General features: G+C 46.7%; 49 protein-coding genes (1 of these 49 only partly in view). 28 read left to right on the plus strand and 21 right to left on the minus strand.

The window, feature by feature from the left end:
• Positions 1-158: 158 nt before the first annotated feature.
• Positions 159-1,490 carry an APC family permease gene (locus tag KO537_RS11395; protein WP_219234507.1) on the plus strand — a complete coding sequence of 444 codons (1,332 nt, stop codon included), beginning with the start codon at positions 159-161 and terminating at the stop codon, positions 1,488-1,490.
• A gap of 155 nt (positions 1,491-1,645) precedes the next feature.
• Here the strand turns inward: KO537_RS11395 and KO537_RS11400 are convergent, their stop codons facing one another.
• Together KO537_RS11400 and yjgA are read right to left on the minus strand one after the other, a co-directional pair.
• Positions 1,646-4,156, minus strand: coding sequence for an Ig-like domain-containing protein (locus KO537_RS11400; protein ID WP_219234508.1), 2,511 nt, complete (start codon positions 4,154-4,156; stop codon positions 1,646-1,648).
• Between the two features lie 29 nt (positions 4,157-4,185).
• Entirely contained in the window at positions 4,186-4,722 is a 537-nt protein-coding gene (gene yjgA, locus KO537_RS11405; protein ID WP_105251298.1) for a ribosome biogenesis factor YjgA, read from the minus strand.
• 162 nt (positions 4,723-4,884) lie between these two features.
• Here yjgA and pmbA point away from each other — a divergent pair, with 162 nt between their 5' ends.
• On the plus strand, positions 4,885-6,228 hold the full coding sequence (gene pmbA, locus KO537_RS11410; RefSeq protein ID WP_105251299.1) for a metalloprotease PmbA: 1,344 nt from the start codon (positions 4,885-4,887) through the stop codon (positions 6,226-6,228).
• 251 nt (positions 6,229-6,479) lie between these two features.
• Here pmbA and KO537_RS11415 read toward each other — a convergent pair whose 3' ends face one another.
• Both KO537_RS11415 and KO537_RS11420 read right to left on the minus strand, forming a co-directional pair.
• A complete protein-coding gene (locus KO537_RS11415; protein ID WP_113940066.1) occupies positions 6,480-8,606 on the minus strand; it encodes a TonB-dependent receptor in 2,127 nt (708 codons plus the stop codon).
• A gap of 245 nt (positions 8,607-8,851) precedes the next feature.
• On the minus strand, positions 8,852-9,700 hold the full coding sequence (locus KO537_RS11420) for a transporter substrate-binding domain-containing protein (RefSeq protein WP_113940065.1): 849 nt from the start codon (positions 9,698-9,700) through the stop codon (positions 8,852-8,854).
• A 266-nt stretch (positions 9,701-9,966) separates the two neighbouring features.
• Between KO537_RS11420 and KO537_RS11425 the strand changes: the two genes are divergently transcribed.
• Both KO537_RS11425 and fumC read left to right on the plus strand, forming a co-directional pair.
• Positions 9,967-10,191 carry a ribosome alternative rescue factor ArfA gene (locus KO537_RS11425; protein ID WP_131523432.1) on the plus strand — a complete coding sequence of 75 codons (225 nt, stop codon included), beginning with the start codon at positions 9,967-9,969 and terminating at the stop codon, positions 10,189-10,191.
• A 208-nt stretch (positions 10,192-10,399) separates the two neighbouring features.
• Entirely contained in the window at positions 10,400-11,803 is a 1,404-nt protein-coding gene (gene fumC / locus KO537_RS11430; RefSeq protein WP_168825651.1) for a class II fumarate hydratase, read from the plus strand.
• 245 nt (positions 11,804-12,048) lie between these two features.
• On the opposite strand, the gene rimO is transcribed toward fumC, so the two are convergent.
• Entirely contained in the window at positions 12,049-13,467 is a 1,419-nt protein-coding gene (rimO, locus tag KO537_RS11435; RefSeq protein WP_173247135.1) for a 30S ribosomal protein S12 methylthiotransferase RimO, read from the minus strand.
• Positions 13,468-13,884: 417 nt separating this feature from the next.
• On the opposite strand from rimO, the gene KO537_RS11440 reads away from it, so the two are divergent.
• The 4 genes from KO537_RS11440 (at position 13,885) to KO537_RS11455 (ending at position 17,767) form a co-directional block, all read left to right on the plus strand.
• Entirely contained in the window at positions 13,885-14,598 is a 714-nt protein-coding gene (locus KO537_RS11440; RefSeq protein ID WP_173247132.1) for an oxidative stress defense protein, read from the plus strand.
• A 206-nt stretch (positions 14,599-14,804) separates the two neighbouring features.
• Positions 14,805-15,581, plus strand: a complete 777-nt coding sequence (locus KO537_RS11445) for an EAL domain-containing protein (protein WP_173247129.1) — start codon at positions 14,805-14,807, stop codon at positions 15,579-15,581.
• Between the two features lie 140 nt (positions 15,582-15,721).
• Positions 15,722-16,573, plus strand: a complete 852-nt coding sequence (locus tag KO537_RS11450) for a class I SAM-dependent methyltransferase (RefSeq protein ID WP_173247126.1) — start codon at positions 15,722-15,724, stop codon at positions 16,571-16,573.
• Positions 16,574-17,188: 615 nt separating this feature from the next.
• Positions 17,189-17,767: a porin family protein gene (locus KO537_RS11455; RefSeq protein ID WP_105251308.1), complete on the plus strand. Its 579-nt coding sequence runs from the start codon at positions 17,189-17,191 to the stop codon at positions 17,765-17,767.
• A 555-nt stretch (positions 17,768-18,322) separates the two neighbouring features.
• Here KO537_RS11455 and KO537_RS11460 read toward each other — a convergent pair.
• From KO537_RS11460 to KO537_RS11475, 4 genes are all read right to left on the minus strand, one after another.
• On the minus strand, positions 18,323-18,739 hold the full coding sequence (locus KO537_RS11460) for a hypothetical protein (RefSeq protein WP_219234509.1): 417 nt from the start codon (positions 18,737-18,739) through the stop codon (positions 18,323-18,325).
• Positions 18,729-19,613 carry a hypothetical protein gene (locus KO537_RS11465; protein ID WP_173247122.1) on the minus strand — a complete coding sequence of 295 codons (885 nt, stop codon included), beginning with the start codon at positions 19,611-19,613 and terminating at the stop codon, positions 18,729-18,731. The genes KO537_RS11460 and KO537_RS11465 overlap by 11 nt, the downstream gene beginning before the upstream one ends.
• 552 nt (positions 19,614-20,165) lie before the next feature.
• Positions 20,166-21,269: a phosphoribosylaminoimidazolesuccinocarboxamide synthase gene (locus KO537_RS11470; protein ID WP_219234510.1), complete on the minus strand. Its 1,104-nt coding sequence runs from the start codon at positions 21,267-21,269 to the stop codon at positions 20,166-20,168.
• A complete protein-coding gene (locus tag KO537_RS11475) occupies positions 21,256-21,684 on the minus strand; it encodes a hypothetical protein (RefSeq protein WP_219234511.1) in 429 nt (142 codons plus the stop codon). Before KO537_RS11475 ends, KO537_RS11470 begins: the two co-directional genes overlap by 14 nt.
• Before the next feature lie 247 nt (positions 21,685-21,931).
• On the opposite strand from KO537_RS11475, the gene KO537_RS11480 reads away from it, so the two are divergent.
• From KO537_RS11480 to nrfD, 5 genes are all read left to right on the plus strand, one after another.
• Complete coding sequence (locus tag KO537_RS11480) at positions 21,932-22,414, plus strand: SRPBCC family protein (RefSeq protein ID WP_173247113.1); 483 nt, start codon at positions 21,932-21,934, stop codon at positions 22,412-22,414.
• Between the two features lie 104 nt (positions 22,415-22,518).
• On the plus strand, positions 22,519-23,181 hold the full coding sequence (locus KO537_RS11485; RefSeq protein ID WP_219234512.1) for a pentapeptide repeat-containing protein: 663 nt from the start codon (positions 22,519-22,521) through the stop codon (positions 23,179-23,181).
• A 429-nt stretch (positions 23,182-23,610) separates the two neighbouring features.
• Positions 23,611-25,893 (plus strand): thiosulfate reductase PhsA, encoded by a 2,283-nt coding sequence (phsA, locus tag KO537_RS11490; RefSeq protein WP_105251315.1) that lies wholly within the window; start codon positions 23,611-23,613, stop codon positions 25,891-25,893.
• A gap of 12 nt (positions 25,894-25,905) precedes the next feature.
• The gene (locus tag KO537_RS11495) at positions 25,906-26,472 is read left to right on the plus strand and encodes a 4Fe-4S dicluster domain-containing protein (RefSeq protein WP_219234513.1); all 567 of its coding nucleotides are present in this window, start codon (positions 25,906-25,908) and stop codon (positions 26,470-26,472) included.
• 2 nt (positions 26,473-26,474) lie between these two features.
• A complete protein-coding gene (gene nrfD, locus KO537_RS11500; protein WP_105251317.1) occupies positions 26,475-27,422 on the plus strand; it encodes an NrfD/PsrC family molybdoenzyme membrane anchor subunit in 948 nt (315 codons plus the stop codon).
• 106 nt (positions 27,423-27,528) lie between these two features.
• On the opposite strand, the gene KO537_RS11505 is transcribed toward nrfD, so the two are convergent.
• Both KO537_RS11505 and metJ read right to left on the minus strand, forming a co-directional pair.
• A complete protein-coding gene (locus KO537_RS11505; RefSeq protein WP_219234514.1) occupies positions 27,529-28,272 on the minus strand; it encodes a sulfite exporter TauE/SafE family protein in 744 nt (247 codons plus the stop codon).
• Positions 28,273-28,406: 134 nt separating this feature from the next.
• Complete coding sequence (gene metJ, locus KO537_RS11510; protein WP_105251319.1) at positions 28,407-28,721, minus strand: met regulon transcriptional regulator MetJ; 315 nt, start codon at positions 28,719-28,721, stop codon at positions 28,407-28,409.
• 210 nt (positions 28,722-28,931) lie between these two features.
• On the opposite strand from metJ, the gene metB reads away from it, so the two are divergent.
• From metB to metF, 3 genes are all read left to right on the plus strand, one after another.
• Positions 28,932-30,095 carry a cystathionine gamma-synthase gene (gene metB, locus KO537_RS11515; RefSeq protein WP_198573399.1) on the plus strand — a complete coding sequence of 388 codons (1,164 nt, stop codon included), beginning with the start codon at positions 28,932-28,934 and terminating at the stop codon, positions 30,093-30,095.
• A gap of 11 nt (positions 30,096-30,106) precedes the next feature.
• On the plus strand, positions 30,107-32,500 hold the full coding sequence (locus tag KO537_RS11520) for a bifunctional aspartate kinase/homoserine dehydrogenase II (RefSeq protein WP_105251321.1): 2,394 nt from the start codon (positions 30,107-30,109) through the stop codon (positions 32,498-32,500).
• A gap of 217 nt (positions 32,501-32,717) precedes the next feature.
• Entirely contained in the window at positions 32,718-33,605 is an 888-nt protein-coding gene (gene metF, locus KO537_RS11525; protein ID WP_012088154.1) for a methylenetetrahydrofolate reductase, read from the plus strand.
• Between the two features lie 56 nt (positions 33,606-33,661).
• Here the strand turns inward: metF and KO537_RS11530 are convergent, their stop codons facing one another.
• Positions 33,662-35,563 (minus strand): methyl-accepting chemotaxis protein, encoded by a 1,902-nt coding sequence (locus KO537_RS11530; protein WP_219234544.1) that lies wholly within the window; start codon positions 35,561-35,563, stop codon positions 33,662-33,664.
• A gap of 223 nt (positions 35,564-35,786) precedes the next feature.
• On the opposite strand from KO537_RS11530, the gene slyA reads away from it, so the two are divergent.
• The 8 genes from slyA (at position 35,787) to KO537_RS11570 (ending at position 42,066) form a co-directional block, all read left to right on the plus strand.
• Entirely contained in the window at positions 35,787-36,260 is a 474-nt protein-coding gene (gene slyA, locus KO537_RS11535; protein ID WP_105251323.1) for a transcriptional regulator SlyA, read from the plus strand.
• 8 nt (positions 36,261-36,268) lie between these two features.
• Positions 36,269-37,327: an HlyD family secretion protein gene (locus KO537_RS11540; protein WP_173496470.1), complete on the plus strand. Its 1,059-nt coding sequence runs from the start codon at positions 36,269-36,271 to the stop codon at positions 37,325-37,327.
• 214 nt (positions 37,328-37,541) lie between these two features.
• Positions 37,542-38,570: a DUF2955 domain-containing protein gene (locus KO537_RS11545; protein WP_219234515.1), complete on the plus strand. Its 1,029-nt coding sequence runs from the start codon at positions 37,542-37,544 to the stop codon at positions 38,568-38,570.
• Positions 38,571-38,795: 225 nt separating this feature from the next.
• Entirely contained in the window at positions 38,796-39,419 is a 624-nt protein-coding gene (locus KO537_RS11550; RefSeq protein ID WP_219234516.1) for a c-type cytochrome, read from the plus strand.
• Positions 39,420-39,429: 10 nt separating this feature from the next.
• A complete protein-coding gene (locus tag KO537_RS11555; protein WP_219234517.1) occupies positions 39,430-40,497 on the plus strand; it encodes a c-type cytochrome in 1,068 nt (355 codons plus the stop codon).
• A 441-nt stretch (positions 40,498-40,938) separates the two neighbouring features.
• Positions 40,939-41,103: a hypothetical protein gene (locus KO537_RS11560; protein WP_219234518.1), complete on the plus strand. Its 165-nt coding sequence runs from the start codon at positions 40,939-40,941 to the stop codon at positions 41,101-41,103.
• Positions 41,104-41,111: 8 nt separating this feature from the next.
• Entirely contained in the window at positions 41,112-41,633 is a 522-nt protein-coding gene (locus KO537_RS11565; protein ID WP_219234519.1) for a hypothetical protein, read from the plus strand.
• Positions 41,634-41,736: 103 nt separating this feature from the next.
• The gene (locus KO537_RS11570; RefSeq protein ID WP_219234520.1) at positions 41,737-42,066 is read left to right on the plus strand and encodes a cysteine-rich CWC family protein; all 330 of its coding nucleotides are present in this window, start codon (positions 41,737-41,739) and stop codon (positions 42,064-42,066) included.
• A gap of 7 nt (positions 42,067-42,073) precedes the next feature.
• On the opposite strand, the gene KO537_RS11575 is transcribed toward KO537_RS11570, so the two are convergent.
• Both KO537_RS11575 and KO537_RS11580 read right to left on the minus strand, forming a co-directional pair.
• A complete protein-coding gene (locus tag KO537_RS11575) occupies positions 42,074-43,183 on the minus strand; it encodes an energy transducer TonB (protein ID WP_219234521.1) in 1,110 nt (369 codons plus the stop codon).
• A 196-nt stretch (positions 43,184-43,379) separates the two neighbouring features.
• Positions 43,380-44,201 (minus strand): hydratase, encoded by an 822-nt coding sequence (locus KO537_RS11580; protein WP_219234522.1) that lies wholly within the window; start codon positions 44,199-44,201, stop codon positions 43,380-43,382.
• 318 nt (positions 44,202-44,519) lie between these two features.
• Here KO537_RS11580 and KO537_RS11585 point away from each other — a divergent pair, with 318 nt between their 5' ends.
• Positions 44,520-45,494, plus strand: a complete 975-nt coding sequence (locus KO537_RS11585) for a DMT family transporter (protein ID WP_113940039.1) — start codon at positions 44,520-44,522, stop codon at positions 45,492-45,494.
• A gap of 29 nt (positions 45,495-45,523) precedes the next feature.
• Positions 45,524-46,132 (plus strand): HAD family hydrolase, encoded by a 609-nt coding sequence (locus tag KO537_RS11590; RefSeq protein WP_219234523.1) that lies wholly within the window; start codon positions 45,524-45,526, stop codon positions 46,130-46,132.
• 56 nt (positions 46,133-46,188) lie between these two features.
• On the opposite strand, the gene KO537_RS11595 is transcribed toward KO537_RS11590, so the two are convergent.
• The 6 genes from KO537_RS11595 to uvrA form a co-directional block, all read right to left on the minus strand.
• The gene (locus tag KO537_RS11595; protein ID WP_219234524.1) at positions 46,189-46,701 is read right to left on the minus strand and encodes a hypothetical protein; all 513 of its coding nucleotides are present in this window, start codon (positions 46,699-46,701) and stop codon (positions 46,189-46,191) included.
• Positions 46,702-46,842: 141 nt separating this feature from the next.
• Positions 46,843-47,202: a hypothetical protein gene (locus KO537_RS11600; RefSeq protein ID WP_198573411.1), complete on the minus strand. Its 360-nt coding sequence runs from the start codon at positions 47,200-47,202 to the stop codon at positions 46,843-46,845.
• 67 nt (positions 47,203-47,269) lie between these two features.
• Positions 47,270-47,425, minus strand: a complete 156-nt coding sequence (locus tag KO537_RS11605; protein ID WP_219234525.1) for a hypothetical protein — start codon at positions 47,423-47,425, stop codon at positions 47,270-47,272.
• A 141-nt stretch (positions 47,426-47,566) separates the two neighbouring features.
• Entirely contained in the window at positions 47,567-49,489 is a 1,923-nt protein-coding gene (locus tag KO537_RS11610; protein WP_011847889.1) for a DEAD/DEAH box helicase, read from the minus strand.
• A gap of 194 nt (positions 49,490-49,683) precedes the next feature.
• Complete coding sequence (locus KO537_RS11615) at positions 49,684-50,853, minus strand: M28 family peptidase (RefSeq protein WP_219234526.1); 1,170 nt, start codon at positions 50,851-50,853, stop codon at positions 49,684-49,686.
• A 188-nt stretch (positions 50,854-51,041) separates the two neighbouring features.
• Positions 51,042-53,924: an excinuclease ABC subunit UvrA gene (gene uvrA, locus KO537_RS11620; protein ID WP_131524377.1), complete on the minus strand. Its 2,883-nt coding sequence runs from the start codon at positions 53,922-53,924 to the stop codon at positions 51,042-51,044.
• Between the two features lie 403 nt (positions 53,925-54,327).
• On the opposite strand from uvrA, the gene KO537_RS11625 reads away from it, so the two are divergent.
• On the plus strand, positions 54,328-55,695 hold the full coding sequence (locus tag KO537_RS11625; protein WP_168825599.1) for an MFS transporter: 1,368 nt from the start codon (positions 54,328-54,330) through the stop codon (positions 55,693-55,695).
• 108 nt (positions 55,696-55,803) lie between these two features.
• Positions 55,804-56,514, plus strand: coding sequence for a single-stranded DNA-binding protein (ssb, locus tag KO537_RS11630; RefSeq protein WP_011790777.1), 711 nt, complete (start codon positions 55,804-55,806; stop codon positions 56,512-56,514).
• A 175-nt stretch (positions 56,515-56,689) separates the two neighbouring features.
• Here the strand turns inward: ssb and KO537_RS11635 are convergent, their stop codons facing one another.
• Positions 56,690-57,671, minus strand: partial view of a porin gene (locus tag KO537_RS11635; RefSeq protein ID WP_168825595.1) — the 3' portion only. Its footprint extends 86 nt past the window's final position; the window shows 982 of its 1,068 coding nt (coding positions 87-1,068); its start codon lies beyond the right edge, outside the window; it ends in the stop codon at positions 56,690-56,692.

A 57,671-nucleotide genomic window follows, 5' to 3' on the forward strand; every position in this document is an offset into this window, starting at 1 on the left:
AGACCAATGGGGCTGTTGTGTACCGGATTGTCGGTAGTTGTTGTAAATCAAGTTGTTGCATTAGCCATTAAACCTAGAGTGCAGACGGTTAGCCGCAAGCAAAAACTAATTGCAGATGCGTGCTTAGGTGTTCAACCCTGTACAATGGGGGTGTGCTGATGAGCCAACAAAATCCGGGTTTGAAGCAGACCCTCAACTTATGGCAAGTGGTGGTGATGGGGCTTGCCTATCTCACGCCGATGGCCGTTTTTGACACCTTTGGTATTGTTTCCGAGATCACCTCTGGCCATGTGGCTACGTCTTATCTATTCGCATTGGCGGGGATTTTATTTACCGCGTTTAGTTACGGTCATTTGGTACGTAAATATCCCTATGCGGGTTCAGCCTACACTTATGCTCAAAAAACCTTTAGCCCGAATGTTGGTTTTATGGTGGGTTGGTCATCGCTGCTGGACTATATGTTTATGCCAATGATCAATATGTTGCTCGCAAAAATCTATTTAACCGCCATGTTTCCCAGCGTCGAACCTTGGATCTTTATTTTCGCTCTTGTGACCATAATGACCTTGCTTAATCTCAAGGGGATTGATCTCGTCGCGAACTTTAATGGGGTGATAGTGTTTGCACAGATCGCCATTATTGTGGTGTTCATTGGTCTAATGGCCTATAGCATTTCCCTCGGTGAAGGCGAAGGTGTCGTCGCGAGTGTGCGACCATTTTATGCCGATAATATGGCGATGGCGCCATTATTTACAGGGGCGACGATTCTGTGTTTCTCCTTCCTCGGCTTTGACGGGTTAAGTTCACTGACTGAAGAAACTAAAGATGCTCAACGTGTTATCCCTCGCGCGATTGTGTTGACGGCTTTGCTCGGTGGCGTGATTTTTGTTGGCGTGTCTTATTTTTTGCAGCTCTATTTCCCCGATATTTCCCGCTTTCAACAGCTTGATGCGGTATTGCCTGAAATTGCACTCTATGTGGGTGGTAATCTATTCCAGTCCATCGTATTAGTGGCGACCACTGTTGCCGTATTGGCATCCGGTATGGCTGCCCATGCTGGGGTTGCACGGATTTTATATGTGATGGGGCGGGATAATATGTTGCCACGCAAAGGGTTTGCTTATATCCATCCTAGATGGCGAACCCCTGCATTTAATGTCTTGTTGGTGGGGGCGCTTGCGCTATCTGCCGTCTCATTTGATTTAGAAATGGCGCTAGCTTTAGTGAATTTTGGTGCTTTAGTGGCGTTCACCTTCGTGAATTTATCCGTGATTGTGCAGTTTTACCTAAGGGATCGACGTAATAAATCTTTTAGAGACCACTTACAATACTTAGTATTACCCCTGTGTGGCGCCGGCACTATTGGCGTGCTTTGGGTGAACTTAGAGCCACAATCATTAGAGTTGGGGCTTATATGGGCGGCTGTGGGAGCATTGTATTTGGCTTTACGTAGTTTCCGGTTACGCCGCGCAGTAGAGCTACAAAATTAAGAGCTATAAAATTAGTGAGAGTCATGGCTCATAGATGCACAGCTATAACTAAAGATGTGTAGTAGATCTAAGGGCCGTGGGTTGTCATCCTCTAATAAAATCCTCCAATAAAAAGACCCGCATTCGCGGGTCTTTTTAGTTTGCTTAATCACGTTTTAAAGCGATGGCACTGTGAAACCTAAGTTATCAGTGACCACATTTTTAGGGGTCGTGACTTTCACCGATACGCTGGTGTTGGCCGATGCCGTAAATTTCAGTGGTGAACCTAGACTGCCTTTCGCATACACAGTATTGGGAACCTCGAAGGTTTTAGGCGTTCCAGCACAATCCACGCAAAGTTCGATACTTGTCTGAGCTGGCATGATTTGATTCGCACTGTCGTGGACAAATACTACAAACTCAGAACTAGCACCAACGGCCACAGGCTTGATGTCATTCACACTCGGCAATAACACACCGTCTTGCATCACACTGATATAAGCCTGTGAGCCTGACATGCTCATTACTAAGGCTTTGCGGATATAGGTTTTATTGGCTTGGCCTTTGCCGCAGAGTGCGCTTTCGCATTGTGGACCGTTAAATTTACCATCGGCAAAACTATATTCTTTTGCTTGAGTATTCCAAAATGGTTCGGCTGAATTCCTAATGCCATCTTCATTGTCATCCCTAAACGCATCACCTAGATCACTAAAACCACTAGGAAGATAGGCTTCGATGTCCATACCATTGCCTGTGCATTTTTTCACAACGCCTGAATTCGTTAAACAAGCCAAGTCAGGCACAGGCGTGCCATTGATGTCTTTACTAACATCAGCATCATCAAAGATGTTATTGCCATTGGTATCGAAGAAGGTTTCGTGACCTAAGGCATAAGCGAGAATCGTGATGCGGTGATCGGGTACTCGTGCAGTTTGTGAAGTCCAAACAACGCTACATGTCCCATTTTTAGTTAAACATGATGTTGGGATCTGGCCACCTTCTGTCGTGAAGTTGACAGCAGTATCATCGGGCGCTGGATTACCAAAACTATCGGAGGCTCGTATGGTGATCGTTGCAGTTTCACCATTAAAGTCACCTGCTTCTGGATTGAATACTGTCGTTGATAGACTAAATCCAAGCTGTTGCGGCAAGCCAGTATTGACGGTCAGTTGCTCTGATTGGCTAGTGATAACTTCTTTAGTATCAGTATCAACTGCAGTAGCGACTACGCGCACTGGCGTGGGTACTGTACCGGATAATACGCGCACACTGGCGATACCTTGGGAGTTAGTCAGGCTTTGCGCATTCGCAGTGCCATTGGCAAAACTTAAACCACCGACAACCGTATCTAAGGTAAAGCTGACATTCTGTTGCGCTGCGGGTTGGCCATTGGCGCTGGTGACTTTGAAGCTGACTAAAGAGGATTCGCTTGAACCTGTGCCGCCCGCACCTTTGATGCGAATTTGTGCAGGCTCTGCCGACTCAAAACTTAAGCTGGCAAGCGTTTGACGTTGCAGAGTAAATGGGAAATTCGCCGTTAACGTCTGATTGCCAGCTACGGTTGTAGCGATGATTTGGTCGCTACGTTCACTGTTGCCACTGCAACTTGTGTCTTGGAAGGTCGAGCTCGCATTACCCGATAAGGTTGTAACTGGGGTATCGAGTGTGGCGCTATTGTTTGTGGTGCAATCTGAGCTAAAGCTGATGGATGAGGGTGTTTGTACTCGCGTAACCGTGCCGTCATTGGCCTCTAATACTAAACTTGCACTTACACCAAAACTACCGCCTGCGCTGATTTTATATTTGCCATTGGCATCGGCGGTTAAGGTGCTAGCCAGTTTACCTTCGGTAAAGTCAGCGCCATTGAATGAGCCGAGTTTCAGCGTGCCTTCTTGATTGACGGCATCTTTACTCAAGACTTCATACAAACTGCTGGTTTGCAGCGATTGACCTTGATAGTCCACAGTGACTGTTAAGGCATTTGCCCCTAATTCAGTTGCACTTGGCGTATAGGGCACCTGCGCAATACCTTGAGTGTTGGTCAACGCACTGGTTGGATTGAGCGCCGCTGAACCAGCAGTAAAGGTGACTTTAGCGCCTTCGATACCTTTGCTTTCGCTATCGAGCAATATGGCTTGTAATTGCACCGACTCATCGACTTTAAAGCGAGTGACTAAGGCTGAGCTGTTTAAAATACTGGCGCTGAGTTTGGGTGCAGCAGGAGAAGTACCATCGCTAGCACTTAAAAACTCAAAATTGCGGGTAGCTGTTAGCGCCGTTGTGGAATCATTTGGGGTTGTCGTTGCAGTAATTATCCCTGCATTGACAAGTAAATCAGGATTACTAACGATAATAATGGCTTCACCGTTATTGTCTGTTAGTTTGCTATTAGGTGTTAATACACCAAGGTCTGTCGTAAAGTCTACTTTCTGATTGCTCACTGTAGCTGAGCCTTTCTTTAACTTCGCGACTGCGCAAAAGCCTGTGTTTTTAGGGAAACTTTGGAGTGAAGTAACACTGCCGCATTCAGAACCCGATAAGGTTTTAAAGTCGATAGACAGTTTATAGATACCGTCAGTGGCATCTGTGCCACCGTTATCTTCGTCCGCAGGGCCGTTACAGGCCCCGAGTCCAAATAGTCCAATAAAAAGCAAAGCTAGGCTACATAACGTTTTGCTAAGTCGCATAAGCAACATCCTTGTGGGGCTGAAGTTAATTAGTCTTGGATTTCGCTGCGTAGATATTTAAACAGCTCTTTAGATGATTTTGATTCAGGGCCTTTGGCCAGTTCTTTGGTGGCTTGACGCACCAAAGTACGCAGTTTTTGTCTGTCTAATTGCGGATAATGCTCGACGACAGTTTGAATCTCATCATCACCTTGGGTGAGTAAGCGTTCACGCATTTTTTCGAACATCTGCAACTTCGCGGTCTCGTTGTTGTTTTTATTCAACACGATAGCGAGTGAAGCCTTGATAGGCTCAATATCAAAATTACGCATCAATTTGCCGATATACTGCATGTGACGACGATACGCCTCAGTATTGACCTTGATTTTACGTGTTTGCAGGATAGCGTCGTACAAAAACTCATCCAGCTCGATTTTATCTAGCTGAGTCTTGCTCAGTGAAACAAGCTCCATACCGACTTTTTGCACGGCTTCGCTATCACGCTTGTCCGTTGTTTTGCTGCTGACATAATCTTCATCTATGTCGTAGGGCTGTTTAAAATGTTCTGAATCACCAACAATCTTCATATAGATAAAACCTCAAGTAAATAACTGGCTAATAATAACATCTCCAGCCAAAAATCGCCTAGGTGAATGTGCCTTAGCCCATAGTCCGGCACTAATAATTAATGTGAATGGGTTTTGTGTTTGTTATGCTACGGCAATTGCCGACAACGAAAGAGTAGCTTTGTGTCTTTGAACAGAATCGATAGTGAATTAGGCGCGCTGAAAGATGCGGTGGCCGTGGCGCTGGAATATGCCAACAAATTAGGAACGAACGCTGCCGAAGTGGCGATCAGTAAACAACAAGGTTTGTCGGTTTCTACCCGTTTAAAAGAAGTTGAAACCGTTGAATTTAATAAAGATGGTGCCTTAGGGATTACGGTTTACCGCGATGGTTGCAAGGGCAGTTCATCGACGTCGGATTTAAGTCCAGAGGCCATTGCCCTCGCGGTGAAAGCGGCCGACGATATCGCCCGTTATACTTCTCCCGATCCATTCAGTGGCCTTGCCGATAAAGCCTTGATGGCAAATCAGATCCGCGATCTTCAACTGTATTATCCACAAGATATTTCCCCCGATGAGTTAGCGCAACTGGCAATCCGCGCCGAAACTGCGGCGCTCGATGCCGATCCACGTATCAATAATTCCGACGGCGCCAGTGCCAATGCTCACACCGCGGTTAAAGTGTATGGCAACAGCCACGGTTTCTTAAACGGTTATTGCAGCTCGCGTTATAGCTTGAGTTGCAGCGTGATTGGTGAAGATAGCGAAGGCAATATGCAACGGGATTACGATTACACTATCGCCCGTAAATTCAGCGAGATGCTTGCACCTGAAACGGTAGGTTTAAAGACCGCCGAGAAGACAGTAAGCCGCCTCGGTGCGCGCAAGATCGCGACGACGCGTTTACCCATTTTATTAGCGCCAGATATCGCCACAGGGTTAATCGGCCACTTTATCGGAGCGATCAGCGGTGGCAGTTTATACCGTAAATCCAGTTTCTTATTGGATTCGATCAACACCCAAATCTTCCCCGATTGGTTCAATATCGAAGAGCAGCCGCATTTACTGGGCGCACTGGCGAGCGCGAACTATGACAGTGAAGGCGTGGCGACCCAAGACAGACGCATTATTGACCGCGGCATGTTAGAAACCTATTTGCTGACCAGTTACTCGGCGCGCAAGTTAGGCTTAACCAACACGGGCCATGCGGGCGGTATTTATAACTGGACGCTTGGCCACACAGGCCAAACCTTCGACGAATTGGTGAAAGACATGGGCACAGGTTTGATTGTGACCGAAGTCATGGGCCAAGGCGTGAACATGGTAACGGGCGATTATTCCCGTGGTGCGGCGGGTTTCTACGTTGAAAACGGTGAGATCCAATATCCAGTGGAAGAGATCACTATCGCGGGTAACTTAAAAGAGATGTTCCGTGGCGTGCAAGCCGTGAGTAAGGATTTTGATTTGCGCTCATCGATTCGTACCGGCGGTATCTTGTTATCTGAAATGAAGATTGCGGGTAACTAATCCATAGTGTCACTCGTTCAGCCGTGCTGCATAGTGCGCTTAAGTCGTCTCAGTGCTTTAGTGCTAGTATTTTAGTCTTGGTAGCATGAATGTGGTTTGAGCATAAAAAAGGGCAAGCGATTAATCACTTAATCTGCTTGCCCTTTTTGTTTAACGTTCGGATTAGATCTGTTCGACCTAAAAAGCCGTGCAGTTAAAAACCATGTGGTTAAAAACGATGTTGTTAAAAACAGTGCCTTTAAAATCAGTCGTTAAAATGCATAGCTTGCGCTGAGTTCGAACGAGCGACCTGCACCGGCAATTTGGTTAAAGCCATTGGTATTATCGGCCTTAAATTCCGCTACACTTACGCCGCCCAGTGGCAGCTCATAGTAGCTGTCGAACAGGTTATTCACGGCGAAGGTGACAGTCAGATCCTGCCATTTCATACTGCTGTTCAAATTGAGCAAGGAGTAACTGTCGGTTTCATTTTCAAGGCGGCGGTCATCTACGCGATCTTTGGTCGCAACCCATTGCCATGAAAGACTGTTTTCCCATTGACCTAACTGATGTTGCAGTGCCAGCTCAGTTTGCAACGGCTTGATTTGATATAAAGGTTCATCACCTTCATCTCGCTCGCCACGGGTTACATTCACTTTGCCTAACACTTGCCATTTACCTGTGCTGGTTTCGGCAAACTGGTAGAGCGCATTAAAACGTGCGCCATAGAGATTGGCATCTAAGTTAGTGAATTGGAGAATATTGCGTTTGCCATCAGGCGAACTGGTGCGATTGAAGCTACCAATGACTTCGGCATCGACATAGTCAGTCACAGCTGTGTACCAAGCTGTGGTCGAGACTTGCCAGCTATCATCGTTATATTTGTAGGCTGCGCTCAGGGTATGGGCGGTTTCTGGTTTAAGATCCGGATTACCTACGTAACCATTACCATCACCATACCAACCTATCATAGTGGTCGCCATAGTGCCGCGGCCCCAGCTGTAACGTTCGTACAGATTAGGTGCACGATTCTTGCGGGCTAAACCAAACTCAAGTTGTTGATTGGTCGATAATTGATAGCGTGCCAGTAAGGTGGCATCGATCAGATTATCATCACGTTTTCTGTCCATCGCATTAAAGGCTTTTGCCGCTTCTGCGTCGACATTGGGCATGCCCATCATAGGCATGTTGCTATAGGCTTGGACTTCACCTGTATTGGTGGTGACATACTCAAAGCGAACGCCCGCCGATAACCACCAGCTTTGACTTAAATCTTGCTGCCATTCGCCATAAACGGCGGCGCGGCGGCGTTCACCATCGTTGATGTTGATGTAGTCATTGGGCGCCATCATAGTGCCAGGCACCGCAGGCCAAACATCGTCGAGCTGGTAGCTATAGTATTCTTGGCCGACCAGTAAGGTGCTGTCATCACCCATTGGCAAACGCCAGTGTAGTTGATAGCTGTAGTCATCACCTTCAGTGTTCATTGGCATCTTGCCGGTTTTTTCTGGGGTGAAAAAGCCCATCTCGTGTTTCACGCCGTGCCAGTTTACTTGGGCACTGAATTCACCGTCATCGTCGAGTTTGAGTTGATAACGGGCGAGGGCACCGTAACTCTTGTTATCCGTCATATCCATATATTGGTTAGCAAAACCTTGGAATGGAATATTTTGGTGGGTCAATTTGATGGCAACTTCTTGAGTCTCATCGCGCCATGCGGCTGTCAGTGCATGGTTTTGTGCGCGGTATAGAGTATCTATGACTTTATCGCCATTGCCATCTTTATAGCTGTTGGCATCTTCATAGGCGCCTTGATAGCTAAGGCTGACATTTTTGCTGGCAACTGTGGCATTGGTGCCGAGTAGCAAGGTGTCGCTCACACTGCGATATCCCGTTGAGATATCACCGCTATTCCACTTGATGCTATCGCTTTCACCAAATTTAGGGTTAAGGCTGCTAACCTTAATCACGCCCGCAATATTGTCGCCACCGGCACTGACTGGCGATACGCCCGCAATCACTTCGGCTGCGGTGACTTGATTGGCGGAAATATAGGACAGCGGTGGATTCATTTGGTTTGCACAGGAGGCAGTAATGTCCGCACCATCGACCAGCACTTTGATGCGATCGCCCATCATGCCATTGAGGATAGGTAGGGCCGATACGCCGCCCGCTTCGGAGAAATCGACTCCTTGCCCTTTCAGTAGATTTTCAGCCGAACCTAAGGCGTTACGGTTTTCGGTCTGTTGGCCATGGACCTCTAAGCGTTCAATATTGGCTAATTCGCTGTCGTCAGCCATGGCCTGTGGCGCTAGTGATAAACCCATGGCGATTGCGAGGGATGAGGAAATTACTGAAGTTTTAAACGGGTGAGATAAATACGCAGAATTTGCAGCCATCTTATTGTCTTCCATTCACTTGGATTAATTGCGCTGCATTATAAAGAGCATCTCAGTGTGGCAGGTGCGGCATATTGTCGCAGAGGGTAACAAAGCGAGTTAAAACATCAGAATATGGCTTGAGCAGAAGACAAGTTTTCCACTTTTTAATCAGTTAGGCATGATTCTCTTAGCTCTTTATTGGTACCTCAATTGATAAGAGGTCCAATAGAACTCTGCGTTAGCGGTACTTTTTGTGATTTAAGCTAGCCAAAATACTTGCTATACAAGCGCTGAGTTTCACCTTGGGAATCCATGGCGGCGAGTGCTTTGGCAAATTCAAAGACTTTAGAATCTGGTGTTAACACTGTGGGACTGTTATCTGGGCTGATGGGGATATCGGCGCGATAGTTGGGGTTGTGTTTACCGCGGTAGTGGCGGCTTTTTTTCGAGAAACCGAGGTACATTTCCTGCGGTAATTCGCTGTAGTGATAGTGGAGTTTAAACTGGCTTTGGTCACGATTTTTGAGGTAATAATACAAAGTGGTTTGATCATAAATAAAAAAGTCACCTTGGTTTGAAAGTAAATAATCCAAGGCTTTAGGGACGGTTAGCTCAGGCGGTTTGCGTACCTTAATTTTGTCGGGTAAGCCGCCAAAGTCATAACTGCCGGGGGCGATTAAGAGGGTCATCTCATTATGGGCTAACTGTTCAATGGAGCGAATATCGGCGGCGCCAGCACGGCTAATGCCAATCGCACGTTGTGAAAGTCCATTGGGGATAAAATGCGCGTATTGAGCCCGCTCTTCGGTGAAATTAAGGCCGGGATAAAAATCGATATTGCCGAGTTTGAGATCCCGCAGAATACGTAATTTAGGTGCGCGTACCACATTGAGTTTGCAGCCAATCTTGTTCGCCGCCGCTTGGTAGAGTTCGTGATAAAATCCCGTGTTATTGGACTCGTCTCCGATAAAGGGTAAGCGTTCGCTGGTGCGATACCCCATGGTCATCACGCAGGAGTCTGAACTGGAAAAAGCACTGGCAAGCGGGGCTTGAAGTGTTATCAGTAAGAGCAGTGCGCCGAGCCAAGGTTGAGCGACTAACACGGATGCCAAATTGATCTCCTTATCTGTCGATTACAAAGTGTAACCTGAGTGCCAATAAAGGTTATGGCAAAATCCACTCACTAAACCTATTAATAAAATCTTATTGATTATTAAGCTAATATATTATTTTTATTTAAATAATCTATCATACTTTCCTACTAGTCAAAGTCATTTTTTATGTTGGAGTGCACAAACTCTGTACATCTGATTTGATTGCGTTATAGTTTGCGCTGTTAGGCTATGGGCTTAACTTTCATTAAGCAGTGAGGCATAAAATGACTAAGCAAAAACCGCAAAATATGCCCTTAGAACACGAAAGTGGTCGAGGCACCATTACCGACAACGCACTAAAAGCGTTAGTGACGAGTCCCTTGTTTAGGACCCGCACCGAGAAAGCGAAAAAGGGCAAAGGGTCATACGACCGTAAAGCACAAAACCGAAAGGGGCATCAGCACAAGGGCGATGCCCCTTTTGACTTTCTAGGTCTGCGCTTTTGTTAATCTGCTTTTTACTGTTTTAGTTCGCTGCTTTAGTCTGCTGTGTTAGTGCCTCGTTAATCCTGCCAATTCATGCTCCTCCACCTGCCTTTACGCCAATCTTTACGCTTAAATCAGCCTTATTATTGATACTCCTTGTTGGAGGTTAATTGTACTTTCGCCCTGAGCGAGTATGGTGAACGCTTAGAGCGTTTTAGCGAAGGAGATGCACATGGCACAGCAATATCGAGTTGAACACGACACTATGGGTGAGGTGAAAGTCCCCGCCGATTGTTATTGGGGCGCACAAACCGAGCGTTCGCGGCAGCACTTTCGTATTGGTGCTGAGGCATCTATGCCTGTCGAAGTGATCCACGCTTTTGGCTATTTAAAGAAAGCCGCAGCCATTACCAATCAACAGCTTGGCGTCTTGCTCCAAGATAAAGCTCAACTGATTTCCCAAGTGTGCGATGAGCTGATTGCAGGCGAACTCGATGCGCAATTTCCTTTAGTGATTTGGCAAACGGGCTCGGGCACGCAAACCAATATGAACGTCAATGAGGTGATTGCCTATCGCGGCCATGTGCTCTCGGGTGGGCAACTTATCGATGCGGTTAAATGCTTGCACCCCAATGATGATGTTAACTGCTCGCAATCCTCCAACGATACCTTTCCCACCGCCATGCACATTGCCGCCTATCGCCAAGCCGTTGAGCTCGTTTTGCCCTGCATGAGGTTATTGCAGCAGAGTTTACAGAAGAAGGTCGAGGAGTTTGCGCAAATCGTTAAAATCGGTCGCACGCATTTTATGGATGCAACACCGTTAACCTTAGGCCAAGAGTTTTCGGGTTACGCCGCGCAGTTAAGTCATGCCATCGAAGGCATTGAGCACAGTCTCAAGCGTGTAGCCGAGTTAGCTTTAGGTGCGACCGCCGTGGGCACTGGGCTGAATACACACAAGGATTACGCCGTTAAGGTGGCGGACAATATCGCAAAACTCACGGGCTTGCCCTTTGTGACGGCGCCGAATAAGTTTGCTGCCCTTGCTGCCCACGATGAATTAGTCTCCCTGTCGGCGGCCTATAAAGTGGCGGCGGTTAGTTTAATGAAGATCGCAAATGATATTAGGATGTTAGGTTCTGGCCCGCGCTGTGGCATTGGTGAGTTATTACTGCCTGAAAATGAACCCGGTTCGTCGATCATGCCGGGAAAAGTGAACCCGACTCAGGTCGAGGCTATGACTATGGTGTGCGCGCAAATCATGGGTAATGATGTTGCCGTTGGGATTGGCGGCAGCAATGGTCAGTTTGAGCTCAATGTGTTTAAGCCGATGATTATTGCCAATGTGCTGCAATCGGGGCGCTTATTGGGGGATGCTTGCCAATCGTTTAATGATCATTGCGTGGTCGGCATAGTGGCGAACGAGCCACAAATCGCGCTGCATGTGGAGAACTCACTCATGTTAGTGACGGCGCTTAATCAACATATCGGTTATGAAAAGGCCGCTAAGATAGCCAAAAAAGCCCATAGCGAGCATAAGACACTGCGCCAAGCGGCATTAGAACTTGAGTTTGTCACGGCAGAAGAATTCGAGCTTTGGGTCGATGCCAATAAGATGTTGGGACCCGATGCTTAATGCTTAATTCATAACGTCTCATCCTAGCTGCTGATAAATCAGCGAAATTGAGGCTGGCAATGAATCAAGATAGTGATCCAAGATAATGAAAAGAAACAGTGTGATGAGATAGTGAGGCCAAACAGTGGAGTAAGGATGGTGAAGCATTCGCAGTGTTAATGTTTACGGTGCATCGAATGATAAAAAACAAAAAGCGAACCAGAGGTTCGCTTTTTGAGTCATAGCCTGTCCTCTATCAGAACAGCTTAGTCTTGGGAGTCAGCATCTACCACTTCAGCCCACAGATCGTGTTCATCTGAATGGGTGATGCGGGCACGAACCAACATACCGGGTTCCAGCTCAGTTTCACCATTGATAAACACCATGCCGTCGATTTCAGGTGCATCGGCGAAGCTGCGGCCAATGGCGCCTTCTTCGTCGACATCGTCAATCAGAATATCTAAAGTACGGCCAACGAAACGGGCTAAACGCTCGGCGCTGATCTCGGCTTGGAGTTCCATAAATCTGTGGTATCTGTCTTCTTTAACTTCTTCGCTGATAAGCTCGGCGATAGTGTTGGCGACAGCGCCATCGACTTCAGAATACTTAAAGCAACCTACGCGATCAAGACATGCTTCTTTTAAGAAATCGAGCAGGATTTGGAAATCCTCTTCGGTTTCACCAGGGAAGCCGACGATGAAGGTTGAGCGGATCACTAGATCGGGACAAATTTCACGCCAGCGTTGAATCGCTTCTAACTGACGGTCAACACGGCCTGGACGCTTCATCATCTTGAGAATGCGCGGGCTAGCATGCTGCATTGGAATATCTAAATACGGCAGGATCAAACCTTCCGCCATTAGCGGGATTAAATCGTCAACCCATGGGTAGGGATAGATATAATGCAGACGCACCCAAGCGCCCATTTTACCCAGTTGGCGCGCTAGGCTAGTAATGTCTTGCTTGACTGGCATACCGTTCCAAAAATCGGTACGACCGCCTTTGTCTTTGCCGTAGGCCGAGGTGTCTTGGCTCACAACTAGAATTTCTTGTACGCCTGATTCCACTAAACGCTTAGCTTCATCTAAGATGCTGCCCGCTGGGCGGCTGTCGAGATCGCCACGTAGCGAAGGGATAATGCAGAAAGTACAACGGTTGTCGCAACCTTCTGAAATCTTTAAATAAGCGTAATGCTTAGGCGTTAACTTAACCCCAGTTTGTGGGATTAACGAGGTGAAAGGGTTGTGCTCTGGCTTAGGCACATATTTATGAACGTGCTTCAACACCGCTTCGTAGCTGTGTGGGCCAGTGATTTCTAACACATCTGGGTGCACTTCGCGGATTTGGTTTTCTTTGGCGCCAAGGCAGCCAGTGACGATCACTTTGCCGTTTTCTTCTAAGGCTTCACGCACAGCATCCAGAGATTCTTCCACCGCAGCATCGATAAAGCCGCAGGTATTGACGATAACTAAGTCGGCATTGTCGTAGCTATTAGTGACTTCGTAGCCGTCGATGCGTAACTGAGTCAGAATACGCTCTGAATCCACGAGGTTTTTTGGGCAGCCCAAAGACACGAAACCGATGCGATTCCCAGTGGTAACAGCATTAGTGCTTGCTGCTTCTAATGTTTTGACTGGGATATCAAGCGTGGTCGTTTGCTTGGGTTTAAAAGTTTCAACTGTCATGGTTTCTCGCTGAGGTATAAGCCGCCTTAAAAAAGTTGGCGGATTATACCTGAAGTGATTAAAAGGTACAGTAGCTTTGGCTGAAAAGTGTACAACTGGGGCGCTGAATATGCCAGTTAACCCTAAGGCCTATTTTGGGTGTGGATATAGGAAGACAAGCCAAAGATCCAAGGTCGAACTCATCTGGATAAAAAGCGCTAAACATTTTTCAGAAAAATTAACCCTTTTTAAAATTGGCCGCGTTTATAGGGACAAGAGACAATTTCTTGATGCTGTTACATATTGGCACAAGTATTGGCACTTTTTACTGATAGCCTAAGCGCTAAATAAGCGACACAGTCGTTTTAGCCGTCTCGTTTTGAATATGCGTTCTATTTGAAGTGGTTTAGGTATAAGCACATTATTTTGGAGTAAGTTATGAAAAATTCTCTTTTAGCGGTATTGGTGGCGGGTGGTCTTTTTTCTAGCGCGTTTATGGCGCCAGCGGTACTCGCCGCTGAGGTCGATTTCCCGCATATTGAAACCATGGGTGTGAGTCAAATCCAAGTCGAGCCTGATATGGCGGATGTGAATGTGGAAGTGGCCGTGACCGAAAAAACCGCTAAAGCCGCCAAGGATAATTCCGATGCCGCCGTGGCTAAGTTTATCGCCCGTCTCACCACAGCGGGTGTGACTAAAGATCAGATCCAGAGCGCGAATTTAAATCTTCAACCGCAATATGTGTATGTGGAGGATAAGGCACCTGAGCTGACGGGTTATACTGCCAGTCGCCAAATTACCGTGACGGTAACAGACTTAAGCCGCTTGAACGCTATTTTAGATTCAGCCTTAGAAGAGGGCATGAATCGGGTCAATAACATTGCCCTTAAGTCGAGCAAAGAAGCTGAATACGTCGCCAAGGCACGTCAAGCTGCGATTGTGGATGCCAAACAAAAAGCCGAATCTTTGGCTAAAGGCTTTGGTGAAAATCTCGGTAAGATTTGGCAGATCCGTTATTACGATCAACGCCCTGTGCAACCTGTCATGTTGCGTATGAGCGCTAAAGCCGATGCCATGGGCGCCGCCGAGAGCTATCAGTACGGTCAAGTGAGCATAGAAGATAGAGTTGAAGTGGTTTATAAACTGAAGTAAATCAGTCTGAGGCCTATGGTGATGGATGAAGCTCCTATTGGGATTCATCCATTTTTTTTATGTCGTTTACAATCGTTTTATATTTTTGGAAATAGCATTCTTCACTCTAATATGTGATGGATTTTATTAGGATGATGAACAGTAAAAACTGGCAAATTTAAGTATTTATCCTCACACTAGTAAGGTTAATGTTTAGGAGGCCGTTTATGGATTTTCCCGCTCGAATAAAGCAACAAACTTGCATGGATTGCTTAAGTGGTAAGTCATTAGGATTTGAAATTCGAATGGCATTTCAACCTATTATCCATTGGCCTAGTCGTGAGATTAGCGGTTATGAAGCTCTGGTCAGAGGCCCTGATGGTGAAGGGGCTGCGTGGGTGTTTGAGCGGATTAATGAAAATAATAAATACTATTTTGATCAGGCTTGCCGTGTTAAAGCGATAGAAACCGCTTCAAAGCTGGGACTCGATAAGATGCTCAGTATCAACTTTTTACCTAATGCCGTATATAACCCTGAGACCTGTATCCGCGCGACGATTGAAGCCGCCGACATGTATGGGTTTGATATTCACAAAATCATGTTCGAAGTGACTGAGGGCGAGCAAATTGTCGATCGGGCAAAATTAGTCCGTATCTTCGAGAGCTATGCTAAGCGTGGTTTTATCACGGCAATCGATGATTTTGGCAGTGGTTTTGCTGATTTAAGCTGGCTCGAAGCCCTGCGCCCTCAAGTATTAAAACTTGATATGACCTTGATCCGTGATATCGATCTCGATAGAGAAAAGCAGTTAGCTGTGGATGAAATACTGCGTATTTGTTTAGAGCTTAATACAAGAGTTTTGGCCGAAGGCATTGAGACAGAAGCCGAACTTAATTATCTCGCTGGAATAGGGATTGAGTATTTTCAGGGGTATTATTTTGCCAAACCACAACTCGAATATTTAAGTTCCTATGATGAGCTGAGCTTTCACGCCCCAAAGTAAATGGTTAGGTGGATTGATATCGTTGCACGATTAGAGTGATAACACGTGCTGAGACTCGATGGATAATTCTTTGTTTCTGATATCGGCTAACTGATATATCATGCGCCACCTAAAATTGCCCTTGTTACCTATTCGCTACTATGTCTTCCAACGCGCTCTATACCGATTTATCCGGTTATTACGATTTAATGTGTTCCGATATCAACTACCAGCAACAGAGCGCGAGTATCCATCGTCTGCATCAGTTCCTCGGCAATAATGGTAAGCAACATCTTGATTTAGCCTGTGGCACTGGTCCGCATGTGCGGCATTTTATCGACCTTGGTTATCAGTGCAGTGGCCTTGATATTAATCAGCCTATGCTAGACATGGCCATGCGTCGTTGTCCTGAAGCTCAGTTTAACCTCCAAGATATGACGGCTTTTTATTTAGAAGAGCGCGTCGATTTGATTACCTGTTTTTTATATTCCATCCATTACAGTGCTTGCATCGAACGCCTTAAAAGCTGTATCGCCAGTGTGCATAGCGCACTTAATGACGGTGGGCTGTTTTGTTTTAATACTGTCGATAAGCACAGAATCGATAACACCAGTTCGGTTAAGCATTTTGCCGAGTTTGATGGTAGCCATTTCGCCTTCGAATCCGGCTGGCATTACAGTGGGCAAGGTGAGAAACAGTCATTAAAGTTGAGTATTGCCAAAAGCAGTCAGCCGTTTGCTGAGGTCTCGCCTTTACCTGTCTCTGATATGAAAGGCTTAAGCTCGCTGGAAGCCGGGTTACACGCCGCAGGTTTGCAAGAAGTGGGCTTACAAGAAGTCCACAGTATTGAGCAATGGCAAGACCAACATGCTATGGTCGCTACCAGCTTCACTGAGCTGCAGGAATTGTTAGCGCCCTATTTTGAAGTGCATGTTTTCGAACACGATTATGAAAGAATTGTCCCGTGGGATTTAGCATCAGGTAACGCGCTGTTTGTTTGCGTGAAGATTTGACCTTTTGTTGAAGGTTGGTAACAGAAGGCCTGCTCATAATGTCACTGTTACTCGTTAAATCTCGCTTCTCTTTCAGTCTGTTTTTATTTAAACCCAAATGAAAGTAGTAGACTTCACTCCTGATTTTTCATCAAGAGTCGACCAAAAGGGGAAGGTACCAGTTCCCCTTTTGGATATTCCTTGCCAAATAACGTCCATGCTTAATAATCAGTTCATCATCCATAACTCTTGTTCATAACGCTGCCGCACAGTATTCCCGTTAAAGCTGCTTTGATAAACTTGCTTTAATAAAGAAGCCGCACAATAGAAATGATAATAGAATTAATTGAATGTAATAAAATTGTATGTTTATTTTATTGCCTATGAAATAGTTACAATTTCACAGGAAATAAATACATTAAGACAGAATTAGCACGGCTTTAGTGTAAGTATGAAAAAAGTTTCATGTGTTTTATAAAAATAGTTAACTTGAATTTAAAATATTAAAATAAATATATCGCATTGATAAGTAAGGTTATTGTTTTCATTATGTATTGAACTGAGTGTGGTTTTGCGAGGTTGGCATTATTTTTGTAATGTCCTTAGTGTATTTAAATAATTAACTAGGAGTACTTTATGAAAAATCCCATTCTTACTTTAGCTGCCATTATTTCTTTAGCCTCTTTTAGTGCATATTCTCATGCAGATAACATGAGCAACAGTGATGCCGCAGAAAACGGAATCTATGTCGGCGCTAACTACGGTTATTTAAAAGTCGATGGCGATGATGATTTTGATGATAATAGTGATGTAATGCAGGGCCTTGTTGGTTATAAGTTTAATAAATACCTTGCTCTTGAAGGTAGTTACATTAACTTTGGTGATTATGGTAATGGTTTAGCCAATGCCGAAACCGATGGTTATACGGCAGCCCTTAAAGTCATGCTTCCCATTGCAGACCGAGTAGAGCTATATGCTAAAGGTGGTCAGTTATGGTATTCGACAGATTATGACGTCGTCGGTTTTTCTGGCAATGACGATGGTGAAGGTGTATTCGCCGGCGCCGGTGTGGCATTTAAAGTCACAGATCGATTTTTAATTAATGCTGAGTACACTTGGTATGATGCAGATATTAATGTCGATAGCGTCGCCAATGGCGGAAAAACAGATACAGACTTTAATCAAGCCAGTATCGGTGTTGAATATCGCTTCTAATTATTCGTTGTTAATATTTATAATTTAAATATTAATTATCTAGGTGTGACACGTTAAGTGTCACACCTTTTTTATATTACTAATAAGCCCCTCCGAGTTTTTATTTTTTAAATCAAAGTCAAAATCAACGTCGTGGGGCTTCACCCCACACCCGACCAAAAGGGAAAAAACGCCTATTCCCCTTTTGGAAATCCCCCGGCGTCCCTAGCGAAGTTACATGCATTAGTTAGTGGCTTCGTGCTTATTCGAAAATAGCTAACGCTTCCGATGGCTCCGCTTTACATCCATGTAAAGCACCCCAGTTCGGCAGTCCCTGCCTCTCGCTCATAAGCGCGAAAATCACCGATTTTCATTCGCCCCTTCCCCCTGAAAGCTATGCAGACGTCCTGTTTGCATCACACTATTTTCTTCAACACCCTTCAACACCCTTCAACACCCTTCAACACCCTTCAGCAACTTCGCAGGATAAGTTGAACTTCTGGGGTCTTGGAGTCTGCTGTTAAACCTAAAAGAGTTATGCATATCCTATCTTTTAAGCAAATTGCTATACGCACTTTATTGCGCTGTTTGCTCTTTATTAATATGGTAAGCAGCAGAACCATAAATAAAGTGAAATATTGAAGCGACAGCAAATAATATTAGTTGAATAATACCTATATTCTGACTCGGCATGACCAACATCAAAACGTACACAACTATATTGATTGTCAAACCAAGACATACCAAAAAAGTGATGTTAAAGGTTATCCCTGGCATTTTTTTAGACTTACTAGTTGCTGCTAGCGCAGTCGTTAATTTTACAATAAGCTGACCATAAATAATGCTTGATGCAATTGACCAATCTGAAAGTAACAAAAGTTCACTAGTTTGATCTTGTGCAAACTTAACAATTGTAAGAATAACAAATGGCAATATAACAAATAAATACGATGCCATTAAATACATTGCTGCACCCTGTGGCTTACGCTTCATCACTATTGTACTCTAAATCTAAATCTAAATTTTTCTGTAATTCTTCGCTTCTAATTTGGCGTTCTACGTGTAATATTTTGTGATTTGAAAAAGAGAAGCGCTTTGCACCTTTTTCCTTATGGGCTTCATATGACACTAATGCAATAATTGCATCACCTGGGTCTATATGTGCCAATTCTCTATTTTGATATCGCTTGAGCCATTGTTCATCTAATAAGGGGGCTGAAAAAGATTTACATCTTTCAATGCTTTTAAAATCCCACATGGCATCACCAAAAAAAACAGGCTTTTTGATTAACAAAGTCTCTGTCGTTTTTACCTCTCGAAGAATTTCAATAAATAAAGAACTAGGGTCTTTATCAAATCGAATTTTAGTATTTAAATATACAAGATTACTGCATCCAGATTTTATATCAATAGTTTCACCGTCTATTAGTCTTTCTGAAGCTTTCACAAGTTTTTTAACACCTTCGGCTAAGCGTACTCTGTTAATGTTTAACTCATTTGGAAATCTAATGTCTATAGAGCTTTTTACTCTATCTTCTAAGTGTGTAGCTATTTTTTCAATGTCTTCTTCAGAATCTATTTCATCAAGTTCAATCATAGAACCTGCGATATATTCTGGGATTTTACATAGTGTTTTACTGAAGGATTTTATGATTGATGCACAATTTAATACAGCCTTAATAGATCCTTTTTCAACAGCTGATAATTGATAAGAAAAATCAGCTTCAGGATCAATACTGTGGCCTACGACATGCACTAATTCTTCAAAAGCACTTACGTATCCAGCCATCGCGAGAAAGACACGATCTGCGCTACCCGTTGCAGGTTTATAATCTAGTCTAATTTCAAAAATTCCATCTTCTAACATAAATTCCTCGGAAATAGCTGATTACGATTGTGCGTATAACATTTGTATCGTGTGCATGCGCATAATATCACCTCAGACCACTTGGTAAATTTATTCACAAACTACTGATTTAAAATTCGATTTATACAATAGCAAAAATCATTCTGGGTAGAAAGTACGCATGCGCATGATTTCTGCTCGTTTTGTTTAATGCATTGTTCATAACCAGTTGAATATCAAAGATGGGACATGCATATTTTTTTTTAATCATGGTTTTAACGAGCCAGACATTGTTAAATTTCCTGATTGCATGCTTGTTAGAAGGCATACAGATTACTAGATGGGTTGGCGGGATTAAGCATTGGCATGTAAGTGACCGTTGACGGCATGGATGCCGTCGTCGAGCCCTCATGGATGAGTTTATGGCGTGTCACTGGAATGACAGTGCTTAATTATCAGCGGTGTATTGGTTAAGTTTGTGAATGACTTAAACAAAAAGGCGCCTAAGCGCCTTTTCTACTATTCAGTTATGGGTAAACCACCCAAAACCTCAGATTTGATTACAACTTTCTATTACACAATCAGATCATACTCATCTTTGAGTATCTTAATAATATCTGCCTTTGGATTCGCTGGCAGCGGGATTGGAGCGCCAGTCACTTTCTCGGCAACGCCGGTGTAAGTGCGTGACACTTGCATCATGGCCTCAAGTGGCAGGTCATTGTCGCGGGCGAGGGCTTCACGCTCTGGCATTCTGTCTTTGTTGAGCAGCACATCAGGATCAGGGAAATGATTTAGCAGGAACTGGCGGAAACCCTCTTTGGAGTTTTCCAAAATCTTGCCATCGCGGTAGGCGGCGCCGTCCCAAATACGTGATGAGTCTGGGGTGCCGACTTCATCCATATAAATCAGCTTTGAGTTGCCATCTTTGTCGGTCACATAGCCAAACTCGAACTTGGTATCGACAAACACTTGATCAATGTCGGCCAGTGCTTTTGAAATCACTTTAAAGCCATCTTTTAACAGCTTCTCGTACAGGTCGATATCTTCTAACTTTTCAAAGCCAAAGGCTTGGTAGTTGGCTTCGATATCGCTGCGGCTGATGTTCACGTCATCTTGGGCTGGCACGCCTGGGATGCCGGTTAAAATACCCTTAGTCGATGGAGTGATTAACAGCTCAGGGAGCTTTTGATCTTTCTCTAAGCCTTCTGGCAATGTGATGCCACAGAATACGCGCTCGCCCTTAGAGTAAGCGCGCCACATTGAGCCTGTGATGTACTGGCGGCAAATAGCTTCGACCTTAATAGGGCGAGCTTTTTGGACTATCCATACGAACGGGTGCGGGATATCCAAAATATGGCTGTCTGCTAGGCCGTTTTCGGCGAACAGTTTAAACCAATGGTTAGATATCGCGTTTAATGCCGCGCCTTTACCGGGAATGCCTTTGAGGCCACCTTCACCGTGGAAGATACAGTCGAAGGCTGAGATACGGTCGCTGATCACCATGATGGCGAGCGGGGTATCTTCGGGGACGTTATAACCCTTGGTTTTGATTAAACGGCGGCTGTCGGCATCGGTTAGCCAGTAAACGCTGCGAACCTTGCCGCTGTGGACTGGGCTGTCGGTGCGGATTGGCAAATCGTTATTCACGGCTAATACGGAATCAGCAAGACTCATGACGAGTATTCCTTAGGATAGAGAGTGTAGGGATAAGGTTTTTATAAGTGTCGGTTTGCAGATGGACTATGGCGTTAGCAACAGCCAGATTCATTGCAACCGCTTTATTATTCGCGCTTGGCTTAGGGCGTAAATCGCTCAGCCAGTTTGCGGGATTTGATGTTAAATCTTGAACAGCAAAAGTCGTATTTTCGGGCGGTGTTTGAATTGTGTTGGGTGGAGATAATGCAAGGGAGGGAACAAACGCAGGGCAAGGTTGGCACCACAGTGAAAGTGGTCTGCGAAAGCGGGCTGGGCCCGTGCCATTTTGCTCGAAAATGCTAACCATTAATCCGAGAGAACCTTGTTCTAGACTGCCGCGAAAAAGTGGCGACATTCTACCTTTTTTGACAAAATTTGCCACGGCTATTTGCATCGCTCTTTGCACAGATCTTTACATAGCCCTTTACACTGCTCTTTATATAGTTCTGTGGCTTGAATCTAGCGGGTATAAGGATTTGCAAGGGAATCACGCGCTAACACTCAGTGCTGAGCATGATGGAGGGCTGGTGTTCTGCGGACGAGCTAATGTTGAAGGGCTGTATTTTAGCGCGCTGATATGCGAGCTTATGATGTAGCTGCAGCCGACAAGACCATCAAGCCAAATATCCAATGGAGGGAATATGAGCACAAGTCAGCATGTACATAATGATAATCAACGAGAGCTAGTATTAGAGCGGATTATCGATGCGCCGCCAGAAAAGCTGTTCCGCGCGTGGACCGAGCCAGAACTCCTTAAAATTTGGTTTACGCCAAGGCCGTGGACTGTGGCTAGCGCGAGCTTAGATGTGCGTGCCGGTGGTTCAAATGTGATCGTGATGCGCAGCCCTGAGGGACAGGATTTCCCGAATCGTGGCGTGTATCTCGAGGTGGTTGAGAATGAGCGCATCGTATTTACCGATGCCTTTACTGAGGCTTGGGTGCCGTCCGATAAAGCCTTTATGACGGCAACCATTACGTTTGAACCTATAGATGGTAAGACCAAGTACACTGCGCGGGTGCTGCATTGGAATAGCGAAGATAGGCAGAATCATGAGGATATGGGGTTTCATCAGGGTTGGTCTAAGGCGACCGATCAGCTTGAGGAACTCATCGCGAGCATTTAGCCGGTGAGTCTCAAGCCTCGTATCAGAGAGTCAATAATAAGCAGTATCTAGCCCAATTGCCCTGCATATTTTATTGCTGGGGATTGGGCAGGATTAGAGGTGTTATGTCGTCACAGAAAGAAGTCTTGCAGCTTACACAATCAGTGCTTGCGCCATCGCAACTAGCGCAAAGCGAGGCTTTGCAAGGCAATAGTTTTTTATCAAAACAGTTCAATGGCTTGTCGGAATTAGCACAAGATCTACAGGGCATCGAGTTTGAGGATTGCTACTTTCAAGATTGCCATTTTAGCGAGAGCACTTTCCGTAAATGCAAGTTTATCGATTGCCGCTTTGTGCGTTGCAACTTAAGTTTAGTGAAAGTGCCCCAGTGTCAGTTCAGCGGGGTGGAGTTTGAAGAATGTAAGTTAGTCGGTATCGATTGGACCCGCGCCGCGTGGTCGCGTTTATCCTTTGCCGCGCCCTTTTCCTTTAAGCAATCCATCTTAAATGATTGCTCATTTTTAGGTTTGTCCCTCGATGAAATTATCATCGAAGAGTGTAAGGCCCACGATGTCGATTTTCGCGAGGGCAGTTTTAATCAAGCCAATTTCACCTACACGGATTTTAGTCATAGTCTGTTTGGCCGAACTCAATTATTGGAGGCGGATTTCAGCGAGGCATCCAATTACGATATCGACATTTTTAACAATAAAATCAAAGGCGCTAAGTTTAGCCGCGACGAAGCGATTCGGCTACTCAACTGCCTCGATATAGAATTAATGGATTAAGGATTATGGTAGGTTTTCGTTCAGCTTTTCACTCAGCATAGTGATGCTCATCCCACGAGTGTTATCGCAATTGATTGAAATGTCAGTTTTCTTCTCAGCCGCCAGTATCCAAAGCTGGCGGCTTTTTCTGTCCGTTTTTTAAGACCTATTGATCTTATTCACGTATTTCAAGGTCAGTCTTAGGTTTTAGTTGCGGTAGATCACACCGAGCTTCCCCATGTGGTTTACCACAATACCCACCTACCTCTTTCGGGATAACAATCTCTGTGGATGAGCAGTGTATTCAGCGTATGCCGTGTATTTTGAAGATATGGTGGCGCTGTTTTAACGCTTTATAACTAAAAAAGTAATCAAATCAGTGAGCAAACCTCTGCTCGATGGCGTCCAATGTGGCGACTGACGGGTGGGATGAGCGTGATGGAGGTAACCATGATTGAGCTTAATAGGCGAACCTTTTTAAAGGGAGCAGGAGCGAGCAGCGCCACGTGTGCGCTGGCCAGTCTGCTGCCGGGCAGCTTAGCGGCATTAGAGAATAAGCAGCTAAAGGGCATGGGCAAAGACATTGCCAGTATTTGTGAAATGTGTTCGACTCGCTGCCCGATTTCGGCGCGGGTGATTGAGGGCAAAAACGTCTTCATTAGTGGCAACAAGGCCGCTAAATCTTTTGGCGGTAAAGTGTGTGCCCGTGGCGGCGCAGGCCATAGTTTATTGTACGATCCACAGCGTATCGTTAAACCGTTAAAGCGGGTCGGTGAGCGCGGCGAAGGTAAATGGGCTGAGATCAGTTGGGATGAAGCTTATAAATTAATTGCTGAAAACCTCAATAAAATCAAAAAAGAACATGGCCCAGAAGCCGTGGCATTCTCGTCAAAATCTGGCTCACAAGAAAAGCATTTGTTTCACCTTGCGACCGCCTTTGGTAGTCCAAATACCTTTACCCACGCGTCGACTTGCCCAGGTGGTTATGAAATTGCCGCTAAGGCTATTTTTGGCACTAAGGTCAAACGTGATTTAAGTAATTCTAAATACATCATTAACTTCGGCCATAACCTGTACGAAGGCATCAATATGTCCGAAACCCGCGGCATGATGGCGGCGCAAATGGACAAAGGTGCCAAGCTGGTGGTGTTCGAGCCAAGATTCTCCATTGTGGCCGACAAGGCCGATGAATGGTATGCCATTCGCCCCGGTACCGACGTGGCCGTCGCCTTGGCGTTATGCCATGTATTGATTGAAGATAATCTTTACGACAAGGCATTTGTCGCGCGTTATGTGGAAGGTTTCGAAGCCTTTGCCGCCGAAGTGAAAGCTTATACCCCTGAATGGGCTGAAACCATCTCCGATGTGCCTGCCAAAGACATCCGTCGTATCGCCCACGAATATGCCGCTAAAGCGCCCCATGCAGTGGTCGATTTTGGTCACAGAGCCACCTTTACCACCGAAGAGTTTGAGATGCGCCGCGCCCTTTACGCCGCTAACGTCTTGATTGGTAACATCGAGCGTAAGGGCGGGATTTATATCGGCCAGAAACCCGGTGATTACAACAAGCTTGCCGGTGAAGCGGTTGCGCCCGTATTGGCAAAACCTGGCGTGAAAGACATGCCAAAACCAGCAGCGAAACGTATCGATCAGGTGGAAGAACAGTACGCCATGATGTGGACATCGGGCGGCGTTTACCAAACTATTCTCGATGCCACATTAAGCGCTGTTCCTTACCAGTTACACGGCTGGGTGATGTCACGCACTAACCCAATGCAAACCATGACAGACAGGGCGCGCGTTGTTGAAGCGATGAAAAAGCTCGACTTTATCGCCGTGTGTGATGTGTATATCAGCGAAACCGCCGCCTATGCGGACGTGATTTTACCTGAGTCGACTTATCTTGAACGTGATGAAGAAATTGCTGATAAGTCAGGTAAAAATCCGGCCTATTATGTGCGCCAACGGGTCGTTGAAACCTTAGGTGATACTAAGCCTTCTTGGCAGATCTTTAAGGATGTGGGTGTGGCTATGGGCCTTGGCGAGTTCTATCCATGGGAAAACATGGAAACCCTGCAAATGCTGCAGGTGAACCGCGACACTGACCTGCTGCGCCGGATCAAAGACGAAGGTTTTGTGAGCTTCGGTAAGCCAATTATGTTGTGCGAGCCTAAGATGGTTGCCGAGTTTATTAAGGCATACCCCAATGCGCGACCTGCCGATGAAGACGGCACTTACGCCAGCGCACTGACCTTTAAAACTCCGAGTGGCAAAATTGAACTCACTTCCGCGAAAGTCGAAGCCATGGCACCGGGCCGTGGGGTGATCAAGTTCCGCGAAGTGAATCTTAAAAAAGCAGATGAGCTGTACTTTATCCAAGGCAAAGTGGCGGTGCACACCAATGGTGCAACCCACAATGTGCCTATGCTCGCTAACCTGATGTCGGATAACGCTGTGTGGGTTCACCCTGTTACTGCGGGCAAATTAGGGATCAGCAATGGCGACCCAATCCGCCTCACCAGCAGTGTAGGCACAGAAGAAGGCCATGCCTTAGTCACGCCGGGCATTCGCCAAGATACTGTGTTTGCTTACATGGGCTTTGGTTCTAAAAACAAAGAGTTGGTCAGAGCAACGGGCAAAGGTATCCACTGCGGTAACTTACTACCGCACGTTACTGCTCCTGTGTGTGGCATGACAGTGCACACCACGGGCGTCACGCTGGCAAAGCGCTAATCGGAGGCTTAAATGAATAAACGATATGTAATGGTGCACGACGAGAATAAGTGCATCGGCTGCCAAGCTTGTAACGTGGCGTGTCGCAGTGAAAATGGCGTACCCGAAGGCGTAACTCGTCTGCAAGTGCGTGTGGAAGGCCCCTTTGGTGAGATGCCCAATCTGCATTTCAAATATCACAGGGTATCTTGCCAGCAATGTGAAGATGCACCCTGCGTTAAAGTGTGCCCAACAGGCGCGGCCTATGTGGGTGAAGATGGCATTATCTCTATCCATACCGAGAAGTGTGTCGGTTGTATGTACTGTGTGGCAGCGTGCCCTTATAAAGTGCGCTTTATGAACCCAGAAACCAAGGCGGCGGACAAGTGTAACTTCTGTAAGGATACGCGTTTAGCACGGGGCGAAGAGCCAGCGTGTGTGACTGTGTGTCCAACCGATGCCTTAGTGTTTGGTGATGCTAATGATCCGCAGAGTGAAGTGGCCATCATGCTCAACACTAAAATCACTTACCAAGATAAAACCCATTTGGGCACTAAACCTAGGGTATATCGCGTTCCTACCAAAAGAGGGGGGATTTGATTATGAACAATACTTGGGGCGACATGGCGCAATATGATCCTGTCACTTGGCACTGGGTCATCGCCGTTTACCTGTTTATGGCGGGGTTATCCGCGGGCAGTTTACTGATTGGCATTGGTTTGCGCTGGGCGAATAAGGAACTCAGCGCGGGAGCCGAAAGCAGCATTCTTAAGGCGGCAGCCATTATTGGGCCTGTAGCAATTAGCTTAGGTCTAGCTTGCTTAGTGTTTGACTTAACCAAACCATTCCACTTCTGGTTGATCTTAATTCACTATAACTTCCAGTCTGTGATGGCAATCGGGGTGCTGGCGCTGCTGGCGTATTCTCCCTTAGCTTTTGCGTACGCCATTATTGTGCTGCGGGATGACTTACCAAAATGGGGTTTGGGTTTCCTAACACCTATCGCTAAGTTACTTATGCCATTTCGAAAGCTGATTGAAGTATTGTTGTTTGTCCTGGCCATTGGCGTAGGGGCTTACACTGGCTTCTTGATTTCGGCGATGAATGCCTATCCTATGCTCAACACTGCGGTACTGCCTGCGCTGTTTTTAGTGTCGGGTTTATCGGCGGGCGCTGCGGCCAATGCGGTACTGGCGTTGCTGATGTTTAAGACTGACAGCCACGACAAAACTTTAGTGAAGATGCACGGTTTAGAATTGCCTGTGATGGCGATTGAAATCTTGTTCCTGTTCATGTTGTTCTGCGCCTTGTACTTCAAGGGCGGCGCGGCGGCTGCGGCCTTAGCATCGTTAACTTCTGGGCTATGGGCAAGCGTGTTCTGGATAGGTGTTGTCGGTATAGGTTTTGGTATTCCCTTGCTGTTTATGCTGCTACCCGCCGCGACTCGCCATACTAAGGGCGCGATGATCATGGTAGCTTGTGCGAGCTTAACGGGCGTACTCGCCTTAAGACACTTTATTGTGTACGCAGGGCAAAGCTATTTAAGCTGAGCGTAATCTAGCTTTACATATTGATAGATAAAGAAAAAGCACTGGCAATGTCAGTGCTTTTTTATTGTTTGAATCTTGAGAAGGTTTGCCAGTACAAGCAGGACGCTTATTGGGGTAATAACTCGATAACCGACTTCACCGTTAGTACTAAGGCGCTGATACTGCACAGGACTAACGTCGCCATCTTTGTCTTCTCTTTATCGACACGGCCCACTAATCGTCCTGCGACTAAGTAACCTAAAATCACTGAGGGGAGCAGCATCAACGACAGCCACAGATGTTTTAATTCTAATAAGCCAGTGATTGCTAAAATGATCAGTGCAATCATGGAGCTAAAAATGAAGAAGGCCGAAAGCGCTGCGCGAAACTGCGAGGCATCTTTGCCTGCCAACAAAATCGCCATCGGCGGGCCACCAATCGCGGCGATATTGCCGAAGATCCCTGAAACCACACCCGCACCGAAGAGGGTTTTCTTATTCACTGGCAGGCTGAATTTATTCAGGCTGAGGATCACTGCGACAGTCACGATGGCGGCGATGGATAAACCCAGTATGGGTTGAGGCGCAAACAGCAACAGACTCGCGCCGATAAAACCGCCGGGCACGCGACCTATGAGCGCATATTGCAAGCCATTGAATTCTAAGTGACCGCGTTCACGCACTAAGGTCAGCATGGCGATGGAGAAACCCATAGCAATAACAGGCGCAGGTACAAGTTGTGGATCGACGATATACAGCAAAGGACTGGCGACAACCGCAAGCCCAAACCCAATCAGACTTTGGGTTAAGGCGCCCAGAAACACGACCAGCGAGGCTAAGGCGAGTGTCTGTGGATCTATCATAGAAAACATAGGATTTCCTATATCCCAAACCAACTCAAGATGGTGAAATTTAAAGTTTGAAGTCGCTTGGGTATAAACAAAAAGGGATCGTTAACGATCCCTATTGATGAGCACTGTGATATGACTTTGAAAGCGACGAGTCGCTATTCCATGTCTTCCCACTCGATTCCCATTTGATCCATCAACAACTTGGCTTCGGCGGGAATGCTGTCTGGGTTGTCTTTTGACAGATCTTCATCGTTGGGCAATGGCTGGCCAGTGTAGGCGTGCAAAAATGCCTCACACAACAGCTCGCTGTTGGTGGCGTGACGCAAATTATTGACCTGACGACGAGTACGTTCGTCCGTGAGGACCTTAAGCACTTTGAGCGGAATAGACACAGTAATTTTTTTTACTTGTTCATTCTTCTTGCCATGTTCAGCATAGGGGCTGATGTATTCCCCATTCCATTCAGTCATTGACTCACCTGTTATAACGCTAAATTCGGGGCAGATTTTAAACCCTTACAAAGAACAGTCAAATTATTGCTACTATTTCTTTGTGATTGCAAACAGATTTCTTTATGTTCAGACGTCTAAACGTCTTCACGCCTATTGACGATGGCGTTGGGCTTAGGTACATTTAGACGTCCAGACATCTCTATCAGTCTACCGAATTTAGGAGTCCCCATGGCAGAGCGTCAATTAGCCACACTGGCAGTGCGTCAGGGTATCGAAAGCGATACTCAATATGGCGCAGTTGTGCCACCGATTTATTTGTCGACTAATTACGCCTTCGATGGTCATAAAAATCCCCGCGAATTCGATTACAGTCGTTCAGGCAACCCAACGCGCTGCATTTTAGGTGAAGCATTAGCCCAATTAGAAAAGGGCGCCACTGGTATAGTGACATGCACTGGCATGGCGGCCATCACCTTAGTGACGACTTTGCTCGGCCCCGATGACCTATTAGTTGTGCCCCACGATTGTTACGGCGGTTCCTACCGTTTATTTACCAACTTGGCGAAGAAAGGCCAGTTTAAGCTCATTGTGGTCGACCAAACCGACAGCCAAGCGTTAGCCGCCGCCATTGCGCAGAATCCTAAGATGGTGTGGCTCGAAACCCCATCGAACCCGTTATTGCGTGTGGTAGATATCGAAGCCATTGCTAAGGCGAGCCATGAGGTCGGCGCGCTGGTGGTGGTCGATAACACCTTTTTATCGCCGATATTGCAACAACCCCTATTGTTAGGCGCGGATATCGTTATCCACTCCACCACTAAATATATCAATGGTCACAGCGATGTGGTCGGCGGCGCTGTGGTCGCCAAAGACGCGCAAATCGGCGAAAGCTTACATTGGTGGTCGAACACTCTAGGCTTAACGGGGTCAGCCTTTGACAGTTATCTGACCCTGCGCGGCCTACGTACCTTAGCGGTGCGTATTCGCGAGCATCAAGCCAATGCCCAGCGTATTATTGAGGTATTAACGCAAAGCCCTGTGGTGAGCAAAGTCTATTACCCAGGGCTTGCGGATCATCCAGGTCACGCCATTGCGGCCAAGCAACAACAGGGCTTTGGCGCTATGCTGAGCTTTGAGCTCAAAGGCGGCGAGGCCGAAGTGGTGGCCTTTTTAGGTGCACTCAGCTTATTTAGCGTGGCGGAAAGTTTAGGTGGTGTTGAAAGTTTAGTGGCCGTGCCCGCAACTATGACCCACAGAGCCATGGAGCCGCAAGCGCGCTTCGAGGCTGGTATTAAGGACACCCTATTGCGTCTATCGGTGGGTATTGAAGATGCCGCCGATTTAGTTGCAGATATTCAAGCAGGATTAGCCGCCGTTGCGGCTTGTCAGTAGAGGAATAATAGATGGCACGTTGTCACTTACATAAATTTGGTGGCTCCAGTTTAGCGGATGCCGATTGTTATCGCCGAGTCGCCCATATCCTATTAACCCACGGTCATAGTGATGATCTCGTGGTGGTCTCTGCGGCGGGTAAAAGCACGAATTTCCTGTATAAATTATTAGCGCTGCGTGATGCGGGTCAGCTATGGCAAGAAGAATTACAAGTGCTGATCAGCTACCAACAGGGGTTGATTGAGCAGTTGTTGTCGAATGAACAAGCCCGCGATCTGCGTGAGCGTTTGGCCACTGATAAAGCGCAACTCATCAGCTTGTTGTCCTTAGATGAGCGCAACGAATACCAAATCAACCATGTGGTGAGCTTTGGCGAACGTTGGTCGGCACGTTTAATGGCGGCGCTACTGCGCGAATCTGGCGTGGCAGCAAGCCATGTGGATGCCTGTTCAATTTTAGTGGCCGATGAAGCCGCTGTGCCACAAATTCGGGTACAGGAATCCCGCGCTAAAGTACAAGCCCTATTAGCTGCGCATCCCAATGAACGCTTAGTGATCACAGGATTTATCTGCGCTAACGAGCGTGGCGATACCTTGTTACTTGGTCGTAATGGTTCAGATTTTAGCGCCAGCCTGATTGCGAGTCTCGCTGATATCGAGCGCGTGACCATTTGGACCGATGTGGAAGGGGTGTTCAACGCCGATCCTAATAAAATCAACGATGCCAAGTTACTGAAAAGCATGTCACTTGCCGAAGCCGATCGCCTAGCGCGTTTAGGCTCGCCTGTATTACATTCGCGCACTCTGCAGCCTTTGTTTAATACCGAAGTGAGTTTAGCGGTACGCTCAAGTTATGCATCCCACACCGACTTTACCTTAATCGCACCCCACAGTTCGTCGGCGAGCGCGCCTGTGGTGACTAACCTCAATGCTGTTGTCCTGTTCGGCTTTAAACTCACAGGGGAGTTAACTCGTTTATTAGATTTATTGATTGCCGCGGGTTTAACGCCATTGGCCCATTGGACCTCTGCCCATCAAAGGGTTGAACTTGCCTATACCGCTGAGAATCAAAAACAAGTTCAAAGATTACTCGATGCCGAGGCAGAAGCATTAGGGATCAGCGAGCAGCAGATCAACACAGATTTTGGTTTAGTCGCATTAGTAAGTGCCGACGCCGAACATTATCGCCGCAGCTTCGCGCGTTTACTGAGCCGTGATGCTAAACCTTTGTTCAGTGGCGATTTAAGTTTAGTGACGTTAGTGCCCCAGTCACAGGTGAATCTGTTAACCCAAAAAGTTCACCGTCGCTGCGCTGGCCCGCGTAAACGCATTGGCGTCCTGCTGCTCGGTGTGGGTAATATCGGTGAGGCTTGGATCGATCTGTTTAAGTCGGTTTCACCCTCACTAGACCATGAACTCGAAGCTAGTGTTGAGTTAGTCGGTTTAGTCAGTTCGAGTAAAGCCTTGATTAAATCCACTGGCATTAATCTTGCCGCGTGGCAAACAGAGTTCAATACTGAAGCAACGCCTTGGCAGTATGAACATTTATTCGAGCAATTAGAGCAAGTTAACTGCGATGAGCTGGTGGCCTTAGATATCAGTGCCAGCGCCAGTTTGACGCTGCAATATCCAGAACTGTTCGAGCGTGGCATCCATGTGGTGAGCGCGAATAAACTTGCGGGCTCGGGTCCATTGCCTTTCTATCGAGAGTTAAAGCAGCAACTGGGTAATCGTCGTTTGTTTTGGCGCTATAACGCCAGCTGTGGCGCAGGTTTACCCATCCAACATGCGCTAAATGATCTGCGTAACAGCGGTGATAGCGTTGAAGCGGTGGGCGGGATTTTCTCCGGCACCTTGTGTTGGTTGTTTGAGAAATATGATACTAGTAAGCCATTTTCAGAATTAGTGATTGAAGCCAGAGGCTTAGGCATTACTGAACCCGATCCCCGCGACGATCTCTCCGGTCGTGATATGCAGCGTAAACTGCTTATTTTGGCCCGTGAAATAGGCCTTGAAATCGAGCTCGAAGATATTGAACTGCGCTCACTCGTGCCAGCCGCTTTGGCGGATATTCCCTTAGATCAATTTCTCACCCGCATTGCCGAGTTAGATGCCGATCTGCTGCAACAGTATGGTGCGGCGGCGGAGCAAAATAAGGTGCTCAGATACGTGGCATCCTTAGACAACAGCGGCCCAGAGCTCAAGGCCGAGGTGGGTTTGCAGTGGATTGATACCCATCACCCTTACGCCAACTTAACCCCTGGTGATAATGTGTTTGTGATCCGCAGTGTCTTCTACCAAGGTAATCCGCTGATCATCCGTGGACCGGGCGCTGGACGCGAAGTGACCGCGGCGGCGGTGCAGTCGGATCTGACCCAGATCTGTCGCGATCTCTTGCAAGAGTAGACTGAAATTCAGCAGCTTAAAGGACTCATTCGAGTCCTTTTTTATTGGCTAGAATAAATCTATCGAATTAACCGAGATTAAATGCGGTTTATGGGTATTTTTGGGCTTGACTTACATCTCAGTTTCTCTAGTATATGGACATATAGACGTCCAAACGTCCATTTGAACTAATTCATACTAGCAAAGAGTAGCGCCAAGGGCGGTTGAGGAAATACACATGGCTTTTCATCACGCACAACATTCACAATCGCTGAACCAGAGCTTGTCTGAGCTTAATGGCGATATTAATGTTTCTTTTGAGTTTTTCCCGCCATCGACCCCCGAAATGGAACAGATCCTGTGGAACTCTATCCGTCGTTTAGAGCCGCTGAATCCTAAGTTTGTGTCTGTGACTTACGGTGCTAACTCAGGTGTTCGCGACCGCACCCATGGCGTGATTGAACGTATCCAACAGGAAACCGACCTCGTTGCCGCGCCGCACTTAACCTTAGTGGATGCCAGCGATGAAGAGCTGTTAGAACTGGCTAAGCATTACTGGAAATCGGGCATTCGTGACATAGTGGCACTGCGGGGTGATTTACCCGCGGGTAGCCCAAAGCCAACCCGTTTTGCGGTCGATTTAGTGCGTTTACTGCGCTCAGTGGCTGACTTTGATATTTCAGTTGCGGCCTATCCAGAAGTGCATCCCGATGCGAGTAATGCACAGGCGGATTTGATCAACCTTAAGCGCAAGATTGATGCGGGCGCTAGCCGTGCTATTACCCAATTTTTCTTCGATGTGGAATCCTACCTGCGTTTTCGTGATCGCTGCGTTGCCGCCGGTATCGACGTTGAAATCGTGCCGGGCATTTTACCTGTGACTAACTTTACCCAGCTAAAACGTTTTGCTGGCATGACCAATGTGTCGTTACCTAATTGGTTACATAAGCAATTCGACGGCCTAGAAAACGATGCGGGTACACGCCAATTGGTGGGGGCAAACGTGGCCATCGACATGGTGAAAGTGCTGTCCCGCGAAGGCGTGAAGGATTTCCATTTCTATACCTTAAATCGCGCCGAATTGACCTACGCGATTTGCCACACTTTAGGCGTGCGTCCTAAATAAAACTTTATAAAATAAGCTAATAAAAACGCCGCAGAGAATGCGGCGTTTTGTTTTGCTTAAATTCTAAATTGAGCTAATAAAGTTGTTAAACGGGCTGCGAGTTGGGCAAGTTCATCGCCAGCGCGTGCAGTTTGTACCGCACTATCTGTCGCATTGGTCGCAATATCATTGATGTTATTAACATTTTTATTAATCTCTGCCGAAACCGCACATTGCTCATTTGCAGCGCTGGCGATCTGGATATTCATCTGGCTAATGGTGGAAACCGCATGGGTAATGGCTTCGAGTGCTTCACCCGCTTGGTGAACTTGGGATACACAGCTTTGGGTGGTGCGGGTGCTGGTTTCCATCGCATTGACTGTAGACTTAGCTTTATGCTGAAGCGCTTCGATCATCTGCTGAATTTCCGTCGTAGATGCTTGAGTGCGGCTCGCCAGAGTGCGTACTTCATCGGCAACGACCGCAAATCCTCGACCTTGTTCTCCCGCCCTTGCGGCTTCAATTGCCGCATTGAGTGCGAGTAAATTAGTTTGGTCGGCAATATTACGGATAACCACAAGCACAGAATCGATTTCAGCGGTATTACGCTCTAATTCATTGATTTCACTCGCTGCTGTGGCTATTTCCTCGGCCAATATGGCGATAGTGGTTACCACTTTTTGTACAACCAATTTGCCTTGTTCGGTTGAGTCATTGGCATGATTGGCGGCATCGGCCGCATCGGTCGCGTTATGGGCAACTTCTTGTACCGTTGCGGCCATTTCATTCATTGCGGTGGCAACTTGCTCGGTTTCAAGGTGCTGACGACTCGCCATCTTCTGGGTTTCCCGCGTAATGCTCGACATTTCTTCAGCAGAGGTGGCGAGCAGGCTTGTTGAGTCGGCGACGTGGGAAACTGTGTTGTGAATTTTTTCTACAAAGCGGTTGAATGCCATCGATAATTCAGCAATTTCATCCTTACCTTTTACCGCGATTCGGCGGGTTAAATCGCCTTCACCTTCAGCGATATCATTCATGGCTTGGGTGGTTTCAGCGATAGGGCGAGTAATCCCTTTGGCAATAAACCAAGCAATGGCAGTTCCAATGACCAGAGCCACTAAACCGATAAGGATCAACTTAAGGCGAATATCCGCTATCGCTTGTTCTGAATGGGTTCTATCCATCGCAATATCGAGTACGCCAAACACGTTTCCTGAGTAATCTTTTATGGCGTTGCGATACAGAGCATAGGTTTTGTTATTTAAGGAAATAGTGCGTATGACTTCATGGCCTTGCATGACGTTATTGAGTTCATCTGTCGCTTGGGTATCAGGCGTGAATGTAGCGCCAAATAACTTATATCCAGAATCATCTGGCAAGATGAGGGCAATTTCTGCTTGATAGGCTTGTTTAAAATTATCAAAAAAGGGTTGACCGAAGGACATGCCAAACTCAACTGAGCCTGTGTGTTGTCCGTTGTAAGTCATTGGAACTAAACCACGAATACCTAATCCTTCCACTCCATATTCCAAGCCATAAAGAGGGCGCTTTTGGCTATTTGTTTCAACTATGGTCTTGCGTATGCTGGTGAGATCATCGCCAAATTTGTCGGGACGATGCAAGCGTAGAAAAGAAGTGGCTGGTGGCCTATGAAATTGGAATTGCTGAACCGCAAAATCGCGCTTAAGTTGGGTAAATATAGGTAAGGTACGGGCGGTAAGTTCATCACGCTCGCCTGTTGCAAAGGTGCTTTGAACTTCTGGCGTGAGTGAGATGATGGTTGCCATTGCTTCGGCTAACTTGCCCGATGAGGCTATCTCGGCAACAGCGGTTTCATAGATCTTATGGAGTTCTCTTTGCTCGGATTCTGCAACTTGGCGACTGAATTCAGAGAGAACGAGCGGCATGATAAAGCTCATTACTGTTAACAGTAATAGACAGATCCCAATAACGATCCTCGTACTAATTTTTAGATTTATCAAAACAGCCTCCAATTCATGTGCAAATCAACTCAATTTATCCGTTTGATATTATAGAGATACAACTTGATAAGATTTGAGAGGGCGCGAACCTTTTTAAGTTATTTATTCCCTCTTACGCTCGTTTCGTGCCCTTGGACACAGATCTATTTTTGGCCTAAATATTTACTTAGCCTGCTAACTAAGTATAATGCTTAGCACGCTAACTAAGTGGGTGGGCAAGATGCAAAAAGAATTAGAGCGACTAAAAGAGTTATCACTGGCGGAGCATTTAGGTCGTCTGCATCGACTGTGGCGTACCGTGGCCGATGTTGAGCTGGCACCTTTAGGATTAACTCATCCCCGTTGGACTGCCCTTTGGAAACTGCTGCGTTTAGGCGACAGCGTGAGCCAGAAAGTATTGGCCGATGCCTTAGAAATTGAATTGGCTTCGCTAATGCGCACCTTAGGGCAATTAGAAGAGCAAGGTCTAGTCGAGCGTCATTGTTGTGACAAAGATAAGCGGGCAAGGATTGTGAGCCTGACGCCAGCGGGATTAGATGTTTTAAAGCAAATGGAAGCGCGGATTATTCAAGTGCGCCGTGAGTTATTAGGCGGGATCAGTGCCGAAGAGTTGAGCGAATTTGAACGCATTATTAGCCTGATCAGCGACAACGCCAGCGCCAAATTAACCAAGGTTACAGACACCCTTTTGTGAGAAAGAAGATGACACCGGATCAACAGTTTGCCCGTTTAGTAAAATTTGCCATGTTTGGCTTTGTGATGGTTTTTGGCTATTTCATGCTGGCCGACACTATGATGCCATTGACGCCTCAAGCCATGGCGACCCGTGTAGTGACTAAAGTGACACCGCAGATCAGCGGTAAAATCCAGACCATAGCCGTGACCAATAACCAAACGGTTGCCAAGGGCGATTTGTTGTTTCAAGTCGATCCCGCGCCTTATGAGTTAGCGGTATCGCAAGCTAAATTGGCCTTAGAGCAAGCCCGTCAAGATAATGCTGAGTTAGATGCCTCGCTACTGGCTGCTAAGGCCGAGGTCAATGCCAATAAAACCACCTCACAACAAAAACGCAGCGAGGCTAAACGTCTCGATGCCCTGTATGCCACCCATGGCGTATCGCAGCAGCAAAAGGAGCTAGCCGATAGCGATGCCGCAGCTGCTGAAGCAAATTTGCTTGCCGCCAATGCGCGTTTAGAAAAACTCAAAGTGAGTCGTGGCAGTTATGGCGAAGAGAATCTTAAAGTGCGTCAGGCGCAAAACCATTTAGCCCAAGCTGAGCTTAATCTGTCTTACACCCAAATACGTGCAGATCAGGATGGGATAGTGACTAACCTGCAGTTAGAAGTCGGGAGTTTTGCGACCGTGGGGCAACCTCTGTTGGCTGTGGTATCGGATAAAGTGGATATTATTGCCGATTTTCGCGAGAAGAGCCTGCGTGGAGTTAATGCGACTTCGACCGCTTTGATTGCGTTCGATGGCGAACCTGGGCGTTTATATCGGGCGACGGTGAGCAGTGTCGATGCGGGCGTGAGTGCTGGGCAATTCGATGCCAATGGCCGTTTAGCCGCGCCGCAGGAATCGGACCGTTGGGTACGTGATGCCCAAAGATTGAGACTGCATTTGGAGTTAGATGGTATGGCGATGAACAGCTTGCCAGCGGGTGCGCGCGCGACTGTGCAATTGCTGCCCGAGAATAGCCTGTTCAGCTTGCTCGCTAAGGTGCAGATTAAAGCAATCAGCTTGCTGCACTATATTTACTAGCCTATTTACTAGAATGTTTACTAGCGTATTTACCAGCATCTTTACCGGCATATCCATTAGTACTTATCTGTGTTGACGAGCACGAGTGACTCGCGGTTGGTTTGTATTTGCCGCGAGTGGCTTGAGTGAACGCTTCAAAGCAACATAAGTGTGAACGCAGCATAAGCCAGCTAAACATCCTCATTTAATGTATCGATAGAACAAGGCGACGAGCATGTTACTACGCCATAGCCCATTGACGGCCAACGATTTACGCCAGTGTTTACGGATTGCGACTGGCGCGACCTTAGGTTTTACCCTGTGTAAAATTTTTGGTTGGAGCAATGGAGTCTTCTTCACTGTGACACCTATGCTACTACTCGGATTAGTGCCAGTGATGAATGGCCATGCTATGCGCCAATTATTAGCTTCATCTGCCATGGCTGGGTTAGAGGTTGGGTTACTCGGCGGTTTCTTTGGCAGCCATCCCGGCATGATGACTCCTATCGTTTTCCTATTATTTTTATATCGCTTTGCGGCCATGTCCCGCGGCAGTTTGTTTCTCTTTGGTGCCAACGGAGTGCTCAGCCTCAGTATCATGCTGCACTTTGCCAGCTATCCAGGGGTTGACTTAAACGACTTAGTTTTCAGTAACTTTTGGGCGACAGCACTGTCAGTTGTTATCGCCTACGCTATGACGGTACTCTGGCCCGATGTTGAACCAAGAGCAGCTTACAAATCTGGGCCTAAGGCGCCGCATCGAATGCGCCACGAAGCCTTGCTTGGCGCGACCATAGCGACGGCATCATTTCTGGTGTTCCAAATATTTGATCTGCGGGATTCGATGTCGGCTCAAGCGACCACTCTTTTGCTATTGTTTCCCATGCATTGGAATGGTGCACTCGACTATGCCCGTAAGCGCGCCATAGGCACTTTGTTGGGGGTGTCGTTTGGGATACTCGTGCAGTTGCTGCTCTATGATTGGTCAGGGCTATTGATGTTAGTTGTCCCCTTGTTGTGGATTGGACTGATGATTTTTAGCCAAGCCCATGTGCGTGAGGCGAATGGCTCAGGTGTCGGTTTTGGTGCTATGACCACGTTAGGGATTTTGTTTGGACAGTATTTGACCCCAGGTAACGACTTAATCTTCAGTGCCTTATACCGAGTGAGCAGTATTTTAATCGCTATCGTTGGCACGTTACTTTTATGCTATTTGATACATAAGTTATTGAATCGTTTCGAATCGACGCGATTTGGTTATTGAGCAGGCCACTAAGTATTGAAGGCTTGCAGCTTAACCTTGTACAGAGTAAGGTAAATTTATCCCATTTGAATTGAACAATAAGTGACTCTTAATGAATGTTAAGGCTCATTTATTGGCTGTTTTAAAAATGAGCGGCTGATTTTAAAATGGGTTTAGTGTGTGAGCACAAACATAAATAACAATAACCCCTATGCTTTAGAGCTTAATTCTCTTCAAGGATAGAACATGAAGATTAAAACATTAGTCATAGGCTTAACGCTATGTAGCGGCTATGCCGCTGCCGCCGAGCCTTCTGACAAACAATCGATGAACGTTATCCCACAAGCTGCACAGTTATGTGTGTCTTGCCATGGGGCAGGGGGCGAGGGTATTGAACCACTTGGCCCTCGATTAGCGGGATTATCTAAAGAATATATCTCGACACAATTGCAACATTTCCAAGCGGGCGTTCGCCAAAACGCGACCATGATGCCGATGGCAATGACGCTCCAAGGTGACGGTATTGAGCAAGTGTCGAGCTATTTTTCAGCTAAGCCTGCCAATGACGTCAAGCCTGTTATCCGCGGTGAACAAGTTGTTTTTAATGACGATACCGCCCGTTTAGCCTATCAAGGTGATTGGTCCCGTGGTTTACCAGCCTGCGTGACCTGCCATGGTCCTTCTGCATTAGGTGGTGGCTTATTTCCTCGCTTAGCAGGTCAACAGGCGAGTTATATCAAAACGCAATTATTGGCGTGGCAGTCGGGAACACGTAAAGGTGACGTCGATGGCATGATGGGGAGCGTCGCGAATAAGCTCACCGTCGCCGAGATTGATGCGTTAGCCAACTATTTTGCGAATTTAAAATAAGGAGCCGGCCATGAAATATTCCGCAATGTTATTACTGGCCGCGATGGGGTCGTTAACCGTTCAGGCGCAAGCTGAAACTGAGCCAGTACAAGAACGCCCAGATAAGCAAGCTCCGCTGCCTTCTTTCCCTAAGGTAGCGGATCAAACCTATCTTACCCCTAGACCTTTGAGTGCGATTCCCGAAGGCGCCTTTGGTGACAAAGTGCGTTTAGGTTATCAACTGTTTGTGAATACCCAACAGCTGCGTGATAAGTATGTGGGTAATGAGCTTAACTGTACCAATTGCCATATGGATGCAGGCCGTAAAGCCAATGCATCACCCCTCTGGGGCGCGTATTTTGCTTATCCGGCGTATCGTAAAAAAGACAATAAAGTCAGTAGCTTTGAAGAACGCATCCAAGGTTGTTTTAACTATTCGATGAATGGTAAAGCCCCAGCATCAGGTAGCCCTGAGTTAGTGGCGCTTTCTGCCTACGCTTATTGGTTAGGCATGGGCGGCTTGATGGATGAGGCTAATATCAGTGGCCCTGTTCCTGAGATCAGTGATGCTGAGTTAGTCAAAGGTGCTAAGCGGGATGACTTCCCACTACCAGGGGCATTAGCTAAGGCGATGACAGTTGAGCAACGTGCTAACTTGCCGGGTCGAGCTTATCCTGAGATCCCAAAACCCGAACAAGCCTATTCACCTGAACGGGGTAAAGCCGTGTATGTCGCCCATTGCCAAACTTGCCATGGTGTTGATGGGCAAGGTCAAGCCATAGCGGGTGTGTATGCATTGCCCCCGCTGTGGGGAGCTCAAAGTTATAACTGGGGAGCGGGAATGCACAGGGTCAATACTGCCGCATTTTTCATTTATGAAAACATGCCCTTTGGTAAGAGCATGCAGCTGACGAACCAACAGGCTTGGGATGTTGCCGCTTACATCAACTCCCACGAGCGTCCGCAGGACCCACGTAGCAAAGGTGATGTAAAGCAAGCGCAGGAAAAATACCATAATGACAGCGATTACTATGGTCTCACGGTTGATGGCAAAGTGTTAGGCACTGAGTCCTATCCGATTTTTCCTAAGAAGTCATAGTTGAGTCGCTGAGATTAAGTGCTCGTGTGATGTTATAAAGCGAGTGAATAAGTTAGACAGAAAAGCCAGCAAGCATTTAGCTTTGCTGGCTTTTTTATTAATTAGCCCAAGAGTTTAGGCTTGTCATGGCACTTTCTCACCGACACGCAGCCAATCCATCCGTGGATGCTCGACCGCCCCGTCTGATGTGAAAGGATTCACAAATGCCGTGATGGCATGGATGCCAAAAAGCGGCCATGGGGCGGACGGTCGTCTCGCAAATCACCATGACTCACCTTTCGAACATTTGTGTAACCTGTTGGTTTAAAATACAGAGAATTTAGCAATGGATGGCTTGTTAAACTTATTTTCATTAAACAGTTCGCTTGCCAACCTGTTTATTTCGGGTAATCTTTAAGCACAAATTTAACATATTTAATAACATCAAGAGATATTTACTACATGGAAAATAAAAATAATCCACCTCAGCCTAAACCCAATGATCAACGTCAACCTGGAACAGAAAGCCGAACGCCTGTGTTTGATCGCTCTGATAAAGCAAGTAACAATCCAAATACTATTTTACAAAGTGCAACGACACCACCAATGCCACCCGCAAAACGTTAAGGGGCTATATGACAAATTCAAAACAAATACCAACTGATGATGATTATGACCGTCATTGGAAGTTATTATGGAATACACAATTAGGTGTGCGTTATCACATGCACATGCAAAATTGTTATGCTCGTTTTGGTAAGTTTGTCACTGCTTTCTCACTTGTTATGAGTTCAGCGGCATTTGCGACTTTTTATCAGAATGACAATATTTATGCTAAATGGTTGGCTTGTGCGGTGGCTTTGGCTCAAACACTAGAACTTGTGGTTGACTCAAAAGCGAAAACAACATTGCACGCATCTTTACGGCAAAAGTATTTGCAATTAGAGCTTGAGCTATCAGAGCGAGATTTTGTTTACGATTATGAGCAAAAATCATTAATGGCTAAGCGAATTGCAATAGAAGTTGAAGAGCCACCGATTATAAAAGAGTTGATGAATCATTGTAATAATGAGCTTGTCAGCGTTTATGATTTAGAAGAAAAACACAAAATTTCTATGGGCTGGTATGGGAAGGTAAAAGCCAACTTATATAGTTAATTTCACAGGTTGTCTAAACGCCCCACAATATGGATAGAGAGCTGTGATAGCGTCAAACTTCAATTTTTACGCTATAACAACTTAACTTGCTATAAGGATTACCGTGTCTCAGCCATTGGAAGAACCTAAGTTAGAAACTGCGCAAATTTGCCCTCTGTGCCAAGGTGCGAATCAATGTGCTGTGATTTTAGGTAAGGGTATTGAGGATTGTTGGTGCGCTCTGCAAGCATTTCCACCTTTGGCCGCCTTGCAAGCGCAAGCATCAGATTCGCCGCTAGGGGTCATCAACCATATTTTACCGTCTGCCGATGCGTGTATTTGCCAAGCTTGTTTAATCCAACTTAAGCAGGGGTTAAGTCTGGGGCAGCTTGCAGAGCAGGATGAAAAAAGCCCATCGAGTGTGAGCGACGGGCTAGGTTATGAGGTGAAATAGCGGGCTATTAGTTTATGGTGTAATCCATTTGCACGCTAGTTTGTGCTTCCACGGCTATACCATTTTCAAACTTGGGTGCGTAACGCCATTTATTTAAGGTTTCAATACTCTTTTTTTCAAATAAAGCACCACCCTTAGAGGCTAAAATTTCAGGATTTTTCACGAACCCATGTTCATCGACAGTAAATTTAAGCTGAACCCAGCCACTTTTACGTTGCTTAGCATAGGACATTGGATAGTCTGGTACGATACGGAAAATAGGTTGTTGTTCCTGTGCGTCGGCCCAAGGACGCATTTTGCCGATAGCAATACAGTGGGCGGTGGACTCGTCACGCTTTCCTTGGCGCTCATAGAGTTCGACTAAATAAGCGTGGGCACTTAAGGCATAGGGATGGCTAAAGTTAAGGGCTTCAAACTGCTTCACGACTTCTAAAAGCAATGGCATCGCCTTGTCATCATGCTTTTCTGCATACTCAACTGCACCCACCACATAGGTTGCCTTGACTCTGTCTATGGCGTTCTCTGGTAAAATCTCTTTATAAATATCATAGGCATCGAAGGCATAGCGTCTTACGCTTTTGGTGTATAGCTCTGTATTTGATAAGCGGTTGAAGGCGGCCATTTTTACATCGGCGAGCAGTTTCTTTTTATCGGATTTTTCAGCAATTGCGATAGCAGTAAGCAAATCATTTTTTGCATCTTTGGCTTCAACGGCGGTTTGTGCAGTCCCCAGTAAGGGGTCGATAAGCTCAAGCGCTTCTTTGCCATAATGAACTTTATAGTTTGCAAGAGCGAGCTGATACAACTCATTTGCCTTCGCCGTTTTTGGCAGATTCTTTTCTGCAAATGGGTAAGGGGCGACTTGCTTTTCTATCGCGCTGGCCCAGTTCATGGCGAGATTCGCTAAGTCGACACTGTCTTTGGCATATTGGGCTTCGCCGAGTAGATAAGCGGTTTTTGCGCTTGCTTCAATATTTGCAGCATCGCCTTTTTCTACGGCGGCTTGATAGTCACTATAGGCTTTGGCAAAGCTATTTTCTGAGGCATGCACGCTAAGAGAAGTGCCTAAAGTGAGGGCAAGAAGACAGGCAATTGGCAGCATTTTTCCGTGTGACATTCTATATATCCTTATTATTGATGAATTTAGATGATACATAGGTGTACATTTTGAGGCAAGTTAGTTTGGCTTTTGTTAATTATGCTTGTGGTGAATGCAGATAACTGAGCACTGAGAACTGAGATTGAAAATAAGCGAGCCCAGCTGAAACTGAGTTCGCTTATTTATCAGTGCCTTGTCGCTTTATAAGTCGCAATCACTTAGCTGTGAAAGTCACGGCGAACTGTCCAAGCGCGCCGTATTCAAATTTGCAGACCTGTGCCAATGGCAGATCAAGGACGCCAGCGTAAGAGCCTGTGATCACATATTGCCCTTGAGTTAAGCCAATGCCTTGGGCGGATAAAAAGTTAACTAACCAGTAGAGTCCCGCCTTAGGGAAACCGTTGGGATGAATGGCGGATTTTTGCAGTGTGTCGCTTTGCTGGTGCTCGCCATTGGCAATATCAACGCTGAGCTCGAAACTGCTCGTCTCTAAACCTTCTTGCGGATTTAGCACTGGCCCTAACCACAGTCCTTGATTGACTAAGCCATCGGCGAGGGCATCAAAATGCGTCGCTTCACTGGGTGTGTGGTAGCGGCTTTTGATCAATTCTAGCGCTAAACGAATGTCACCTAAGGCCTCGTCGATTTCAGCCTCTGTATAAGGCGTGCTTCTTGGCGGTAAATCGCGAGCAATCTCGAAGGCGAGTTCGGGTTCGACTCGGGCCAGACCTTTAGTCGATGGATAGAGTGGGCAAGTGGTCGATTGTTGATACACATCATCTTGATAAATAGGCGCTACGACGGTTTTTTCCGCCGTGGGTAATAGGCATTTCCACGCCGCGATAGGATTGTTATCGCTTGCCTTAAATATTTCTGCCACTGTTTGCTGAATAGCGAAGGCCTGTTCGAAGCTGGTTGGCCTTAGTTCTGGGATCAGTACATCGCCGCTCGTGCCTGCTGCGCGGCGCTCGGCTAATTCCTTGGCTGCGGTATTAATATGCGTTTTAACTTGTTCGATCGTGGCGGTAGATAACATTAACTTTCCTATTTAAAGCGTTAGCTTAAAAAGAAGTGGCCTAGAGAGTGTGTGGCAGAAGCCATGTTTATGGGCCAAATATACTCGGTTATTGGCAACGCGGGAAATGCCAATGTTGGCTTTAGTTGAAAATCAGTAGCCACTGAGTCAAGAATGCGGTTAATACTCCTATAACCTTAAGATACTGAAACTTGCATCGTATAAGTGTCAGCTAAAGTATCCAATCTAATGCGAATGTTTCCATGATGATAGGCTAGATATTGTGCTGGCTCAGTGCCAGAATGGCTGTCCATTTTGCGGTTTCTACTGGACTCCTCCGTGAACCTTAGCCATAACGCCCCTCAGGCAAATAATCATGCTCAACTCGGGCTCCTGTTCATCTCAGTTGCGGTTTTATTTTGGGGCATGTTACCTATAGCATTAAAGCTCTCGGCGGCCTTTATCGATCCCGTGACTCTTACTTGGTTTCGTTTTCTGGTCGCGCTTTTAGTCAGCATAGTGATCCAATGGAGCGCAGGTAGTCTTAAGCAATTTGCAGCACTCGATGCCAAAGTTTGGTTAAGGTTAGTGCTTGCTGGCATCTTCTTGATGCTCAATTATGTGTCTTTTGTTTATTCACTCGATTACCTCGCACCGGGCGCCGCCCAACTGAATTTCCAGACTTCGCCCTTTTTCCTCGCGTTTGGTGGTGTGTTGTTTTTTAAGGAACGGCTTAATGCAGTACAACTCAGCTGTTTTGCAACCTTAGCTTTAGGTATGTTGATGTTTTTCCATCCTAATTTAAATTTTTCTGGGGCTAATAATCATCAGGTTTGGATTGGGGTGATGATCATCCAGTTCTCAGCACTGTCGTGGACTAGCTATGCCTTATTGCAAAAATCCTTACTGAATCGTTTGTCGCCCGCGAACGTGCTCTTAGTGATCTATGGCTTAGGTATTTTCGTAATGGCTCCCTTTAGCGACTTTAGTCAGTTTGTCCGTATGGACAGCTTCGATTGGCAGATAGCACTGTTTTGCGCCGCCAATACCTTGATCGCCTATGGCTGTTTTGGCCAGTCGATGAAGTACTGGCCGACGGCGCAGGTTAGTGCCATGTTGGCCCTAACGCCAGTATTTAGCTTTAGTGCCACGGCGTTAGTGGTGAGCCTTGGCTGGTGGCCAGAAGTATTCCGCGCTGATGAATTAGATGGTTTATCTTTGCTGGGGATTGGCGTGATTATTGTGTCTGTGATGGTGGTGCAATTGCTGCCTATGTATCGTAATCGTCAGGCGAAGCGTTTGCAGGCTGTCTAACGCAGACATTTTATCTATGGGAAAGGCCAGTGATCACTAGACTCAGCGAATTAAAACTTCAGGATATCCGTGGCGTCATCTTCGATCTCGACGGCACCTTAGCGCATTCTAATCCCGATTTTGCTGGGCTGCGGCGGGAGTTGGGGATTCATTCTGGTACGGATATCTTGGCCCATGTCGAGAGTCTGAGTACGGGTGAAGCACGGGCTAAGGCGTTAGACATTGTCCATGAGTACGAAAGACAAAGTTCACTCAAGGCCAGTTGGATTGATGGCGCGAGGGAGCTTATCGAATGCCTACGGGCCAAGTCACTGCCCTTGGCTATTTTGACTCGCAATATGCCAGAAGCGGCGCAGATCACTATCGAAAAACTGGGTATTGATATCCCTTTAGTGCTGACCCGTTACGATGCCGAGCCTAAGCCGCATCCCGAAGGTATTCATCTTATTTGCCAGCAGTGGCAACTCGCCCCCGCAGATATCTTATATGTGGGCGATTATTTGTTTGATCTGCAAACTGCGCGTAATGCGGGTAGTCACTGTGCCCTCTATTGCCCAGAAGACGTGCCAGACTATGCCCAAGCGGCTGATTTACTGGTCTCTTGCTACCACAGCCTGATTAAAGCATGGCCTAAATAATTTATGCTTATGCGGTTAACCTGTTTAGCCGCATATATCTCAATTAACTCCTGTGACTACTTAGGTAATTGCTTACAAAGGTCATCAAATAGTGCAAAACTTTCTGTTAGCACCGTTTGTAATTGATCTTCGTTATAGCACCATGGCTGATGTTGTGTACGCCAGTCGTTATCCCAGTCAATTTCTTCATCTCGCGCTAACCGCTCTGCAACGGCAATCTGTTGATAGGAGCCGCCACCGATGCGCTTATCTTCACGCCACAAGTTAAAGTTAAAAACTACCCACTGCTGCATCTCCATCATAAGCGTCATATGCGGGTAGGCGAACTTTTTCGCATTTAGCTTGTAATATCCCCCCTCGCTTGTATAAAAACGAATCGGATATGGGAACTGGGCAACCAGTGCTTGTTGACGCTCGGACGGCACCTTAGGATTAAAATCGCCAGGAAGTTTAGGAAAGCGCACCAACATGGAGGCGTAGCGCTCGGCAAAATTAACCTCACGGGCAATGGTAATCACGGGTTGTGACACTTCACTTAGGATAAAATTGTGTTGTTGCTCAGTTAACATATCGTCATCCATCTTGACTGTTTATGGTGTTATTTTCATGGTAGCTAAAGGTTAATATCCAATTTTTCAATTGATTAAAAATATTCGGTCAATATCAAAATCGCTTTTGTCGCTACGGCCTAGCTAAGAGTCAAAAGATATTTAGCGGTTACTTTGTGTATCCAGCTTATCTTGTTTAAGCCCAAGCCGAATACTGTCGAGTAATGCCACTAACCAGCAGAGCAAAAAGCCATAGAGCAGCTCATTGGCATTGGCAATTGTGGTCTGGGTTTGTTGCGTGATTTCGGCAGAAATCACGCCAATATCAAGCGGTAAGGTGCCGTTTTGAATATCTAAGGCGATCACTTGTGCCACTTGATAGATTTGCATGAGCAACAGCACAAGACTCACGACCGCTAAGCTAAAAAATACCAGTGCCGAGCGTTTATGTTTTAGGTAAAAATGGCCGCTGCCAGGGGCGACAAAGGCGGATAACAGGCCGGCGTTAAAGGCTTTTTTCATCGAAATACACTAGATGCGTTGCTAAAGACTAAGTCGACACTAATAGACATGTTGGCTTAACTGCAAGTTAATTTGCCATTGTGACTAACATTCCAATAAAGCCCGCAAACAGAGTGCAACCGACAAGTACCATGATTAATAAAGTTTTATCTTTGTGGCATGACTTAGCGAGTTCGGGCAGTGCCGAGGTAAATGGGGAAGTGATCAGTGCTAAAAAATCCATTTTATATCCTTAAACTAGGCATTCTTGCACTGACTATATCAGCTTGAAATATCAACTGGCCAGTGTGCTTTGAGCTAGTGCGATGTTAAGACAACAAAAAAGGAGCCTAGGCTCCTTTTTTAGTCTCTAGCTTAAGCTAGATTAGTCTTCACGTGGTTTACGTGGCTTACGCTCACCGGCAGGTTTGTCTGCACGAGGTTTGCGGTCAGCAAATGGCTTATCACCAGTAGACGCAGCGCGAGGCTTACGATCACCCGCTGGGCGGTCACCTGTTGGACGATCGCCACGTGGTTTACGGTCACCGGCAGGACGGTCTGAACGAGCACTGCGGCCTGAATCAACAAATACTTGATCGCCAGCTTCGCGGATGTTCAATGGCTTGCCACAAACACGTACTTTACGTAGGTGCTGTAACACGTCTTTTGGCATGCCGTCTGGCAGGTCAACAGTGGTCACTGCATCGTAAAGTTGGATTGCGCCAATGTAACGGCTGTCGATGTTAGCTTCGTTCGCGATAGCGCCAACGATGTTACCCACACCTACACCATTCTCACGACCTACGTCGATCACGTAACGGCACATTTTCAAATCTGGGTTGTCTTTCAACGCTTCAGCTGAGCCTAAGCTTGCTGGCATTGGACGCGGTTCGCGACTTCTGCGTTCACCACGCTCACCACCACGGTCATTACGATCACTTCCGCGGTCACTACGTTCAGTGCGCTCACTGCGTTCATCACGAACACGTTCTTGAATTGCTGGCAATTGCAAAGGACGTTCTTGCTGAACTTGCTGTAATAATGCAGCGGCTAGCAGATCGGTATCGACTTCTAACTGTTGGCATAATTGAGCAACAGCTTCTTTCATGAAATCTAAATCGCCGTTGATTGTTTCAGCCAATTGCTCACCTAAGCGAGACAGACGACGTTCTGCAACTGTCTCTGGGCTTGGGATTTTCATCGGTGAAATACGGCTGTTAGTTGAGCGTTCGATAGTGCGCAGCATGCGCATTTCACGGCTAGTCACAAACAGGATCGCCATACCAGTACGGCCAGCACGGCCTGTACGGCCAATACGGTGTACATAAGCTTCGGCATCATACGGAATATCGTAGTTCACAACGTGACCGATACGCTCAACGTCAAGACCACGGGCCGCAACGTCAGTCGCGATCAGAATGTCTAACTTGCCACGTTTCAGTTGGTCAACTGCACGCTCACGGGCTTGCTGGTTCATGTCACCGTGTAGTGGTGATGAAGCATAACCGCGGGCTTCTAACTTTTCAGCTAACTCAACACATGAGTTACGAGTACGCACGAATATGATTACACCTTCAGTGTTTTCAACTTCTAATACACGTACTAAGGCTTCAAGTTTGTTGTGTTGTGATACTTGTACAAAACGCTGTTCGATTGACTCAACCGTAGTTTGGCTTGATTCGATACGAACATGTACAGGATTACGTAAGTGCTGGTTAGCAACACGCTTAATTTGCTCTGGCATAGTGGCAGAGAATAACGCCAGTTGGCGTTCGCTTGGCGTGTGCTCAAGGATCCATTCGATATCATCGATGAAGCCCATTTTTAACATTTCATCGGCTTCATCTAGCACTAAAGCTTGTAATGAGTCGAGTTTCAAGGTGCCGCGACGCATATGGTCCATAACACGACCAGGCGTACCAACGATAACTTGTGGGCCGCGTTTCAGGGCATTCAACTGTTGTTGCATGCTTTGGCCGCCGTAAATTGGAAGAACGTGGAAATTCTTCATAAATTTGGCATAGCTACTGAACGCTTCAGCAACCTGCACGGCTAATTCACGTGTTGGTGCTAAGACTAAAATTTGCGGTGTCGTTTGGCTGGTAACTTTGTTTAATAGTGGTAACGCGAAGGCGCCAGTTTTACCTGTACCTGTTTGCGCTTGACCTAAAATATCTTTGCCAGCCATAAGTGGATCGATACTGGCTGATTGGATTGGCGTTGGTTTTTCATAACCTAGCTCGTCAAGAGCACGCAACAAATTCTCGGATAGGCCGAGTTCACGGAAAGTTCTTTCATCGGATGACATTGGGTTGTAGCCTTGTGGATGCGCGCGCGAAATGGCGCTAAAGTTTCACAGACAGAAAATCAACCCCGTGTCGATTTCCCGCGAACGACGGATTATAGCAGCATGGCGGCCACTTTACCAATCAGAGTCACGCTATTTAACCTGTTTTCTGCATTTTTTTCGCTAAAACTGAGCAAGAAACGCGCCACTTCCCATTAATTCTTTAAATATTCAACATTTAATTGAAGTAACTCGAATGCTGACTCTGTCACTGCCGCAAGAAAAGTGATGTCGATTGTCGCGACGGTATCCTCTGGTGTGTGATATTGGGGATGGGTCGGCACACCAAAATACAGCCAAGGGATATTCGCTTTGTGGAAGGGGTAATGATCCGACGCCCGCAGCCAATCGGTACTTTGTATGCTTCGACCAACGGGTTTAGGGTGCGTGAGTTTAATGCAAAGTCGGTTCTGCTGATTCAGTAGGGGTTTAAATTGATTGAACTGAGTGAAGTTTCGACTGCCTTCGAGGTAAATCGCATAGGGCCTGCCGGGGTGACTCACCATATCTAAATTCAACATCAGCTCAAAAGTCGCTTCTGGCAGGCGGGTTTTGAGTTGTTCAACCAAGGCGATACTGCCATAGAGCCCAGGTTCTTCGGCATCGGTTGCCACAAACATCAGGTTCACCTTAGGCAAGGTATTGGGTTGTAGGGCAAATTGCTGTTGCCAATGTTTGGCAATGGCGAGCATAGCAGCGACGCCCGAGGCGTTATCATCGGCGCCGTGGTAAATCCTGCTGCCGCTCATGCCTAAGTGATCATAGTGGGCGACGATAATGCGCCATCGATTCGTCGGTTCTGCCGCCATCGCGGTGGCGACCACGTTGGCACCAGTTTCTTGGGTGAAGAAGGTTTGATATTCAAAGGGCACGATAAAGTCCGCACCCCAAGGCTGTAAACCTAGCCCCTGAAATTGCTGCTTTATATAGTCACGACTTTTTGCCGCACCTTGGGTTTGGGTTTTGCGGCCTTCAAATTCATCCGAGCTTAATACAGTGACTGTCGCTTGTAACTCTGTGGGCTCGGCCCAAGTGAGTTTTAGCTCAGTGCGTGCACAGGTTTCGGTTGAGTTAGCGCAGCCAGTGAGGGTCGTTGTAACAACGCAGGCCAGTGCTAATAAGCCAAGTCTTTGGGATTGATGTCTTATAAGGTGCGTGATCTTGAACTTGGCGAGCAGCTGACCGATACGACTGTGGTTGAATAGAGTCGATGCACTTAGGTTTACGTCACTGAGGTTTATGTCGCTTAGGTTTTTACTTAAAAGTGATTGATATTGCCTCGGTAATATAAGGTGAGTTACTGGGGACTGAGTGCTATCACGCATGGACATTCCTTATCGCTGAAGCCTTCGCCAGAAGATGAATATCATCTTTGCCTAAATCCGATTCTAATTCAATGAGATCTATATGTATGCGATAGCTTAAGCATATTGGATTGCTGAGCGAAAAAAAGCGCAGTGCTTAGGGCGACTGCGCTTTTATTATTCAGACCAACTGCGGCATGAGCCGAATGTTAAGCCTTAGCTTTATTGGCCTTTGCCAGCTCGATATCCCGTTTTAGCAGTGGCTTTAAGAAGCGTGCCGTGTGGGAGGTTGGATGCTCGGCGACTTCTTCCGGCGTGCCTGTGGCTAAAATCATACCGCCACCACCGCCACCTTCTGGGCCTAAGTCGATAATCCAGTCTGCGGTTTTGATCACATCCAGATTATGCTCAATCACCACAATCGTGTTGCCGTGGGATTTGAGACGATGCAACACGTCGAGCAGCAATTGAATATCGGCAAAATGTAAGCCCGTGGTCGGTTCATCCAAGATATACAAGGTTTGGCCCGTGTCACGTTTAGATAACTCTTTGGCAAGTTTCACCCTTTGGGCTTCACCGCCCGAAAGTGTGGTCGCACTTTGGCCGAGACGCACATAGGACAAACCTACATCCATCAAGGTTTGTAGCTTACGGGCAATGGCAGGTACGGCATCGAAGAACTGACGTGCATCTTCCACTGTCATCTGCAGTACTTCGTGAATATTCTTGCCTTTATAGCGTACTTCTAAGGTTTCGCGGTTATAGCGCTTACCTTTACAGGAATCACAGGGCACATACACATCGGGTAGGAAGTGCATTTCGACCTTGATCAAGCCATCGCCTTGGCAAGCCTCACAGCGTCCACCTTTTACGTTAAAGGAGAAACGGCCGACCTGATAACCGCGAGTCCTCGACTCTTGGGTTCCGGCAAAAATCTCGCGAATTGGGGTGAAGATGCCCGTATAAGTGGCAGGGTTAGAGCGCGGTGTGCGGCCAATTGGGCTTTGGTCGATATCGACCACTTTGTCGCACAGTTCCATCCCTTCGATACGATCATAGGGTGATGGCTCATCCACCGTCGCCCCGTTGAGCATTCTATGGGCGATTTTGAAGAAAGTATCGTTGATTAAGGTCGATTTACCCGAACCCGATACGCCCGTCACACAAGTGAAGAGGCCAATGGGAATGGTTAAATCCACATTACGCAAGTTGTTACCGCGAGCGCCAAATAGCTCAATCACTTGAGTTTTGTCGAATGGAATGCGCGGCGTATCGATATGAATGCTGCGCTTACCGGAAATATATTGGCCGGTGACCGATTCTTCACAGGCGATGATCTTCTCAATTGGACCGTCACAAATCACTTCGCCGCCGTGTACGCCAGCGCCAGGGCCGATATCGATCACGTGATCCGCCATACGAATCGCATCTTCGTCATGCTCAACCACAATCACAGTGTTGCCCAAATCCCGCAGGTGGATCAGGGTTTGCAGCAGACGTTCGTTATCCCTTTGATGCAGGCCGATTGAAGGTTCGTCGAGCACATACATCACGCCGACGAGCCCTGCACCGATTTGGCTGGCGAGTCGAATACGTTGGGCTTCACCGCCGGAGAGGGTTTCTGCTGAGCGCGATAGGCTCAAATAATTGAGACCCACGTTGACGAGGAAACCTAAACGATCGCGGATTTCCTTTAAAATCTTCTCGGCGATCTGCGCCTTTTGGCCGCTAAATTCGACTTTCTCGAAGTAGTCCAAGGCTTCTCCAATCGACCAAGTGGTGAGTTGTGGCAGGTTGATATCACCTAAAAACACGTTACGGGCTTCTTCGCGTAAGCGCGAGCCACCACAGCTTTGACAAGCTTGGGTATTGATAAACTTGGCTAATTCGTCACGTACCGAGTTGCTTTCGGTTTCGCGATAGCGCCTGTCCATGTTGTTTAGAATGCCTTCGAAGGGGTGATTACGCACCACCACATCACCGCGGTCATTAATGTATTTAAAGGCAATACTTTCTTTACCTGAGCCGTAAAGTACGATTTTGCGGACTTTTTCGCTAAGCTGCTCGTAGGGCACTTCGACATCGAACTTATAGTGTTCGGCGAGTGAGCTAAGCATTTGGAAATAGTAGAAGTTGCGTCTATCCCAGCCGCGAATCGCACCGCCCGCCAGTGAAAGCTCGGTATTGGTGATCACACGCTCAGGATCGAAAAATTGTTGTACCCCTAAACCATCACAGGTTTGGCACGCGCCGGCTGGATTGTTAAAGGAGAAGATCCTTGGCTCTAATTCCGCCATCGAATAACCGCAGTGCGGGCAGGCAAAGTTGGCCGAGAAGATCAGTTCTTCGCCTTTTGCTTTACCAGTACCCGTGTCGTCTTCCATGCTGGCAACGGTCGCGATGCCGCCGGAGAGTTCCAGCGCAGTTTCGAAGGATTCCGCTAAGCGTTGCTTGATATCGTCACGCACTTTAAAACGGTCGACGACCACTTCAATCGTGTGTTTAACGTGTAAGTCTAAGGTTGGCGGATCGGTTAAGTCACACACTTCACCGTCGATACGCGCGCGGATATAACCCTGCGCTGATAGACCTTCGAGCAATTTAACGTGTTCACCCTTACGGGCGTTGACCACAGGTGCAAGCAGCATCAAGCGGCTGTCTTGGGGCATTTCCAACACTTTATCGACCATCTGGCTGACGGTTTGTGCCGCCAAGGGTTGATTGTGTGTCGGACAACGCGGCTCACCCACGCGTGCAAACATCAAGCGCAGGTAATCATAAATTTCGGTAATCGTGCCCACGGTTGAACGTGGATTATGGGAGGTGGATTTTTGCTCTATGGATATCGCCGGGCTTAAGCCTTCGATATGGTCCACATCGGGCTTTTCCATTAAACTCAAAAATTGGCGAGCATAGGCAGATAGGGACTCGACATAACGTCGCTGGCCCTCGGCATATAAAGTATCGAAAGCGAGGGAGGATTTGCCAGATCCCGATAAGCCCGTGATGACAATCAGTTTATCCCTTGGGATAGTCAGGTTGATATTCTTGAGATTGTGGGTGCGTGCGCCGCGTATTTCAATCTTATCCATCTATCGCTCTAATGCCATATGCTTAAAAAAATGAGCACAAGTATCGCACAGTTCCGCCGCTGAGTTTAGTTGATTCTGTGATCTGCACCAATCCTAGGGCTGGCACTGGCTTTAAGTCGACCTGCTTTGCGGGATGTTGTGGATGGAATGGATTAACTAAGATTAATACTGTTGTTGCGCACTGACTCACAGGACAATTGTGAACACTATGTTAGACTCATACCCCTGTGCATGAGCGTTAAAAATAAAGATGTTAACTCAGACACAGTCAATATAGGTCCGTGATAAACGGGATAAAAGCTAAGTGTATAGTCAGTGGTTTAGGCCACTATTTCCTTTTGAGCAAATCCTTTTGGGTGTGGTAACATGCGCCCCTTAAAAGACTTCAATCCAGGGCAAAATCATGGGTAACAACGGACTTTCGGGTACTGAGAAAAAAGTCGCGTTTTCTTTAGCCAGTGTATTTGGTTTGCGTATGATGGGCTTGTTTATGATCATGCCCGTCTTTGCACTTTATGGTCAGCATCTCGAAGGCTTTTCGCCTCTGTGGGTGGGTATTGCTATCGGCGCCTATGGCCTGACTCAAGCCGTGCTGCAAATCCCCATGGGGATTTTATCTGACAAATATGGTCGTAAGCCGATTATTCTCGGTGGCTTAGTATTGTTTGCTATTGGTAGTGTTATAGCTGCTAACGCAGATACGATTTATGGCGTTGTCTTTGGTCGAGCTGTACAGGGTATGGGCGCGATTGCCGCTGCCGTGCTGGCGCTTGCCGCGGATTTAACCCGCGACGAGCAGCGCACTAAGGTGATGGCGATTATTGGCATGTGTATCGGGTTATCTTTTGCCCTGTCTTTGCTAATGGGACCTATCGTTGCGCAACATCTTGGGTTGACTGGATTGTTTTGGTTAACGGCGGTATTGGCTATTGTCGGTATGCTGTTGATCCAGTTTTTAGTGCCTAATCCCATCACTCAGGCTCCGAAGGGAGACACTCTAGCTACGCCCGCTAAGCTCAAACGTATGTTCCTCGAGCCGCAATTATTTAGGCTTAACGCTGGGATTTTTATCCTGCATTTAGTGCTCACCGCAGTATTTGTGGCACTGCCGCTGGATCTGGTGGATGCGGGTCTAGTGAAAGAAAAACATTGGATGCTGTATTTCCCCGCTTTTGTGGGCGCATTTATTTTGATGGTGCCGTTAATCATCATAGGGGTTAAGCGCAAAAATACTAAGGCGATGTTCCAAATTGCCCTCGTGATAATGATAGTGGCATTGCTGGCGATGGCCGCATTTGCGAGCAATCTTTGGGTATTGAGTTTTGCCGTGGTGCTCTTCTTTACTGGGTTTAACTATTTAGAAGCCTCACTGCCTAGTTTGATTGCCAAATTTTGCCCCGTCGGCGAAAAAGGTTCGGCCATGGGCGTGTATTCAACTAGCCAGTTTTTAGGGGCTTTTTGTGGTGGTATGCTCGGTGGCGGTGCTTTCCAGCTCGTGGGCGCAGTCGGGGTATTTGTTGTTGCCGTGATCTTAATGTCTATTTGGTTATTCCTGACATTAGGCATGCAAAATCCTGTGTTGTTAAAGAGTTACACCTTAGAAGCTGAAGTGAAAGACAAGGCGCAAGCGCGCGATATGGCAACCCAGTTATCCCAATTAATGGGCGTTGTTGAAGCCATAGTCGTGCTGGACGAGAAAGTAGCTTATCTCAAGGTAGACGAGCATTTCGATTTAAGAGAAGCACGAGCTGTGTTAGGCTCTGCTCAATAATATCTGGTCTGCCGTGTGGTATTTGGGGAAGCTGATTTTCCTCTATGGCAATAAAGATAAACAACATACTGAATTAATAGATTATTTAAAGAATCGCAGGAGATTTCAATGGCCAGTCGTGGTGTTAACAAGGTAATTTTGGTTGGCAATTTGGGACAAGATCCAGAAGTGCGTTATATGCCAAACGGTAATGCAGTCGCAAACATCACAGTAGCGACTAGCGAATCGTGGAAAGACCAACAGGGTCAACAGCAAGAGCGTACTGAATGGCACCGTGTGGTTCTGTTCGGCAAATTAGCTGAAATTACCGGTGAATACCTGCGTAAAGGTTCACAGGTTTACCTTGAAGGTAAACTGCAAACTCGTAAGTGGAAAGACCAAAGTGGTCAAGACCGTTACAGCACTGAAGTGGTTATCGACCAAAGCGGTAGCATGCAAATGCTAGGTAGCCGTGGTCAAGGTGGACAAGCACAAGGCGCGCCAATGGGCGGCGGCATGCCACAAAACGCAGGTTATCAATCTGCACCACAACAAGCCGCGCCTGCGCAAAATCAATATGCGCCAGCGCCTCAAGCTGCACCTGCTTACCAAGCGCCAGCTCAGCAACAATATGCTCCGCCAGCACCTGCCCAGCAGCAAGGTTATGGTCAGCCACAGGCTCAACAACCACAACAAGGTGGTTATGCGCCTAAGCCACAAGCCGCGCCAGCGCCAGCTTATCAAGCGCCTGCAGCACCGGCACAGCGTCCAGCGCCGCAACCACAGCAAAACTTCACTCCAGATTTGGATGATGGCTGGGATGACGATATTCCGTTTTAAATTGGAACGTATCGAAGTGTAAAGACGGTATCGTCTTAAATAAGCAAAGCCACGCGAGTCGTGGCTTTGTTGTTTCTTGTCTTTATGCTTTTAGTTTTTGTGCCGTGAAGCGTGGGTTAGGTTGCTAAATCTTTCACCTCGCTTGCTCACATAACGATACGTTTGAGATAGAAACTTAGAACGTATAATCGAAGTTATAACGCATGCCTAGCATGATCTGGTCATTGGTTTCGCGGTATTCAAAATCTGTTTTTTGATATTCGATGAAGGTGCTGAATTTCGGTGTTTTATGCCATTCCAGCGTAGTGTTATAGGCATTGTATTTCGCGGAGGTGATGTCATTGTCGCCATCGTCATATTTGGACACGCCTAGCTTGATTTTATAGCTGTCAGTGATGGGATAGCTTGCAACTACATCCAGTGTTGAACCATCCAATGTGGTGCCATCGACGCTGTCTTTTTCAATGTTTTGGTAGGCTGCGGCGAGGAACAGAGAATTGAAATTTTTTGCTAGGGTTACACCAAATGTATTTTCATCCTTGTTGTCCTCTAACTCTTTATTATAAAAAGCCGCGGCAATGTAGATGAAGTCGGTTTTATAACGGATACCCGTGTTAACGAAGTCACTGCCGCCACTGCCTTTATTGCCGTCGAATTGTGCATCGGCCGAAAATAATAGGTCGCCAAACTCTTTACGATAGGTCACGAGATTATTGAGCCTGAATGGGCTCGCACTGTCATAGGCGAGTGGGGTTCCTGAGCGGTTAAAGATATCAACGGGATCGGAAATCATTTCCTGCGTGACGGCTTGTTTACCTATGGCTACGCTACCAAAAAATCCCTTTAATCCGACATAGGCTTTGCGCGCATCGCCAAAGTCACCGTCATCTTTGATATCGACCTTAAATTCCCCTTTCGCAAAACCGACTAAGCCATTACCGAGTTGGTGCTCTGCAGCAAAACCAATCCGCGAGTTTGCATCGCCTACATCCCACACATCGTCCGAGTTAGTGTGGGTCAGGCCGAAGGTTGGGCGTAAAGAACCATAAAAATTAAACTGGGTATCCGATGGCACTGATGGCTCATTTTCTTGAGCTTCGAGCATGGCGAGTCTCTGCTGAATTTGTTGTAACTCAGTGCGTAATTCGTCATTGGTT

This window comes from Shewanella sp. NKUCC01_JLK (assembly GCF_019345615.1).
Classification (GTDB): Bacteria; Pseudomonadota; Gammaproteobacteria; order Enterobacterales; family Shewanellaceae; genus Shewanella; species Shewanella oncorhynchi.

Coding starts and splice junctions, on each gene's coding strand:
- KO537_RS11560 (WP_219234518.1), top strand. CDS start 40,939: ATGGAAAATAAAAATAATCCACCTCAGCCTAAACCCAATGATCAACGT.
- KO537_RS11520 (WP_105251321.1), top strand. CDS start 30,107: ATGGCACGTTGTCACTTACATAAATTTGGTGGCTCCAGTTTAGCGGAT.
- fumC (WP_168825651.1), top strand. CDS start 10,400: ATGGCACAGCAATATCGAGTTGAACACGACACTATGGGTGAGGTGAAA.
- KO537_RS11580 (WP_219234522.1), bottom strand. CDS start 44,201: ATGTTATCTACCGCCACGATCGAACAAGTTAAAACGCATATTAATACC.
- KO537_RS11565 (WP_219234519.1), top strand. CDS start 41,112: ATGACAAATTCAAAACAAATACCAACTGATGATGATTATGACCGTCAT.
- KO537_RS11450 (WP_173247126.1), top strand. CDS start 15,722: ATGTCTTCCAACGCGCTCTATACCGATTTATCCGGTTATTACGATTTA.
- KO537_RS11400 (WP_219234508.1), bottom strand. CDS start 4,156: ATGCGACTTAGCAAAACGTTATGTAGCCTAGCTTTGCTTTTTATTGGA.
- metJ (WP_105251319.1), bottom strand. CDS start 28,721: ATGACTGAATGGAATGGGGAATACATCAGCCCCTATGCTGAACATGGC.
- KO537_RS11600 (WP_198573411.1), bottom strand. CDS start 47,202: ATGAAAAAAGCCTTTAACGCCGGCCTGTTATCCGCCTTTGTCGCCCCT.
- uvrA (WP_131524377.1), bottom strand. CDS start 53,924: ATGGATAAGATTGAAATACGCGGCGCACGCACCCACAATCTCAAGAAT.
- ssb (WP_011790777.1), top strand. CDS start 55,804: ATGGCCAGTCGTGGTGTTAACAAGGTAATTTTGGTTGGCAATTTGGGA.
- rimO (WP_173247135.1), bottom strand. CDS start 13,467: ATGACAGTTGAAACTTTTAAACCCAAGCAAACGACCACGCTTGATATC.
- KO537_RS11455 (WP_105251308.1), top strand. CDS start 17,189: ATGAAAAATCCCATTCTTACTTTAGCTGCCATTATTTCTTTAGCCTCT.
- KO537_RS11440 (WP_173247132.1), top strand. CDS start 13,885: ATGAAAAATTCTCTTTTAGCGGTATTGGTGGCGGGTGGTCTTTTTTCT.
- KO537_RS11485 (WP_219234512.1), top strand. CDS start 22,519: ATGTCGTCACAGAAAGAAGTCTTGCAGCTTACACAATCAGTGCTTGCG.
- slyA (WP_105251323.1), top strand. CDS start 35,787: ATGCAAAAAGAATTAGAGCGACTAAAAGAGTTATCACTGGCGGAGCAT.
- KO537_RS11595 (WP_219234524.1), bottom strand. CDS start 46,701: ATGTTAACTGAGCAACAACACAATTTTATCCTAAGTGAAGTGTCACAA.
- KO537_RS11465 (WP_173247122.1), bottom strand. CDS start 19,613: ATGTTAGAAGATGGAATTTTTGAAATTAGACTAGATTATAAACCTGCA.
- metF (WP_012088154.1), top strand. CDS start 32,718: ATGGCTTTTCATCACGCACAACATTCACAATCGCTGAACCAGAGCTTG.
- KO537_RS11415 (WP_113940066.1), bottom strand. CDS start 8,606: ATGGCTGCAAATTCTGCGTATTTATCTCACCCGTTTAAAACTTCAGTA.
- KO537_RS11550 (WP_219234516.1), top strand. CDS start 38,796: ATGAAGATTAAAACATTAGTCATAGGCTTAACGCTATGTAGCGGCTAT.
- KO537_RS11505 (WP_219234514.1), bottom strand. CDS start 28,272: ATGTTTTCTATGATAGATCCACAGACACTCGCCTTAGCCTCGCTGGTC.
- KO537_RS11540 (WP_173496470.1), top strand. CDS start 36,269: ATGACACCGGATCAACAGTTTGCCCGTTTAGTAAAATTTGCCATGTTT.
- KO537_RS11495 (WP_219234513.1), top strand. CDS start 25,906: ATGAATAAACGATATGTAATGGTGCACGACGAGAATAAGTGCATCGGC.
- KO537_RS11615 (WP_219234526.1), bottom strand. CDS start 50,853: ATGCGTGATAGCACTCAGTCCCCAGTAACTCACCTTATATTACCGAGG.
- KO537_RS11605 (WP_219234525.1), bottom strand. CDS start 47,425: ATGGATTTTTTAGCACTGATCACTTCCCCATTTACCTCGGCACTGCCC.
- KO537_RS11445 (WP_173247129.1), top strand. CDS start 14,805: ATGGATTTTCCCGCTCGAATAAAGCAACAAACTTGCATGGATTGCTTA.
- metB (WP_198573399.1), top strand. CDS start 28,932: ATGGCAGAGCGTCAATTAGCCACACTGGCAGTGCGTCAGGGTATCGAA.
- KO537_RS11610 (WP_011847889.1), bottom strand. CDS start 49,489: ATGTCATCCGATGAAAGAACTTTCCGTGAACTCGGCCTATCCGAGAAT.
- KO537_RS11475 (WP_219234511.1), bottom strand. CDS start 21,684: ATGCAAATAGCCGTGGCAAATTTTGTCAAAAAAGGTAGAATGTCGCCA.
- KO537_RS11545 (WP_219234515.1), top strand. CDS start 37,542: ATGTTACTACGCCATAGCCCATTGACGGCCAACGATTTACGCCAGTGT.
- yjgA (WP_105251298.1), bottom strand. CDS start 4,722: ATGAAGATTGTTGGTGATTCAGAACATTTTAAACAGCCCTACGACATA.
- KO537_RS11575 (WP_219234521.1), bottom strand. CDS start 43,183: ATGTCACACGGAAAAATGCTGCCAATTGCCTGTCTTCTTGCCCTCACT.
- KO537_RS11480 (WP_173247113.1), top strand. CDS start 21,932: ATGAGCACAAGTCAGCATGTACATAATGATAATCAACGAGAGCTAGTA.
- phsA (WP_105251315.1), top strand. CDS start 23,611: ATGATTGAGCTTAATAGGCGAACCTTTTTAAAGGGAGCAGGAGCGAGC.
- KO537_RS11625 (WP_168825599.1), top strand. CDS start 54,328: ATGGGTAACAACGGACTTTCGGGTACTGAGAAAAAAGTCGCGTTTTCT.
- nrfD (WP_105251317.1), top strand. CDS start 26,475: ATGAACAATACTTGGGGCGACATGGCGCAATATGATCCTGTCACTTGG.
- KO537_RS11555 (WP_219234517.1), top strand. CDS start 39,430: ATGAAATATTCCGCAATGTTATTACTGGCCGCGATGGGGTCGTTAACC.
- KO537_RS11470 (WP_219234510.1), bottom strand. CDS start 21,269: ATGAGTCTTGCTGATTCCGTATTAGCCGTGAATAACGATTTGCCAATC.
- KO537_RS11395 (WP_219234507.1), top strand. CDS start 159: ATGAGCCAACAAAATCCGGGTTTGAAGCAGACCCTCAACTTATGGCAA.
- KO537_RS11425 (WP_131523432.1), top strand. CDS start 9,967: ATGACTAAGCAAAAACCGCAAAATATGCCCTTAGAACACGAAAGTGGT.
- KO537_RS11460 (WP_219234509.1), bottom strand. CDS start 18,739: ATGAAGCGTAAGCCACAGGGTGCAGCAATGTATTTAATGGCATCGTAT.